The organism is Kaistia granuli DSM 23481 (assembly GCF_000380505.1).
GTDB classification, from domain to species: Bacteria; Pseudomonadota; Alphaproteobacteria; order Rhizobiales; family Kaistiaceae; genus Kaistia; species Kaistia granuli.
Genome location: NZ_AQYH01000007.1, coordinates 1 through 57513, shown reverse-complemented (window position 1 = coordinate 57513; position 57513 = coordinate 1). Strand labels below are relative to the sequence as shown.

52 protein-coding genes and 1 tRNA gene (1 of these 53 only partly in view) are annotated in these 57513 nt (G+C 66.4%); 28 read left to right on the top strand and 25 right to left on the bottom strand.

Annotated elements, in window-relative coordinates; genetic code table 11:
• Positions 1-339: the final stretch of a Bax inhibitor-1/YccA family protein gene (locus tag G342_RS0110225; protein WP_018183042.1), read on the top strand. 438 nt of this gene lie to the left of the window's left edge; 339 of the gene's 777 nt are visible here — the last part of the coding sequence; its start codon lies off the left edge, out of view; its stop codon occupies positions 337-339.
• Between the two features lie 74 nt (positions 340-413).
• Complete coding sequence (locus G342_RS0110220) at positions 414-959, top strand: GNAT family N-acetyltransferase (RefSeq protein ID WP_018183041.1); 546 nt, start codon at positions 414-416, stop codon at positions 957-959.
• A gap of 5 nt (positions 960-964) precedes the next feature.
• Here G342_RS0110220 and G342_RS0110215 read toward each other — a convergent pair whose 3' ends face one another.
• A complete protein-coding gene (locus G342_RS0110215) occupies positions 965-1348 on the bottom strand; it encodes a DUF2794 domain-containing protein (RefSeq protein WP_018183040.1) in 384 nt (127 codons plus the stop codon).
• Between the two features lie 554 nt (positions 1349-1902).
• On the opposite strand from G342_RS0110215, the gene htpG reads away from it, so the two are divergent.
• A complete protein-coding gene (gene htpG / locus G342_RS0110210) occupies positions 1903-3807 on the top strand; it encodes a molecular chaperone HtpG (protein WP_018183039.1) in 1905 nt (634 codons plus the stop codon).
• Between the two features lie 76 nt (positions 3808-3883).
• Here the strand turns inward: htpG and G342_RS0110205 are convergent, their stop codons facing one another.
• Together G342_RS0110205 and acnA are read right to left on the bottom strand one after the other, a co-directional pair.
• Entirely contained in the window at positions 3884-4609 is a 726-nt protein-coding gene (locus G342_RS0110205) for a DUF1223 domain-containing protein (RefSeq protein WP_198010772.1), read from the bottom strand.
• Between the two features lie 270 nt (positions 4610-4879).
• A complete protein-coding gene (gene acnA, locus G342_RS0110200) occupies positions 4880-7570 on the bottom strand; it encodes an aconitate hydratase AcnA (RefSeq protein WP_018183037.1) in 2691 nt (896 codons plus the stop codon).
• A gap of 294 nt (positions 7571-7864) precedes the next feature.
• Between acnA and ccmA the strand changes: the two genes are divergently transcribed.
• Positions 7865-8485: a heme ABC exporter ATP-binding protein CcmA gene (ccmA, locus tag G342_RS0110195; protein ID WP_018183036.1), complete on the top strand. Its 621-nt coding sequence runs from the start codon at positions 7865-7867 to the stop codon at positions 8483-8485.
• Entirely contained in the window at positions 8482-9153 is a 672-nt protein-coding gene (ccmB, locus tag G342_RS0110190; RefSeq protein WP_018183035.1) for a heme exporter protein CcmB, read from the top strand. The genes ccmA and ccmB overlap by 4 nt, the downstream gene beginning before the upstream one ends.
• Before the next feature lie 66 nt (positions 9154-9219).
• Here ccmB and purH read toward each other — a convergent pair whose 3' ends face one another.
• The 4 genes from purH to htpX form a co-directional block, all read right to left on the bottom strand.
• Positions 9220-10836: a bifunctional phosphoribosylaminoimidazolecarboxamide formyltransferase/IMP cyclohydrolase gene (gene purH, locus G342_RS0110185; protein WP_018183034.1), complete on the bottom strand. Its 1617-nt coding sequence runs from the start codon at positions 10834-10836 to the stop codon at positions 9220-9222.
• 69 nt (positions 10837-10905) lie between these two features.
• Positions 10906-12654, bottom strand: a complete 1749-nt coding sequence (locus tag G342_RS0110180; RefSeq protein ID WP_018183033.1) for a heparinase II/III family protein — start codon at positions 12652-12654, stop codon at positions 10906-10908.
• Between the two features lie 232 nt (positions 12655-12886).
• Positions 12887-14143 carry an RsmB/NOP family class I SAM-dependent RNA methyltransferase gene (locus G342_RS0110175; RefSeq protein WP_018183032.1) on the bottom strand — a complete coding sequence of 419 codons (1257 nt, stop codon included), beginning with the start codon at positions 14141-14143 and terminating at the stop codon, positions 12887-12889.
• Positions 14144-14244: 101 nt separating this feature from the next.
• Positions 14245-15258, bottom strand: a complete 1014-nt coding sequence (gene htpX / locus G342_RS0110170; RefSeq protein WP_018183031.1) for a zinc metalloprotease HtpX — start codon at positions 15256-15258, stop codon at positions 14245-14247.
• Positions 15259-15453: 195 nt separating this feature from the next.
• On the opposite strand from htpX, the gene G342_RS0110165 reads away from it, so the two are divergent.
• On the top strand, positions 15454-15645 hold the full coding sequence (locus G342_RS0110165; protein WP_018183030.1) for a DUF1674 domain-containing protein: 192 nt from the start codon (positions 15454-15456) through the stop codon (positions 15643-15645).
• 380 nt (positions 15646-16025) lie between these two features.
• Here the strand turns inward: G342_RS0110165 and acs are convergent, their stop codons facing one another.
• The 7 genes from acs to tsaD form a co-directional block, all read right to left on the bottom strand.
• On the bottom strand, positions 16026-17966 hold the full coding sequence (gene acs / locus G342_RS0110160) for an acetate--CoA ligase (protein ID WP_018183029.1): 1941 nt from the start codon (positions 17964-17966) through the stop codon (positions 16026-16028).
• Between the two features lie 57 nt (positions 17967-18023).
• Positions 18024-18722, bottom strand: coding sequence for a class I SAM-dependent methyltransferase (locus G342_RS23805; RefSeq protein WP_018183028.1), 699 nt, complete (start codon positions 18720-18722; stop codon positions 18024-18026).
• A gap of 7 nt (positions 18723-18729) precedes the next feature.
• Positions 18730-19158: an EVE domain-containing protein gene (locus G342_RS0110150; protein WP_018183027.1), complete on the bottom strand. Its 429-nt coding sequence runs from the start codon at positions 19156-19158 to the stop codon at positions 18730-18732.
• A gap of 41 nt (positions 19159-19199) precedes the next feature.
• Complete coding sequence (locus G342_RS0110145; protein WP_018183026.1) at positions 19200-19478, bottom strand: YciI family protein; 279 nt, start codon at positions 19476-19478, stop codon at positions 19200-19202.
• 135 nt (positions 19479-19613) lie between these two features.
• On the bottom strand, positions 19614-20582 hold the full coding sequence (locus G342_RS0110140) for an NAD(P)H-dependent glycerol-3-phosphate dehydrogenase (protein WP_018183025.1): 969 nt from the start codon (positions 20580-20582) through the stop codon (positions 19614-19616).
• Complete coding sequence (locus tag G342_RS0110135) at positions 20579-21028, bottom strand: NUDIX hydrolase (protein ID WP_018183024.1); 450 nt, start codon at positions 21026-21028, stop codon at positions 20579-20581. Before G342_RS0110135 ends, G342_RS0110140 begins: the two co-directional genes overlap by 4 nt.
• Positions 21025-22119: a tRNA (adenosine(37)-N6)-threonylcarbamoyltransferase complex transferase subunit TsaD gene (tsaD, locus tag G342_RS0110130; protein WP_018183023.1), complete on the bottom strand. Its 1095-nt coding sequence runs from the start codon at positions 22117-22119 to the stop codon at positions 21025-21027. The genes G342_RS0110135 and tsaD overlap by 4 nt, the downstream gene beginning before the upstream one ends.
• Positions 22120-22241: 122 nt before the next feature.
• Here tsaD and hemC point away from each other — a divergent pair, with 122 nt between their 5' ends.
• The 12 genes from hemC to G342_RS0110070 all read left to right on the top strand — a co-directional run bounded on the left by hemC (position 22242) and on the right by G342_RS0110070 (position 33979).
• The gene (hemC, locus tag G342_RS0110125) at positions 22242-23180 is read left to right on the top strand and encodes a hydroxymethylbilane synthase (RefSeq protein ID WP_018183022.1); all 939 of its coding nucleotides are present in this window, start codon (positions 22242-22244) and stop codon (positions 23178-23180) included.
• Between the two features lie 5 nt (positions 23181-23185).
• The gene (locus tag G342_RS23800) at positions 23186-23920 is read left to right on the top strand and encodes a uroporphyrinogen-III synthase (RefSeq protein ID WP_018183021.1); all 735 of its coding nucleotides are present in this window, start codon (positions 23186-23188) and stop codon (positions 23918-23920) included.
• Between the two features lie 47 nt (positions 23921-23967).
• Entirely contained in the window at positions 23968-25191 is a 1224-nt protein-coding gene (locus G342_RS0110115; RefSeq protein ID WP_018183020.1) for a COG4223 family protein, read from the top strand.
• A 10-nt stretch (positions 25192-25201) separates the two neighbouring features.
• Positions 25202-26782: a heme biosynthesis protein HemY gene (locus tag G342_RS0110110; protein ID WP_018183019.1), complete on the top strand. Its 1581-nt coding sequence runs from the start codon at positions 25202-25204 to the stop codon at positions 26780-26782.
• 110 nt (positions 26783-26892) lie between these two features.
• A tRNA-Thr gene (locus tag G342_RS0110105) sits at positions 26893-26968 on the top strand.
• Between the two features lie 1082 nt (positions 26969-28050).
• Entirely contained in the window at positions 28051-29109 is a 1059-nt protein-coding gene (locus G342_RS23795) for an AraC family transcriptional regulator (RefSeq protein ID WP_198010771.1), read from the top strand.
• A 217-nt stretch (positions 29110-29326) separates the two neighbouring features.
• Positions 29327-29701, top strand: a complete 375-nt coding sequence (locus G342_RS0110095; protein ID WP_026304301.1) for a heme-copper oxidase family protein — start codon at positions 29327-29329, stop codon at positions 29699-29701.
• 126 nt (positions 29702-29827) lie between these two features.
• Positions 29828-30553 (top strand): outer membrane protein, encoded by a 726-nt coding sequence (locus G342_RS0110090; RefSeq protein ID WP_018183016.1) that lies wholly within the window; start codon positions 29828-29830, stop codon positions 30551-30553.
• 163 nt (positions 30554-30716) lie between these two features.
• Positions 30717-31283, top strand: coding sequence for a tyrosine-protein phosphatase (locus G342_RS0110085; RefSeq protein WP_018183015.1), 567 nt, complete (start codon positions 30717-30719; stop codon positions 31281-31283).
• Complete coding sequence (locus G342_RS0110080) at positions 31273-31623, top strand: porin (RefSeq protein WP_018183014.1); 351 nt, start codon at positions 31273-31275, stop codon at positions 31621-31623. Before G342_RS0110085 ends, G342_RS0110080 begins: the two co-directional genes overlap by 11 nt.
• 78 nt (positions 31624-31701) lie before the next feature.
• A complete protein-coding gene (locus G342_RS0110075; RefSeq protein WP_018183013.1) occupies positions 31702-32730 on the top strand; it encodes a YihY/virulence factor BrkB family protein in 1029 nt (342 codons plus the stop codon).
• Between the two features lie 151 nt (positions 32731-32881).
• Positions 32882-33979, top strand: a complete 1098-nt coding sequence (locus G342_RS0110070) for an AI-2E family transporter (RefSeq protein ID WP_018183012.1) — start codon at positions 32882-32884, stop codon at positions 33977-33979.
• An 87-nt stretch (positions 33980-34066) separates the two neighbouring features.
• Here the strand turns inward: G342_RS0110070 and G342_RS0110065 are convergent, their stop codons facing one another.
• Entirely contained in the window at positions 34067-34453 is a 387-nt protein-coding gene (locus G342_RS0110065; RefSeq protein WP_018183011.1) for a hypothetical protein, read from the bottom strand.
• 124 nt (positions 34454-34577) lie between these two features.
• A complete protein-coding gene (locus G342_RS23790) occupies positions 34578-35891 on the bottom strand; it encodes a L,D-transpeptidase family protein (RefSeq protein WP_051094193.1) in 1314 nt (437 codons plus the stop codon).
• A gap of 161 nt (positions 35892-36052) precedes the next feature.
• Between G342_RS23790 and G342_RS0110055 the strand changes: the two genes are divergently transcribed.
• The 3 genes from G342_RS0110055 to G342_RS0110045 all read left to right on the top strand — a co-directional run bounded on the left by G342_RS0110055 (position 36053) and on the right by G342_RS0110045 (position 37843).
• Positions 36053-36676, top strand: a complete 624-nt coding sequence (locus tag G342_RS0110055) for a YoaK family protein (protein ID WP_018183010.1) — start codon at positions 36053-36055, stop codon at positions 36674-36676.
• A 210-nt stretch (positions 36677-36886) separates the two neighbouring features.
• A complete protein-coding gene (locus G342_RS25650) occupies positions 36887-37036 on the top strand; it encodes a DUF1127 domain-containing protein (RefSeq protein ID WP_018183009.1) in 150 nt (49 codons plus the stop codon).
• A 237-nt stretch (positions 37037-37273) separates the two neighbouring features.
• Positions 37274-37843, top strand: a complete 570-nt coding sequence (locus tag G342_RS0110045; RefSeq protein WP_018183008.1) for a DUF1993 family protein — start codon at positions 37274-37276, stop codon at positions 37841-37843.
• 511 nt (positions 37844-38354) lie between these two features.
• Here the strand turns inward: G342_RS0110045 and glpK are convergent.
• Complete coding sequence (gene glpK, locus G342_RS0110040) at positions 38355-39842, bottom strand: glycerol kinase GlpK (RefSeq protein ID WP_018183007.1); 1488 nt, start codon at positions 39840-39842, stop codon at positions 38355-38357.
• A 336-nt stretch (positions 39843-40178) separates the two neighbouring features.
• Between glpK and G342_RS23785 the strand changes: the two genes are divergently transcribed.
• Both G342_RS23785 and G342_RS0110030 read left to right on the top strand, forming a co-directional pair.
• Positions 40179-42056 (top strand): ABC transporter ATP-binding protein/permease, encoded by a 1878-nt coding sequence (locus tag G342_RS23785; protein WP_018183006.1) that lies wholly within the window; start codon positions 40179-40181, stop codon positions 42054-42056.
• Positions 42040-43305, top strand: coding sequence for a glucoamylase family protein (locus G342_RS0110030; RefSeq protein ID WP_018183005.1), 1266 nt, complete (start codon positions 42040-42042; stop codon positions 43303-43305). Before G342_RS23785 ends, G342_RS0110030 begins: the two co-directional genes overlap by 17 nt.
• A gap of 21 nt (positions 43306-43326) precedes the next feature.
• Here G342_RS0110030 and pncB read toward each other — a convergent pair whose 3' ends face one another.
• Entirely contained in the window at positions 43327-44643 is a 1317-nt protein-coding gene (gene pncB, locus G342_RS0110025; RefSeq protein ID WP_018183004.1) for a nicotinate phosphoribosyltransferase, read from the bottom strand.
• 416 nt (positions 44644-45059) lie between these two features.
• On the opposite strand from pncB, the gene dapF reads away from it, so the two are divergent.
• The 4 genes from dapF to G342_RS0110005 all read left to right on the top strand — a co-directional run bounded on the left by dapF (position 45060) and on the right by G342_RS0110005 (position 49312).
• The gene (gene dapF, locus G342_RS0110020) at positions 45060-45944 is read left to right on the top strand and encodes a diaminopimelate epimerase (RefSeq protein WP_018183003.1); all 885 of its coding nucleotides are present in this window, start codon (positions 45060-45062) and stop codon (positions 45942-45944) included.
• Complete coding sequence (gene mtaB, locus G342_RS0110015; RefSeq protein ID WP_018183002.1) at positions 45941-47206, top strand: tRNA (N(6)-L-threonylcarbamoyladenosine(37)-C(2))-methylthiotransferase MtaB; 1266 nt, start codon at positions 45941-45943, stop codon at positions 47204-47206. Before dapF ends, mtaB begins: the two co-directional genes overlap by 4 nt.
• Before the next feature lie 3 nt (positions 47207-47209).
• Positions 47210-48517 (top strand): signal recognition particle-docking protein FtsY, encoded by a 1308-nt coding sequence (ftsY, locus tag G342_RS0110010; protein ID WP_018183001.1) that lies wholly within the window; start codon positions 47210-47212, stop codon positions 48515-48517.
• 153 nt (positions 48518-48670) lie between these two features.
• On the top strand, positions 48671-49312 hold the full coding sequence (locus G342_RS0110005; protein WP_018183000.1) for a septation protein A: 642 nt from the start codon (positions 48671-48673) through the stop codon (positions 49310-49312).
• Between the two features lie 103 nt (positions 49313-49415).
• Here G342_RS0110005 and G342_RS0110000 read toward each other — a convergent pair whose 3' ends face one another.
• The 7 genes from G342_RS0110000 to G342_RS0109970 all read right to left on the bottom strand — a co-directional run bounded on the left by G342_RS0110000 (position 49416) and on the right by G342_RS0109970 (position 55735).
• Positions 49416-50009: a DsbE family thiol:disulfide interchange protein gene (locus G342_RS0110000; RefSeq protein WP_018182999.1), complete on the bottom strand. Its 594-nt coding sequence runs from the start codon at positions 50007-50009 to the stop codon at positions 49416-49418.
• Positions 50006-50203 (bottom strand): heme exporter protein CcmD, encoded by a 198-nt coding sequence (ccmD, locus tag G342_RS0109995; protein WP_018182998.1) that lies wholly within the window; start codon positions 50201-50203, stop codon positions 50006-50008. The genes G342_RS0110000 and ccmD overlap by 4 nt, the downstream gene beginning before the upstream one ends.
• Positions 50200-50943, bottom strand: a complete 744-nt coding sequence (locus tag G342_RS0109990) for a heme ABC transporter permease (RefSeq protein ID WP_018182997.1) — start codon at positions 50941-50943, stop codon at positions 50200-50202. The genes ccmD and G342_RS0109990 overlap by 4 nt, the downstream gene beginning before the upstream one ends.
• 115 nt (positions 50944-51058) lie before the next feature.
• Positions 51059-52582: an arabinosylfuranosidase ArfA gene (gene arfA, locus G342_RS0109985; RefSeq protein ID WP_198010780.1), complete on the bottom strand. Its 1524-nt coding sequence runs from the start codon at positions 52580-52582 to the stop codon at positions 51059-51061.
• 97 nt (positions 52583-52679) lie between these two features.
• On the bottom strand, positions 52680-53513 hold the full coding sequence (locus G342_RS0109980; RefSeq protein ID WP_018182995.1) for a carbohydrate ABC transporter permease: 834 nt from the start codon (positions 53511-53513) through the stop codon (positions 52680-52682).
• A complete protein-coding gene (locus G342_RS0109975; RefSeq protein WP_018182994.1) occupies positions 53510-54382 on the bottom strand; it encodes a carbohydrate ABC transporter permease in 873 nt (290 codons plus the stop codon). The genes G342_RS0109980 and G342_RS0109975 overlap by 4 nt, the downstream gene beginning before the upstream one ends.
• Before the next feature lie 75 nt (positions 54383-54457).
• Positions 54458-55735, bottom strand: a complete 1278-nt coding sequence (locus tag G342_RS0109970) for an extracellular solute-binding protein (RefSeq protein WP_018182993.1) — start codon at positions 55733-55735, stop codon at positions 54458-54460.
• 467 nt (positions 55736-56202) lie between these two features.
• On the opposite strand from G342_RS0109970, the gene G342_RS0109960 reads away from it, so the two are divergent.
• Positions 56203-56934, top strand: a complete 732-nt coding sequence (locus G342_RS0109960; RefSeq protein ID WP_040878675.1) for a FadR/GntR family transcriptional regulator — start codon at positions 56203-56205, stop codon at positions 56932-56934.
• The last annotated feature ends 579 nt before the right edge of the window (positions 56935-57513 follow it).

The window sequence follows — 57513 nt, the reverse complement described above, 5'->3', positions numbered from 1 at the left end:
GCCACCTTCGGCGCGATGAGCCTGTACGGCTACACGACGAAGCGCGATCTGACCGGAATGGGCTCGTTCCTGTTCATGGGCCTGATCGGTATCATCATCGCCTCGATCGTCAACATCTTCATCGGATCGTCGGCACTCGGTTTCGCGATCTCGATCCTCGGCGTGCTGATCTTCACGGGCCTCACCGCCTATGACACGCAGAAGATCAAGGAAATGTACTATGTCGGCGACGATGGCACGGTTGCCGGCCGCAAGGCGATCATGGGCGCGCTGACGCTCTATCTCGACTTCATCAACCTCTTCCTGATGATGCTCCGCCTGTTCGGCGACCGCCGCTAAGGCGTGCATCGGTAGAGATCGAAGGGCGCGGCCGAGGCCGCGCCCTTTTTTTTTCGAGCCCGGCCAAAAACTCCATGCTGCCTGCATCCGACCCACTCCGGATCCGTCCCGCGACCCGCGAGGATATCGCCGCCATTACGGCGATCTATCAGCATGCCGTGCGCCACGGCACCGCGAGCTTCGAGCTCGACCCGCCGCCGGAAGCGGAAATGGAACGCCGCTTCGAGGCCCTGGTGACAGGAGGACACCCCTATCTCGTCGCCGCGCGGGGAGACCGGGTTCTCGGATACGCCTATGCCGGTCCCTATCGTCCGCGCGCCGCCTACCGCTCCACCGTCGAGGATTCCATCTATCTGGCGCCGGAGGCGCAGGGGCAGGGTATCGGCGGCCGGCTGCTGTCGGAGCTGATCGAGGCGGCGACCACGGCCGGATTTCGCCAGATGATCGGCGTCATCGGCGATTCAGGCAATGCAGCGTCGATCCGACTGCACGAGGCGCTCGGTTTCCATCGCGTCGGTGTCTTCGAGAAGGTCGGCTGGAAGCACGGCCGCTGGCTCGACTGCGTGCTGATGCAGCGGGCGCTCGGCGCCGGCAGCGACGCCCCGCCGGCCGCGGGCTGACGCCGTCAGCCGCGGACGAGCTTCAGCTTGCTGTCGAGCACGGTCAGCACCTGCCGCAGATCATGGCCGCGCTTCATCACATAGCCGCCGGTCGCCACCACGGCATAGGCGCCCTGGCGGTTGCGCAGTTCCGGATCCTTGATGACCCGGTAGAGCGGCATTTCCGACGAGCGGCGAAAGATCGAGAACACGGCCTTGTCGCGCAGATGATCGATGGCATAGTCGCGCCATTCACCGGCGGCGACCATCCGTCCATAGACCCGGAGGATCTCGTTCAGTTCGAGACGGTTGAAGGCGATGAGGGGAACGGACTTGGCCGTTTCCGGTGGGTTCAGCGCCAGAAGCGTGGCGCTGCCACCGGACGCCGCCTTGTCTTCACCTTCGCTCACAGGCGCCTCCCGTTGCCAGTTCGCACCGTCGTCGAACCGGCATGATCGCTCCGAAGTCCCCCTGTGGCAAGGTCGCCTTCGCCGCGGGCAGAGGCGGAGCCCCGTCCGATCGAGGCGCAAGCGCCCACCCGGTCTCCTGACGGAACATCACGATTCCGTGAAGGTGGCGTCGCTAAATTCCTTTATTCCGCCCTTTTTCGGCCCGGCACCGGCCGCATTGAACTGGCAAAACCTTAGCATTGCTTCGAACGGTCCGGCTTGGCCAAGGCTTCGGAATTTCTCAGCCCCCCAGCCCCCCGGGGTCCTCAGTTGGGCCGGACCACCTTCGAACGCAATTCGTTCCCCAACATGCATTCCCCTCCCAAGAAGTCCTGAGGCCGGCTCTGCCCGGCCTTTTTCTTTGCCCGCCCTGCACCCGGCCGGCGATCGCCTTGAAACTCGCGCGCCGACCAGCGATATCAGCCCGGCGCCCCAAGTGTCGGGGCCTTGCCAATCACCCTCCCCGGCCCGGCGGCCGCCGCCCCCGGGGACGATCAGCTGCCGGAGTGAAAAGCGTGTCCGAACCGAAGCCCGCCGCCGAGACCCGCTCGTTTGAAGCCGAGGTCTCGCGCCTGCTGCACATGATGGTGCATTCCGTCTACTCCAACCGCGACGTCTTCCTGCGCGAACTGGTCTCCAACGCCGCCGATGCCTGCGAGAAGCTCCGCACGCTGGCGCTGTCCGAGCCGGCGCTGATCGAGGGCGGCGACGCCTTCCAGATCGTCATCGAGGCGGACAAGGAAGCGCCGAGCCTCGCCATCGCCGACAATGGCGTCGGCATGGACCGGCAGGAGCTGATCGACAATCTCGGCACCATCGCGCAGTCCGGCACCCGCGCGTTTCTGGAGCAGGCCGGCGACGGCGCCAAGGGATCGGCCCTGATCGGCCAGTTCGGCGTCGGTTTCTATTCCGCCTTCATGGTCGCCGACAGCGTCACCGTCACCTCGCGCAAGGCCGGGTCGGACGAAGCCTGGCGCTGGCACTCCGACGGCAAGGGCGCCTACGAGATCGAGCCGGCCGAGCTTTCCGAGGCGCCGGCGCGCGGCACCCGCATCGTGCTGCATCTGAACCCCGACAATGCCAGCTACGCCGAGACCGAGACGATCGAGCGCATCGTCACCGCCTATTCCGCCCATGTGCCCGTGCCGATCGTCCTCAAGCTCGCCGACGGCACCGAGGAACAGCTGGCCGACGGCAGCGCGCTGTGGCGCAAGCCGAAATCGGCCGTCACGGAAGAGGAATACAAGGAGTTCTACGGTCATGTCGGCGGCCGCTTCGACGAGCCGGCCGTCACCATCCATTATCGTGCCGAAGGGCGGACGGAATATTCCGTGCTGCTCTACGTGCCGTCGTCGCGGCCGTTCGACCTGTTCGAGCCCGATCGGCACGGCCGGGTGAAGCTCTATGTCCGCCGCGTCTTCATCACCGACGAGGCCGAGATCCTGCCGCCCTGGCTCCGCTTCATCCGCGGCGTGATCGACTCGGAAGACCTGCCGCTCAATCTCTCGCGCGAGATGCTGCAGAAGAACCCGGTGATCGAGGCGATCGGCAAGGGCGTCACCAACCGCGTCCTGGCCGATCTCGACAAGCTCGCCAACGACGATCCCGAGCGCTTCGCCAAGGTGTGGGAGGCGTTCGGCGCGGTCCTCAAGGAAGGGCTGTACGAGGCCCCCGACCGGCGCGACGCGCTGTTCAAGCTCGCCCGCTTCAAGACGACGACCGGCGGCGACAGCTGGCGCAGCCTGGCCGACATCGTCGCCGGCTTCCGGCCGAACCAGACGGCGATCTACTACGCGCTCGGCGATGACGCCGCGACGATCGCCGCCAGCCCGCATCTCGAGGGCTATGCCAAGCGCGGCGTCGAGGTTCTGATCCTCGCCGATCCGGTCGACGCCTTCTGGGTGCGCACGGCGCTCGGCTTCGACGGCAAGCCGTTCCAGTCGGTAACCCAGGGCACCTCCAGCCTCGACCTGATCCCGGTGCTGGAAGCCGAGGCGGCGAAGGACCAAGCCAAGGACGAGAAACCCGCCTCCGAGGCGGCGCTCGCAGCCCTCACCACCCGCCTCAAGCAGGCGCTCGGCGACAAGGTGATCGAGGTGCGCGGCTCGAACCGGCTGGCGACCAGCCCGGCTTGTCTCGTCGCGCCGGAATTCGGCCCCGACCGCCAGCTCGAGAAGATCCTGGCGAGCCGCGACGGCGGCGGCGGACGCGCGGCTTCGATCCTCGAGCTCAATCCGTCGCATCCCCTGATCGCCGGCCTCGCGGCCCAGGCGGTGGCCGGCGGCGCGGCGGAGAAGCAGGTCGACGAGGCGGCGGCGCTGATCTACGGCCTCGCCCGCATCCTCGACGGCGAGGCGCCGGACGAGCCGACGGCCTTCGCCAAGGCGCTGGCCGGCCTGATGGAAAAGAACCTCGGCTGAGAACGAGCGGGGGCAGACCGAGGGTCCTGCCTCCGCTTGGATCCGATAGCTGGCGTTCGCCGCTAGCGCGGCGCGGTCACCATTCCGCGCCCTTCTCGACGAAGGCGGCGCCGAGCATCTCGCCCGGCTCGCCATTCACCGTCTCCGCCTGCAGCAGCACGGCGCAGCCGTCGGCGTCCGCCTGGTTATATTCGCTCATCGGCAGGTCGACCTTGGTCGCATCGCCGCGCCACATGGCGATGGGCCGGAGCTTGGTGACGACGTTGTAGTAGCTGAGCGTACGATCCTGGTTCTCGCCCTTGCGGATCGGCACGTCGATATGGCGCTTGTACAACGCCAGCCAGATCGTCCCCTTGCGCTCCTTCGGCGCGGACGGATCGACATTCGGCCCGATCGCGACATGGATCGCGTCGGCTGTCATGCTCATCCGCATCGGCACGCCGAGCGGCATTTCGGCCTTGAGCGCATCCTCGATCGCCACCCGGTCGCTGCCGACGACATGCGTCCGGCCGTTGACGATCAGCTGCGGCGTGTAGATCTGGCGATCGCCGCGCGCATTGGCATAGGCCTTCTGGCGCAGCGTGAACTCGCGATTGGCGAGCGTATCCTTCCAGCCCAGATAGTCCCAGTAGTCGACCGGCAGGGACAGGGCCAGGATGTCCGGCCGCTTGGCGAACTGCTCGAGAACCTCGTCCGCTGGCGGGCAGGAGGCACAGCCCTGGCTGGTGAAGAGTTCGAGTACCGTGGCCACGGTGGGGGTCGGCACCGGCGCGGTCTCCGCCGACACCGCGAGGCCGGTCATGATGCAAGCGCCGAACGCCAAGGCGATCCAGCTGGACCTTCGAGCCAACATGTCCTGCAATTTATCCTGAGCATCGCAGCGCCCGTCACTCGCGGCGCGTGTCGGCAACCAACATAAGTCCGCAGCCCGACGCAGGCCATTCAAATCGGGGTGACAACGCGTGAGGCGCTGTCCCAAAAGTCGCCGGCAGCATAAAAAAACCGCGCCGCTGCTCGGAAAAGCAGCGGCGCGGTTGATCACGAAAAAGCGATCGCGAAGCTCGCAAACAGCTTAGGCGACGAGGTTCCTGAGCACGTATTGCAGGATGCCGCCGTTCTTAAAGTAGTCGAGTTCGTCGAGCGTATCGATTCGGCAGAGCAGCGGCACAACCTTCTTCGAGCCGTCGGCGAAGGTGATCTCGGCATCGAGCATCTGGCGCGGCTTCAGATCGCCGGCGATGCCCTTGATCGTCACCAGCTCGTCGCCCTTGAGGCCGAGCGTCTGCCAGGAGGTGCCCTCCTCGAAGACCAGCGGCACGACGCCCATGCCGACCAGGTTCGAACGGTGGATGCGCTCGAAGGACTGGGCGATCACGGCGCGGACGCCGAGCAGATTGGTGCCCTTGGCGGCCCAGTCGCGCGACGAACCGGTACCGTATTCCTTGCCGGCGAAGACGACCAGCGGCGTGCCCTCGGCCTTGTACTTCATGGCCGCGTCGTAGATCGACATCTCGACGCCGTCCGGCTCGTGCAGCGTGAAGCCGCCTTCCTTGCCGCCCAGCATCTGGTTCTTGATGCGGATGTTGGCGAAGGTGCCGCGCATCATGACTTCATGATTGCCGCGACGCGTGCCGTACTGGTTGAAGTCGACGACGGCGACGCCATTGTCGGAGAGGTACTTGCCCGCCGGCGAAGCCGGCTTGATCGAACCGGCCGGCGAGATGTGGTCGGTCGTGATCGAATCGAGGAACAGGCCGAGCACGCGGGCGTTCTCGATGTCCGTGATGGCACGCGGCTTCTGCTGCATGCCGACGAAATAGGGCGGGTTCTGCACGTAGGTCGACTTGTTGTCCCAGGCATAGGTCTCGCCCTGCGGCACCGAGATCTTCTGCCAGTTGGCGTCGCCCTTGAACACGTCCGCGTACTTCGCCTCGAACATCTTCTTGGTGACGTTCTCGCGGATGAAGGTCGCGATTTCCTGGTTCGAGGGCCAGATGTCCTTGAGGTAGACGGGCTGGCCGTCCGAACCTGTGCCGAGCGGCTCGGTCGTCAGGTCGACCTGCATCGAGCCGGCCAGCGCATAGGCGACGACCAGCGGCGGCGAGGCGAGGTAGTTCGCCTTGACGTCCGGATTGACGCGGCCTTCGAAGTTGCGGTTGCCCGACAGCACGGCGGCGGCGACCAGGTCACCCTGGTTGACGGCGGCCGAGATGTTCTCCGGCAGCGGACCGGAATTGCCGATGCAGGTGGTGCAGCCGAAACCGACCAGGTTGAAGCCGAGCGCGTCGAGGTCCTTCTGCAGATTGGCGGAGGCGAGATATTCCTCGACCACCTGCGATCCCGGCGCCAGCGACGTCTTCACCCACGGCTTCGACTTCAGGCCCTTGGCGACGGCGTTGCGCGCCAGCAGGCCGGCCGCGATCAGCACGCTCGGATTCGAGGTGTTGGTGCAGGAGGTGATGGCGGCGATCGTCACGTCGCCATGGCCGATCGTGTAGTCGGTATCGGCGACGGCGAAACGCTTGCCGGCCTCGCCGGGCTTCTTGAACTCGCCCTCGAGCGAGGCGAGGAAGCCGGACTTGGCGTCGGAGAGCAGAACGCGGTCCTGCGGACGCTTCGGGCCGGCGAGCGACGGCAGCACCGAGGTGATGTCGAGCTCGAGCACGTCGGTGAAGAGCGGATCGGCGAGACCCGGCTCGCGCCACAGGCCCTGCGCCTTCGAATAGGCTTCGACCAGGGCGATGCGCTGGGACTTGCGGCCCGTCTCGTCGAGATAGGCGATCGTCTCGCCGTCGACCGGGAAGAAGCCGCAGGTCGCGCCATATTCCGGCGCCATGTTGCCGATGGTGGCGCGGTCGGCGAGCGACAGGTGATCGAGGCCGGGGCCGAAAAACTCGACGAACTTGCCGACGACGCCCTTCTTGCGCAGCATCTGCGTCACGGTCAGCACGAGGTCGGTGGCGGTAATGCCTTCGTTCAGCTTGCCGGTCAGCTTGAAGCCGATGACTTCCGGGATCAGCATGGAGACCGGCTGGCCGAGCATGGCCGCCTCGGCCTCGATGCCGCCGACGCCCCAGCCGAGCACGCCGAGGCCGTTCACCATGGTGGTGTGGCTGTCGGTGCCGACGCAGGTGTCGGGATAGGCGACGGTCTCGCCATTCTCGGTCTTGGTCCAGACGGTCTGGGCCAGATATTCGAGATTGACCTGGTGGCAGATGCCGGTACCCGGCGGCACGACGCGGAAATTGTCGAAGGCCGACTGACCCCACTTCAGGAAGCGGTAGCGCTCCTGGTTCTGCTTGTATTCCTCGTCGACGTTCTTGCCGAACGCCTGCGCGTTGCCGAAGAAGTTGACGATGACCGAATGGTCGATGACCAGGTCGACCGGCACCAGCGGGTTGATCCGCTTCGGGTCGCCGCCGAGATTGACCATCGCGTCGCGCATGGCGGCGAGATCGACCACGGCCGGAACGCCGGTGAAGTCCTGCATCAGCACGCGGGCCGGACGGTAGGCGATTTCCCGCTCGTCCTTGCCGCGCGACACCAGCCAGTCCTTGACCGCGATGATGTCGTTCTTGGTGACGGTACGCCCGTCTTCGTTGCGGAGCAGGTTCTCGAGCAGCACCTTCAGCGAGAAGGGCAGCGTGGAGATGCCGGGAAGCCCGTTCTGCTCCGCGTCCTTCAGGCTGAAATAGACATAGCTTTCCGCGCCGACCGTCAGGATCTTGCGGGATTTAAAGCTGTCGGGATGCTCGTTGCTCACGGTACGGTTCGTCCTCGTTTCAGTCGCGGAAACGCATGGCCGAAGTCGATGCACGAAGCGTGCCCGACGCGGTCAGGCGCACCCAAGGTGGCGGCGGAGTTTGGCTCGGCACGCGGTCCATCCCTGGGGTGGTGACGCAGGTCTTGACCGCGGCGCAACCGGCGCGCCGGGTTGCAGGCCTTATAATGAATTTCGTAAGGAGAAGCCAGATCAACGAAAGTCGCCGCGCTTGGAATCTTTCAAAGCTGCTCAACCACAATCAAACCCGACGTCACCTCGCGGCCGGTGCCACGCATGAATCATGCGTCCAGCCAGCTGTCGGCGACCGAAATTGCCGTAACTCGCGGCGGCCGCAGCATTTTTTCGCAATTGTCGTTCAGCCTGACCGCCGGCGAACTGCTCGCCGTGACGGGCGCCAACGGGGCGGGCAAATCGACGCTGCTGCGCGCCGTCGCCGGCCTGCTGCCGCTGGCCGCCGGATCGCTCCGTTTCCAGGGTGGATCGGAAGTCGGCGGACCGATCGGCGAAAGCCTGCATTATTTCGGTCACCTGGACGGATTGAAGTCATCGCTGACCGTGCGTGACAACCTGGCGCTGTGGGCGCGAATCGCCGGCCGCTCCGGCCTTTCGGGGATCGAGGCGCTCGAGGCGGTCGAGCTCGACCATCTCGACGACATGCCGGCCGGCTATCTCTCCGCCGGACAGCGCCGCCGCGCCAGCCTGGCACGGTTGCTGGTCGTCCGGCGCCCGATCTGGCTGCTCGACGAGCCAACCTCGGCGCTCGACGCCCGCGCCGAGGCGACGTTCGGCACGCTGCTCGCGGATCACCTGAAGTCCGGCGGCCTGGCGCTCGCCGCGACGCATCGTCCCCTCCCCGTTGCCGCGACCGCGTCGCTGACCCTCGGTGCCGCATGACCGGCTTCTTTTTCGGCCTGATCGGACGAACGGTGCGGCTGTCACTCGGCGCCGGAGGCGGCGCCTTCGTCGGGCTTATCTTCTTTCTTTCGGTCGTCGCCGTGGTGCCGTTCGGCGTCGGCCCGGACATGAAGCTTCTCGCCCGCATCGGCCCGGCCATGCTGTGGATCGCGGCTCTGCTCGCCACCCTGCTTGGTCTCGACCGCCTGTTCCAGGACGATCGCGACGACGGCAGCCTCGACCAGTTCGTGCTGTCCGGCCTGCCGCTGGAACTCGTCGTTCTCGCCAAGGCGATCGGCCACTGGCTGGCGACCGGTCTGCCGCTGGTGATCGGCGCCCCCGTCTTCGGGCTGATCCTCGGGCTCGACGCCACGGCGATCGGCCTCGTCACGCTGACGCTCCTGATCGGAACGCCGGCCCTGATCTTCATCGGCGCCATCGGCGCGGCGCTGATCACGGCGCTCAGGCGGGGCGGCCTGCTGGTGGCGGTGCTGGTGTTGCCCTTCACCATTCCGGTGCTGATCTTCGGCGTCAGCACGATCACGGCGGTGACGACGACCGGCATGCCGGTGCTGCCGCCGATGTTGATTCTCATGGCACTGACGTTGGCCAGCGCCGTGATCGGCCCGGTGGCCGGCGCGGCGGCGTTGCGGGCCGGCATGGACTGAGCGACATCGAGCAGACAAAAAAAACGCGGCCCGGAGGCCGCGTTTTCATTCTGCAATGGACCCCGCTCAGTGGCGGAAATGGCGCATGCCGGTGAACACCATGGCGAGGCCGGCCGCGTCGGCGGCGGCGATCACCTCGTCGTCGCGCATCGAACCACCCGGCTGGATGATCGCGGTCGCGCCAGCCTCGGCAGCGGCGAGCAGTCCGTCGGCGAACGGGAAGAACGCGTCGGAGGCGACCACCGAACCCTTTGCGAGCGTCTCCGGCAGACCGGCGGTACGGGCGGCATCGGCCGCCTTCTTCGCGGCGATGGTCGATGAGTCGACGCGGCTCATCTGGCCGGCGCCGACGCCGACCGTGGCGCCGTCCTTCACATAGACGATGGCATTCGACTTGACGTGCTTGGCGACGCGGAAGGCGAAGACCAGATCATCGAGCTCGGCGTCCGAAGGGGCACGCTTGGTGACGACCTTGAGGTCCGATTTCTCGATCCGGCCGGCATCGCGATCCTGCACCAGCAGGCCGCCAGCCACCGTCTTGACCGTCGTGCCCTTGGCCGACGGATCCGGCAGGCCGCCGGTGACGAGCAGGCGCAGGTTCTTCTTGGCGGCAACGATCGCCACCGCCTCGTCGGTCGCGTCCGGGGCGATGATCACCTCGGTGAAGATCTCGACGATCTTCTTCGCGGCTTCGGCGTCGAGCGGACGGTTCAGCGCGACGATGCCGCCGAAGGCCGAAACCGGGTCGCAGCGCAGCGCCTTGTCATAAGCTTCGGCCAGCGTCGCGCCGGTGGCGACGCCGCAGGGATTGGCGTGCTTGATTATGGCGACGGCGGCCGTCTCGGCCGGATCGAACTCGGCGACCAGCTCGAAGGCGGCATCGGTATCGTTGATGTTGTTGTAGGAGAGCTGCTTGCCCTGCAGCTGCTTCGCCGTCGAGACGCCGGGGCGAACCTCGCCGGAGGCATAGAAAGCCGCCTGCTGATGGGGGTTCTCGCCATAGCGCATGATCTCGCGGAGTGAACCGCCGAACGAGCGCCAGGCCGGGGCCGGCTCTTCCAGCACGCGGGCGAACCAGCCGGAAACGGCGGCATCATAGGCGGCGGTGCGAGCAAAGGCCTTGGCGGCGAGGCGCTTGCGGAAGGCGAGCGGGGTCGAGCCGTCGTTCTCGTCGAGCGTCGCGAGCACCGAGGCATAGTCGGCGGGGTCGACGACCATCGCGACGAACCCGTGGTTCTTGGCGGCGGCGCGCGTCATTGCCGGGCCGCCAATGTCGATGTTCTCGACGGCGGTGGCGTAATCCTCGGTCGAGGCGATCGTCTTCTCGAACGGGTAGAGGTTGACCGCGACGAGGTCGAAGCCCTCGATGCCGTGCTCTTCCATCTCGGCCGCGTGCTGGGGATCGTTGCGGATGCCGAGCAGGCCGCCATGGATCTTCGGATGCAGCGTCTTGACCCGGCCGCCGAGGATCTCGGGGAAACCGATGACGTCGGCGACATTGGTCGCGGGCAATCCGGCGTCGATCAGCGCCTTGCAGGTCGATCCCGTCGCGACGAGCGCGACGCCGCGCTCATGCAGCGCCCGGGCGAAGTCGATCAGGCCGGTGGAATCGGAGACCGAAAAGAGCGCGCGCTTCATCGGAACGAGATCGGGAAGGGCGACCTTTGACGGCGGAACGGCCATGGCATCCTCGCGGGGGTTGTTCGGTGAGGCCCGCGCGATAGCACGATTTTCCGTGCAATGCAGCCCGCATCAGTCGCCGTGCGGAAGTTCGTCTTCGTGATCGTCATGATAGCGGGGGCGGCCGCCCGGCTCGACGACGCATTGCAGATACCACTGCACCTCGGGCTGGTTCAGCGCGCGGCCATAGACGACGACCTGCTCGGTGCGGCGGCTGCCCCGGATGTCGGAGAGGCGGATGCTCTCCTCCAGATTGACCTCGATGCCCGGTGCGCCGAACTCCCAGGCCGAGCCGTCCGGCAGCGACAACAGTACCGCGTCGCCATTGCCGATGCGTTCGGCGCCGATCGAGGGATGCAGGTGGAAGCGGATCGCGAAAGCATCCCGGCCGCCGCGCGCGACACTGGTGAAGGCATCCGTGCCGTCGACCCGGTCGCCATAGGGCGCGAGCACCAGCCTGCGCTCGTGACGGATGCCGAAGCGCGCCGCATAGCCGTCATGGGAGGCGACCAGCGTCGTCTGGCCGCGATCTTCCTCGCGCGCGACATCGACCCGGCTCGGGCCGGAAATGATGGCCTCGCCCAGCCGGTCGGCCAGGAAGCCGCCGGTCAGGAAACGGCAGGAGGAGGAATCGTTCAGCGTCACGGTCGAATGCGCCGCGGTCGTGCGCGCCATCCGGCGCAGCGCCGTCGCGCCCGGACCCGGCACGCCGCAATTGACGATCAGGGGCTGACGGCCGACGCTCATCTCGAAGGACAGGCAGCCGGCATGGGCGTCGAGCGACAGGACGGGCGCCGGCGGCGCGCCGGCATCCATCAGGATCACGGTGTCGCCGGCCTCGAGACGCTGATAGCCGACATAGGGCGCGTTGCGGCCGGCCGAACCGCGCGCATCATCATAAGCGAGCACGGTGGCGAGCAGGCCGAGCTGGGTTTCGCCCATGCCGTTGAAGCGGGCGAACGAGCCGTCGCTGTGCCGGAAGAAGCGCAGCATCGGCATCATGCGGTCGATGGCGCCGAGCAGCACGGCGGACGGCTGCTGGCCGCGCGCGGTGAACGCCTGGCGGAGCGGCAGCAGGTCGACAAGTATTTCCAGGATGGTGCCGGGATTGCGGCCGACATGGCCACCATCTGGCAGGATCTGGCGCTGCAGTTCCTGGTCGAGCCAGCGTGAGGCCTGGCGCACGAGGCGCGGCTGGTCGGAAAGCGACAGTCCGGCCGCCGCCAGCGCCATCATCACCCGCAGCCGCGGCAGGCCCGGCCGGACATCGCGCGCGACGCGGCGGAGATGACGGACCTGGCGCGTCAGCGCCCGCATGAAGCGGCGATAGAAGCCGTGGTCGCAGCCCTCGAGCACCAGCGGCGTCTGCGCCAGCCAGGACAGGATGCGCCGCGCGGTGACATCGGGATCGCGCGCCGCCGGATCATGGTTCTTCTGGAAGCGGATCCATTCGTCGACCAGCGCCCGTGCATTCGAGCGCGACACGGCGAGGTCGGAGGCGCGCAGATGGCGCAGCCAGCCGAAGGAATGCAGCCGCTCGGCCCAGGCGCGCGACGGCGCCTCGATCTCGAATACCGAGAAACCGGCGACGTCGACCACTTCGCCGGCAAAGACGAAGCGGCCGGAATAGATGTCGTTGGCAATGGTCGGATCGGCGGTGCGCAGGTCGGTCGGCGCGATCAGCAGCCGCTCCGGCACCTGGCCGTAATATTTCCAGCGGTAGAGAGGGCTGGCGTGGAACGCATAGCGCGTGCGGCGCCATGCGGACGTGAGTGCGAAGCGGACGAGCCGACCCCGACCGGATCCTGCTCCGAACGCCATACTCTCTCGCTCCCTCATCTGCCGCTGATAATTTTCTGAACTGTCCATTCGACGGGGCGAACGAATCAGTCCACCGGCCTTGCGACCCATCTAATTGCGCATTGATTCAAATGGAAACCGTTTCCGGGGGGCCGGGAACTGCTCCATCCCAAGGGAATCGGGATGAAGCAGCCGGTTTTGGCGTGCAACAGCCACCACGGCCAACGAGTGGTTGCCATCCCAACCGGCGATCCTAGAGACGCCGGAAGCGGGCGGCAAAGAACCCGTCGAGGCCGGAAAGCCGCGGTTCGTCGTTCGGCAGATCGGACGGCAGAGTGCGCAGGAAGCCGTCGCGACAGATCGCTTCGATGCCGCCGACCTCCTCCGGCCGGATCGGTTCCAGCGCCAGCGGCAGGCTCGACAGAGCCAGCGCCACCTGATCCTCGCCCTCGGCACGCTCCAGCGAACAGGTGCAATAGACCAGCGTGCCGCCCGAGCGCAGCATCGAGGTCGCCCGCGCCAGCAGCGACATCTGCAGATTGGCCAGCGCCTTGATGTCGGAGGGCCGTTTCAGCACCGCGACGTCGGGATGCCGGCGGATCGTGCCGGTCGCCGAGCAGGGCGCGTCGAGCAGGATGGCGTCGAACAGGCGGTTCGGCTGCCAGGTCTCGACATCGGCCGCGATCGTGCCGATCTGCAGCTTGAGGCGCGAGAGGTTTTCCCGCACGCGCTGCAGGCGCGCCTCGGAAATATCGACCGCCATCACCTTGGCGCCGGCGAGCGCCAGCTGCGCCGTCTTGCCGCCGGGCGCGGCGCAGAGATCGGCGACGTCGAGACCGTCTACATTGCCGAGCAGCTTGGCCGGCAACGCGGCGGCGGCGTCCTGCACCCACCATTGCCCTTCGGCGAAGCCCGGCAGTGCGTCAATCGGTCCGTGCGCAATCAGCCGGACGGTGCCGGTCGGCAGCACGATGCCGCCGAGCTTCTCGGCCCAGCCTTCGGGATCGGATTTGACCGACAGGTCGAGCGACGGCTCGAGCAGGTGGGCTGCCGCCATCGCCGCCGTCGTGGCGGCGCCATAGTCGGTGACCCAGCGCTCATAGAGCCAGTCCGGCACATTGAGGCGAACCTCGTCCTGCGAGGCGAGGATGGCATCGCGCTGCTCGGTCAGCCGGCGCAGCACGGCATTGACCAGACCCTTGAAATGGCGGGCATCGCGATCCGCTTCGGCGGTCTCGACGGCGATCGAGACGGCGGCGTGATCCGGCACATCCATGAACAGGATCTGCGCGGCGGCGACATGCAGGATGGCCGGCAGTGGCCCCGATTTGCGCGGCAGAGCCTTGTCGAGAAAGCGACCAAGCGCGTCCTCGATCTGGCCGCGCCGACGCAGCGCGATGCCGAGAATGGCGCGCGCCAACCCGCGTTCGCGCGGGTCGAGCGTCTCGAACGGGCCGTCGGTCGCATCGATCGCGCTGTCGAGCGCGCGATGATCGGCCAGCACGGCCATCAAGGCCGTCGTCGCAGCCTGGCGGGCGGCGACACCGGGCGCCAGACGCTGACGCGGCGCGTTGCGGGAAGGACGATTGCCAGACGGCGTTGTTTTCTTGCTCAACCCCACGGCCCCCGGCCGGAGGAACCGTTCGAACCCGAGCCACCCTGGCCCCAGGGACCCCGGGATGCGCCGGCCGACGGCCGCGCCGAGCGGAAGCCGCCCGGCAGGTTGACGCCGGCATTCGGCCGGCCCGTGGCCGAACCGCCGCCGCCGCGACCGCCGAATTCGGCTTCCATCGCCAGCAAGGCCGCGATCCGGTTCTCAGTGTCCGGATGTGTCGAGAAAAGATTGTCCATACGCTGCCCGGATAGCGGGTTGATGATGAAGAGATGGGCGGATGCCGGATTGGCCTCCGCCGCCTCATTGGGAATATGCGCGGCGCCGCTGGCGATCTTGGCAAGCGCCGAAGCGAGCGCGCGCGGCTGGCCGCAGATCTCGGCGCCGAGACGATCGGCCGAATATTCGCGTGTCCGGCTGATGGCCATCTGCACCAGCATGGCCGCCATCGGCGCGACGATCATCATGACGATCGTGCCGATCATGCCGATCCCGCCACCGCCCTCGCGGTCGCGGTTGCCACCGAACAGGAAGGCGAAATTCGCCAGCATCGAGATGGCGCCGGCGAGCGTCGCGGTGATGGTCATGATCAGCGTGTCATGATTCTTCACATGCGCCAGCTCATGCGCCATCACGCCGGCGATCTCGTCGCGGTTCAGCACCTGCAACAGCCCCGTCGACGCCGCGACGGCAGCATTCTGCGGATTACGACCGGTGGCAAAGGCGTTGGGCTGGGCGGAATCGATGACATAGACCTTCGGCATGGGCAGACCGGCGCGCTGGGCGAGCTGGCGAACAATGGCGTAGTACTCCGGCGCGCTGCGTTCGTCGACCTCATGGGCGCCGTACATGCGCAGCACCATCTTGTCGGAGTTCCAGTAGCTGAAGATATTCATGCCGGCCGCGATGACGAAGGCGATCATCATGCCGCTCGAACCACCGATCAGATAGCCGACTCCCATGAAGAGGGCGGTCATGGCCGCAATCAGCATGGCAGTTCGCATCACGTTCATCGGTCGCTCCGGTCTCTTTGGGTGCGGATCGGCGCATTGCAGCGCCCCGCGGGATCGACCTATATGATGGGAAGATGCGGGTCGACCTGCAAGTTGCAGGCTCGGCCTCCCTAATCCTGCCGGGTCGCGAGCCGCGCTGCCGGCGTCCCGACTGGCCCGAGACCAAGCCGCTTGGCCTCCAACCGTCCAAGGCCCATGACCGACGAAGCAATCCCCTCCCCGCGCCCGCTCACCGAGGCGGCCCGCCGCGCGCTCGCCGAGGCAGAAGCCCGCCGTGCCGAGATCGACGCCGCCATGAAACGCCCGCGCGAGATCCTCGGCCGCTCCGGCCCCGAGCCGATCCGCTACGGCGACTGGGAAAACAAGGGCATCGCCAGCGACTTCTGAGACTAGCCACACTGGAGTATTCCGGCCGTCGGCCAGCCGCTCCCCGTCATCCCGGACGCAGCGAAGCGGAGATCCGGGATCCATGCTGCCATGGCCTGATGCCGACGGCGCGATGACGGGTTTGCGGCGAAGCGAATACGAACGAGGCGGCGGATGGATGGATCCCGGGTCAAGCCCGGGATGACGACGAGGGTGTCACACGCACCGAGCCAGTCCGGATGGACAGCTATCGGAACTGTCAGGCTTGGCTCGACGCTGGCGCACGGATGCGCCTGCACCGCCTTGCCACTGGGGCTTCCACACACTCGCCGTCATCACGAGTTTGGCGAAGTCGCCATCAGCGGGAGGCCGGCTACCGAGCCGACCTCCCGGGATATTGGCTACCGCTTGTTCTGGCGGTTGGCGACGAGATCGTCGACGACGGCCGGATCGGCCAGTGTCGAGGTATCGCCGAGATTGCCGAACTCACCTTCGGCGATCTTGCGCAGGATTCGGCGCATGATCTTGCCGGAGCGCGTCTTCGGCAGGCCCGGGGCGAACTGGATCAGGTCGGGCGAGGCGATCGGGCCGATCTCGGTGCGGACCCAGACGACCAGCGCCTTGCGCAGGTCCTCGGTCGGGGTCACGCCCGCCATCAACGTGACATAGGCATAGATGCCCTGCCCCTTGATGTCGTGCGGATAGCCGACGACGGCCGCTTCCGAAACATCCTCATGCGCGACCAGCGCGCTCTCGACCTCGGCGGTGCCCATGCGGTGGCCGGAGACGTTGAGAACGTCGTCGACGCGGCCGGTGATCCAGTAATAGCCGTCGGCATCGCGCCGACAGCCGTCACCGGTGAAATAGGCATTCTTGTAGGTCGAGAAATAGGTCTCCATGAAGCGCGCGTGATCGCCATAGATCGTGCGCATCTGGCCGGGCCAGGAATCGGTGAGGATCAGATTGCCCTCGGCGACGCCCTCCAGAACCTTGCCCTCGCCGTCGACGATTGCCGGACGGACGCCGAAGAAGGGCAGCGTCGCCGAGCCCGGCTTCTGGCCGATCGCGCCGGGCAGCGGCGTGATCAGGATGCCGCCGGTCTCCGTCTGCCACCAGGTGTCGACGATCGGGCAGCGATCGTCGCCGACGACGCGGTGATACCACTCCCAGGCTTCCGGATTGATCGGTTCGCCGACCGAACCGAGCAGGCGGAGCGAGGCGCGCGAGGTCTTCTTCACCGGCGCGTCGCCGGCCTGCATCAGCGCGCGGATCGCCGTCGGCGCCGTGTAGAAGATGTTGACCTTGTGCTTGTCGATCACTTCCCAGAAGCGGGAATTGGTGGGATAGCTCGGCACGCCCTCGAACATCAACGTCGTGGCGCCGTTCGAAAGCGGGCCATAGACGATGTAGGAATGGCCGGTGACCCAGCCGACATCGGCCGTGCACCAGTAGATGTCGCCATCCTGGTAGTCGAACACCTTGCTGTGCGTCAGCGAGGCATAGAGGAGGTAACCGCCGGTGGTGTGCAGCACGCCCTTCGGCTTGCCGGTCGAGCCGGAGGTATAGAGGATGAACAGCGGATCCTCGGCGTTCATCGCCTCGGGCTCGCAATGCTGGGAGACCACCTTGGCGAGATCGTCATAGAAGAAATCGCGGCCGGCCTGCATCGGAATGTCGGCGAAGGTGCGCCGCACGACGAGGCTCTTGACGTCGCCGCCGAGCTTGGCGAGCGCCGCGTCGACATTGGCCTTCAACGGGATCTTCTTGCCGGCGCGCAGGCCCTCGTCAGCGGTGATGACAAGCTTCGAATCGCAATCCTGGATGCGGCCGGCGAGGCTGTCGGGCGAGAAGCCGCCGAAGACGACCGAATGCACGGCGCCGATGCGCGTGCAGGCGAGCATGGCGAAGGCCGTTTCCGGGATCATCGGCATATAGATGGTGACGCGGTCGCCCCTCTTGGCGCCCATCTCCTTGAGCACATTGGCGAACACGTTCACCTGCTCGGAAAGCTCGCGATAGGTGATCGAGCGGCTCTCGGACGGGTTGTCGCCCTCCCAGAGAATCGCGACCTGGTCGCCGCGCTTGGCCAGATGCCGGTCGACGCAGTTGGCGGAGACGTTGAGGGCACCGTCCTCGAACCACTTGATCGAGACCTCACCCGGCGCGAACGAGGTATTCTTGACCTTGGTGAAGGGCTTGATCCAGTCGATCCGCTTGGCCTCATCGGCCCAGAAACCATCCGGATCCACGACCGAGCGCTCATACATGGCGCGGTAGGTCGGCTCGTCGATCTGCGCGCGTTTCGCCCAATCGGCCGATACCGGATAGATCTTGTCTTCCATCATTCTTCCTCCCTGGCAGCTCCGCTTTCGGCGAAGCGCACCGTTACACCGGCGGCATTATGCGAATCCCGGCCTGCCGGGCAAGGCAGGCTGGAATTCTTCGCAAACGCCGTAGCGCAGAACCCGCACCTGCTTGACCGACGCGTCCTCGAGCGTCGGATGGACGGGAACGGCATAGGTCGCCAGCTCGCGCGTCGCGGCGCCCGCCGGCCGATAGGTTCGATCCGGGTCGCCGGCCAGGATCGACACCCCGGCTCGCGAAAGCCGGTCGAACCACGGCAGCAACCGCGCCGCGAAGGCGCGATCGTAGAAGACATCACCGGCGAGCAGCACATCGAAATCCATGGCGTCGGCGCCGACCAGATCGGCCTGGCGGACGCGGATTGCTGCACCGTTTGCTGCAGCATTCAGCGAAATTGCTGCAACTGCGAAAGGATCGATGTCGACGGCCTCGACATGGGCAGCTCCCGCCCGCGCGGCGGCGATGCCGACAAGGCCGGAACCCGAGGCGAAATCGAGCACCTGCTTGCCGCGCACAAGCTCCGGGTGGTCGAGGATGTGGCGCGCCAGGCCCTGCCCGCCGGCCCAGGCGAAGGCCCAGAAAGGCGGCGGCAGATCGACCTTGTCCAGCGTCGCCTCGGTCAAATGCCAGAGCGCGGTCGCCTCATCGGCTTGATAAAGCTCGATTTCCGGAACGAAGGCGACCGGTGCGAGCCGGGTCTGGTCGGTGATGAATCGCGAGGGATCCGCGATCAAGCCGCGCTCAGATCGAGGCGGGGTCGAGCCCGCCCAGTTCGCAGACGAGCTTCCACTCGGCCTCGGTCACCGGCTGCACCGAAAGGCGCGAATTGCCGACCAGCGCCATGCCCTCCAGCCGGGGCTCCGCCTTCGCCGTTTCCAGCGAATAGGGCTTGGGCAGGTCGCGGATCGCGCGCAGGTCGACGCATTCCCAGCGGCCCGAATCATCGGTCGAGTCCGGATGCGCTGTCTTCGCCACCTCGACGATCCCGACGATCTCCTTGCCAATATTGGAATGGTAGAAGAAGCCGCGATCGCCAAGCTGCATGGCGCGCATGTTGTTGCGCGCCTGGTAGTTGCGGACGCCGTCCCATTCCTGGCCGCTGGCGCCCTTCTTCTTCAGATCGTCGAAGGAGAACACGTCGGGTTCGGACTTGAAGAGCCAGTAGGCCATGGGACGCTCCGGATAAATAAGGGGACGGGCTGAGCGGCCGATCAGGCCGGCTTGCCGACGGCCCAGCGCCAGGGGCGCACCACCGTGTCCTTGAACAGGCCGGCCTTGGCATAGGGATCGGTTGCGAAAATGGCGCGGGCGGCGGCCTCGTCCTCGGCCTCGACAATGAGCAGCGAGCCGCACATGTCGCCGCTCTCGTTCAGGAACGGTCCGGCGATGGCGATGCCCGAAGCCTTGAGCCACTCGATATGGGCGGGACGGTTCTCGAGACGGACCGGCAGTCCATCGTCTTTATCGGTCAGAATGGCAACGAAATGCATGAAAACCTCCAAGAATTGCGGGCCGCACGGTAGGCGGCGGACGGTCGCGCGTAAAGGGCGGCGATCCACGCGAGAGGGGATTGGCAGGAAATGCCGGTGGGCCGAAGGCGACAAGCCCCAGGCCTCGCCCGCGCATCAGTCGGCTTCGCGCTTCAACGGCCGCAGCATCAGCGCCTCGACCGCCGCGTCGATGGAGAGCTTGCCCTCGAGAATGGCGGCGACCGCCTCGGTGATCGGCATCGGCACGTCGAGGCTCTTCGCCAGATCGCGGGCCACCGGCGCCGTCGCCGCGCCCTCGGCCAGAGCCGGCGGCAGGGCAGCGCCCGCGCCCAGCGCATGGCCATAGGCGAAATTGCGCGACTGCGTCGAGGAACAGGTGAGCACCAGATCGCCGAGGCCGGAAAGGCCCATCAGCGTCTCCGGCAGCGCGCCCTGCGCCTCGCCGAGGCGGCGCAACTCGGCAAAGCCGCGCGCGATCAACGCGGCGCTGGCGCTGGCGCCAAGCTCGCGGCCGGCGACGATGCCGGCGGCGATCGCCAGCACGTTCTTAAAGGCGCCACCGATCTCGACGCCAAGCACATCGGTCTCGGCATAGGGGCGGAAGCTGGCCGAGCCGAGCGCATGGCAGAGCGCCATGGCGAGCTTCAGATCGGGAGCGGCGATGGTCACGGCGGTCGGCAGGCCGCGCGCCACGTCGACAGCGAAGCTCGGCCCGGAGAGGACGACCGGCGCCGCCGGCGGCAGCGCCTCGCCGAGGACCTCGGTCATCCGCTTGGCGGTGCCGCGTTCCAGCCCCTTGGCGCAGAGCACCACCGGCGTGTCCTCGGCGATGGCGGCGAGATGGCCGGCAACCTCGCGCACCGTCTGCGCCGGCGTCGCCAGCAGGATGGCGTCGGCCGCGACCACCGCATCGATCCGGCTGGTGATCGTCATCGCGTCCGGCAGGGCGACGCCGGGCAGGTGCGCGATATTCTCGCGCCGCGCCGCCATTTCGGTCGTGTCGCGGCCCCAGAGCGTGACGCGTCGCCCGGCGCGATGGGCGGCGAGCGCCAGCGCCGTGCCCCACGCCCCGGCACCGACGACGGCGATGTGGTCGATCGTCATGATGCCATCTCCGGTGCCGGCAATTGCCCGAGCATCGCATCGAGCTCGCCGAACAGCGCCTCGCCGAGCGGCAACGCCAGCCAGAAAAGGTGGAAGCGGATCGGCGGCCCGCCGGCGTCCGGATGCATCTCCAGATGCTCCCAGTTCTCGGCGAACTCGCCGTCGAGCGGCAGATGGAAGAACCAGCGCCGATGCTGCCGTTCCGGGCCGTCGGCGGGCGCATAGCGATAGTCGCGCTCGCCCAGAAGCGTCATGCCGGCCGGCGCCGTCAAACCGGTTTCTTCCAGGAATTCGCGCCGCGCCGCCTGATCCGGCGTTTCGCCGGGCTCCATGGTGCCGCCGGGAACCTGGATGCCGTATTCGGGGAAATCCGGCTCGCGAAAGACGAGCAGCCGTCCGCGCCAGGTCGCGTACAGCACCACCTTGCTCTTGCGGATGATGCTCACGCCTTCGCTCCCTTGTGGCCGGAACCGATCATCGGCGCCGCCATCTGGTCGAGCGGCCAGCGCGGCCGGGCCGGAGCGGAGAGTTCGTCGACGAGACCGAGCGCCAGCCGTTCGGCACCGGCCCAGGCGATCATCGCGCCATTGTCGGTGCAGAGCACAAGCGGCGGCGCGATCAGGCGGAAGCCGCGAGCGGCAAGCTCGGCGTCGAGCCCGGCTCGCAGCGCCTTGTTGGCGGCGACGCCGCCGGCGACGACCAGGGTCGGCTCGGCGATTTCCGGGAATTCGGCGCGAAACCGGTCGAGCGCATGGCCGATGCGATCGCGCACCACCAGCGTCACCGTGCGCTGGAAGGCGGCACAGAGATCGTCGACATCCGCGTCCGACAACGGCGCGACCGCCTGCGCTTCGGTCCTGAGCGCCGTCTTCAGGCCGGAGAAGGAGAAATCCGAGCCCGGCCGGCCAAACATCGGTCGCGGCAGGGCGAAACGATCCGGATTGCCGCGCGCGGCGGCGCGTTCCACCGCCGGCCCGCCCGGATAGGGCAGGCCGAGCAGCTTCGCCGTCTTGTCGAAGGCCTCGCCCAGCGCGTCGTCGATCGTCGTGCCCCAGCGCTCATACTGGCCGACGCCCCGCACCAGCAGGATCTGGGTATGGCCGCCGGAGACGAGCAGCAGCAGGTAGGGAAACTCGATCTGGTCGGTCAGCCGCGCCGTCAGCGCGTGGCCTTCCAGATGATTGACGGCGACCAGCGGCTTGCCGGCGGCCAGCGCCAGTGCCTTCGCCGTCGTCAGGCCGACGATGACGCCGCCGATCAGGCCCGGCCCCGCCGTCGCGGCGATCGCGTCGAGTTCGGCAAAGCCGACGCCGGCCTCATCCATCGCGCCCTGCACGATACGATCGAGCGCCTCGACATGGGCGCGCGCGGCGATTTCCGGCACGACGCCGCCAAAGGCCGCGTGATCCTCGATCTGCGACAGCACGACATTGGAGAGGATCGTGCCGCGGCCTTCGGCATCGCGCGACACCACCGACGCCGCCGTTTCGTCGCAGCTCGTTTCAATGCCGAGAACCAGAACGGATGAACTCACCACCGGGGCCTTTCGCCGCGCGTTTGGCGGCTTGCTTGCGGATGGGCGCGTCGTGACTAGACTGGCGCCAAATTTCGCCCTGACGGGCACTGACCCGACAGGCCCTAACATCCGGACCCGACCCCGTGCAATCCGCAGCCTCGATCCCCCTCCTCCGCATCGGCACACGCGGCAGCCCGCTGGCGCTCGCTCAGGCGCATGAGACGCGCGCCCGCCTCGCCGCCGCGCATGGCCTCGACGAGGCGACGATGGAGATCGTCGTCATCAAGACGTCCGGCGACCGGATCCAGGATCGCTCGCTGTCGGAAGCCGGCGGCAAGGGGCTGTTCACGAAGGAACTGGAAGAGGCCCTCCTCAGCCGCGAGATCGACATCGCCGTCCATTCGTCGAAGGACGTGCCGACCTATTTACCGGACGGGCTGACGCTGATCGCCTACCTGCCGCGCGAGGATGTGCGCGACGTCTTCCTGTCGCCAGTGGCCACCTCGATCCGCGACCTGCCCCAGGGCGCCCTGCTCGGCACGTCGTCGCTGCGCCGTCGCGCCATGGCGCTGCGCATCCGGCCCGATCTCGTCGTCGTCGAATTCCGCGGCAATGTGCAGACCCGCCTTTCCAAGCTCGATAGCGGCGTCGCGCATGGCACGCTGCTGGCGCTGGCCGGCCTCCGCCGCCTCGGCCGGGCCGACCTTGCCACGGCGATCATCGAGCTCGACGATTTCCTGCCGGCGGTCGGCCAGGGCGCCGTCGCCGTCGAGGGCCGCGCCGACGATCTTCGCGTCCGCGAGTTGCTGGCCGCGATCAACGATCCAGCGACCGAGATCGCTCTCCACGCCGAGCGCGCCTTCCTGACCCGGCTCGACGGCTCCTGCCGGACGCCGATCGGCGGGCTGGCGACGCTGGAAGGCGGCGAATTGCTGTTCCGCGGCATCGTGCTGTCGCCGGACGGCAAGCAGGCGGAAGAGACCCGCATGACGGCGCCGGTCGCCGATGCCGAGCGGATCGGCACGGCGGCGGCGGACGAGCTGATCGCTCGCGGCGGCAAGACCTTCTTCACGAGCCCCTGAGGCGCATGATGCGGCTGCTCGTCACCCGGCCGGAACCCGAAGCGACCCGAACGGCCGAACGCCTGCGCGAGCTCGGCCACGAGCCGGTCACGGCGCCGATGTTGACGAGCGTCTTCCTCGATCCGCCGATGCCGGCGATCGATCCGGTCGCGATCCTCCTCACCAGCCTGAACGGCGTGCGCGGGCTGATGCGCTGGCCGGTGCCGGAAGCCTGGTTCGCCTTGCCGGTGCTGGCGGTCGGCGACCGCACGGCGGAAGCGGCGCGGGAAGCAGGCTTTGCGAGCGTCTCTTCGGCCGATGGCGACGGCGTCGCGCTCGCGGCGCTGGCGATGGAGCGGCTCGAACCCGACGCGGGACCGCTGCTCTATCCTGCCGCCGTCGACCGCGCCGGCACCTGGACGGAAACGCTGACCGGAGCCGGCCATGCCCTCGAACTGGTCGAGGTCTACCGGATGGAACCAGCAGCGAGCCTGCCTGATTCGGTCGTTGCCGCCTTGCGGGAAGACCGGGTCGACGGCGTGCTCGTCTATTCGCCACGCACGGCGACGGCCCTCTCCGGTTGCGTCGACCGGCTCGATCCGCGACCCGACATCGACCGTCTCCCCGTCTACGCCCTGTCGCCCAACGTCGCCGCCGCCATGCGTTTCGGCGACGTCCACATCGCCGAGAAGCCGACTGACGACGCGCTGCTGGCGCTGATCCCTGCAAGCATGGGAACATCCCCTTCAGGCGCCCGTTAACGCATTCGTCTATACTGGGTCTGAACGACCGACGAGATCGAGGTGACATGGCCGAAGACGACACCTTCCATCCGAAAGCCGATGCAGCGCCCGGACAGCGTCGCAAGCGCCCGCCGGTGACCATCGATCTCGAAGCCGAATCGAGCAGCCCGTCCGCGCCGGTCTCGGAGCCGGTCGGCGAGCCGACCGCTACAGCGGCCCCCGCCGCCGACACGACGACCCAAGCCTATGAACCGGAGGCCAGCGTGACCGAAACGGACACGACCGACACCACAGAACCGGCCTCCAGTCCGGCGCTCGCGCGCTTCCTCGTTCCGGCGGTAGCGGCGCTGGGTGGCGGTATCGTCGGCGGCCTGCTGGTCGCTCTGCTGTCGAGCTCGACGGGCACCGATCCGATCGCCAGCGCCAGCCTCGATTCACGCTTCGCCGCCATGTCGGCCCGGCTCGACCGCATCGAATCGATCGACCGCGAGCCGGCCCAGCCCCGCATCGACCCCGCCCGCCTCGCCGGTCTGGAGAAGGGCCTCTCCGGCCTCGAACAGGAAATCGCCACGCTCAAGCAGGCGGCGGCGACCCCTCCGCCATCGGCGCCGGCCGGATCCGCTCCGGCGGTCGATCTCGGCCCGCTCGAGAGCCGGCTCGCCGCGCTCGAAACCCGCCCTGCCCCGGCCGCCGAGGCGCCGGTCGACCTGTCGCCGCTGCAATCCCGCCTCGACGGCCTGACGGCGCGGCTGGACGCCGTCGAAGCGCATCCGCCAGCCGATCCGAAGACGGAAGCGGCCGCGCGCGTCATCGCCGTGACGGCGCTGCGCCAGGCGGCAACCGGCTCGACGCCCTTCGCCAACGAACTCGCCGCCGTCACCGCCCTCGGAGAGACCGGCGCCAGCCTGGCGGCGCTCGAACCGATCGCCAGCGCCGGCGCGCCGTCGAAGGCCGACCTGATCGCCGCCTTTCCGGCGGTGGCCGAACAGATCCGCATCGCCGACGCCAAGGTCGATCCCGGCGCCAGCCTGATCGACCGGCTCGCCGCCTCGGCCGGCTCGCTGGTTTCCGTCAAGCCCGCCGGCCCGATGGCGGGCACCTCGGCGACGGCGATCGTTTCGCGCATGGAAGCGGCAGTGAAGACCGGCAACCTTGCCGAGGCGCTCCGCGAAGGCGAGGCGCTCGACGCCATCGCGCGCGCGCCGCTCAACGACTGGGCGGCCAAGGCGGCCCAGCGCATCACCATCGACACCGCGCTCGCCGGCCTCCATGCCGGCCCTTCCAACTGACGGAGCGACGATGATCCGCATCCTGGTCTATGTCGCCCTGGTCTTCGCCATCGCCGCGGGATTTGCGTGGCTCGCCGACCGGCCCGGCGACATCGCGCTGTCGTGGCAGGGATATGACTACTCGACCAGCCTGATGGTCGCGGCCGTGGCGCTTGCCGCGCTGTTCGTCGCGCTGGCGCTCGTGCTCTGGCTCATCCTGGCGGCGGTGCGGGCGCCGCGCTTGTTCGGCGGCTGGCTCTCGGGCCGCAAGCGCGATCGCGGCTATCGTGCCCTGTCGCGCGGCATGATCGCGATCGGCGCCGGAGATCTGAAGCGCGCCAAGCGCTTCTCGACCGAAGCCCAGAAGATCCTGCAGGGCGAACCGCTAACACTGCTGCTCGCCGCCCAGACGGCGCAGCTTTCCGGCGACGGCGCCGGCGCCCGCGCTGCCTTCGAGACCATGCTGAACGAGCCGGAGACCCGGCTGCTCGGCCTGCGCGGCCTCTATGTCGAGGCACAGCGCAGCGGCGAGCACGAAGCCGCCCGCCACTATGCCGAGGAAGCCGCCAAGGCGGCGCCGAGCCTCGGCTGGGCCGGCACGGCGCTGTTCGACGACCAGGCCGCGCATGGCGAATGGTCGGCGGCGCTGACGACGCTTGGATCGAACCTGCACGCCAAGCTGATCGATCGCGGCAGCGCGCACCGGCTGCGCGCCGTGCTGCTGACGGCGCGCGGGCTCGAACTCGAACTGTCCAACCCCGAAGAGGCGCGCGCGGCAGCGCAGGAGGCCGCCAAACTGCAGCCCGGCCTCGTGCCGGCGGCGACGCTGGCCGCCCGGCTGTTCACCCGCCAGGGCGACATCAAGCGAGCCGTGCGCATCCTCGAGACCGCCTGGCGGCATGAGCCGCATCCGGAACTCGCCGAGGCCTACGGCATGGTGCGCGCCGGTGATTCGGCTCAGGACCGCCTGAAGCGCGCCCAACGCCTGCTGACGCTGCGCCCCGGCCATGTCGAGAGCCATCTCGCCGTCGCCCGCGCCGCCATCGACGCCCGCGACTGGCCGCTCGCCCGCAAGGAGCTCGCCACCATCGCCGAGACCGACCGTACGGAACGCTTCTGCCTGCTGATGGCGGAGATCGAGGAAGGCCCGGACGGCAATCGCGGTCATGTCCGCGAATGGCTGTCGCGCGCGCTGCGCGCGCCGCGCGATCCGCAATGGACCGCCGACGGCTATGTCTTCCCGGCCTGGGCGCCGATTTCGCCGATCAGCGGCCGGCTGGATGCGTTCGAATGGCGCACCCCGACGGCAGCACTCGCCGACGACCAGCGCCCGGCGATCGATCTCGTCGTCGCCGACGACGTCATCGCTCCGGAGCCGCGCGTGATCGACGCCACCCCGGCGCAGGCCGAGAGGGCGGCCGAGGCAGCGAGGGAATCGCGGACTTCCGCGCCGCAGGCCCCGCGCCCTGCCGCACCGGAAGCGAGCCCGCCGCCCCCGCCGCCGACCAAGAATGGCGGCCCAGAGAAGCCCGTTGTCGTCCCGCCGATTCCCGACGATCCGGGCATCGAGGACGTCGAGACGGAACCCTCCGATCGCCTGCGTCTGCAATGAGCCGGTGGAGAAGCGCGACTAAGGCTTGAAACGCTCCGGGAATGTGGCTATGAACCCTCTCGATTTCACCGCAGCCCTCCGGGCATCGCTTTGTGAAATCCTCGTGGTAGGCCGCTTTAGCTCAGCTGGTAGAGCACATCATTCGTAATGATGGGGTCAGGTGTTCGAATCACCTAAGCGGCACCACTTCCCTCTTTTAAGTCATCGTCATTCTTGTCCGGCCCTGCCGCAGCCCTTGCGTGCGTCCCGTAGGCAACGCCTCTGTTCTCCAGCCGGCCAACAGTGCTGAGGTCGAACCCTGGTTCGAGCTTGACCGAGACGAGGATCGCTTCGATGGGAATTGTGGGAACAGCTGACTACGGTTTACGGGATGACGGCCTGATCAGCGTTATACACGCCGAAAGCGACTTGGCTGGAAAGAAGAAGGCCGCCGAGGCGCGCCAAAGTGGTTTTGGGCAGCCAGAAGAGCCTCGCCCTTCCGAAGGACCAGCGGACTCGGCAGGCCGCTTGAGCCCGTTGCCGCGTGCATGCGGGAGCGCGGCGGGAGTCCATGCCCAGACTGGCCGGGCCGCATCCTAAACTGCGACACATTGTCAGTTTTGCTTATAAAACATCTAGGCATGCGGATCCAATTCCCCGCGTGCTGCGTATCGCAGCCTGCCACATAAATTGCGACAGGCGACATTCGAGTTGAAAACCCGCAGCCAGAATAACTACCACGCGCAATCCGGCTCCACGCCAAGCCCGGAAATCGAGTCCCGTCTAGACAAGTGCCTTGAGAAGGGGGCAGCGGCACTGCTCCGCTCAGCAAGCACGCTCAAGAGGATGGAGGACCTGCTTGGGGGGCGCGGACCGAGATAGGCTGCCCGCCGCGCTCGGCCTACTAGCCTACGGCCGCCTGCAGCGTGGCACGCGCCCGCGGCTTCCATTTTCCTCCACGGCGAGGACGCCGTTCCCTTCGACTAAGTTGCGGCGGACCGACCCCTGAAAAGGGTGAGGGGTGCGATTCATTGATTGTCTCGATCGGCAGGAATTCCCATCGGGGCCTCCAGATGCTGAATGGACCCGCTCGCGTTGATGCGGACGCCGGATTGAGGCGGCAGGAGGATGGCGATAGTCTCTCGCCGACGACCTCTGCCCGCGCGACTGGCCCGGCACCTTCGGCCGGCACCGGTCCATCACGAAGCCATGCCTGAGCACGTTCGCCCAGGCTCACCCTGTCTGGATCGATGCCCAAGGCTACCGACACCGATCTCCGGACTGACACGGTGCGTCGCATCGTCTGGCCGTTTCCGCCCGGCGTGGAATGCTACGCCGCCTGGAAGGCAGCGATTTCCCGGATGCTCGACTGCGCCATTCCCCCTGACACGGACCCGGCCTTGTTCGACTTTCACGGCCATACCTGGCAGTTGCCGGAGGCCTTCGTGCAGGTGAATGGCGGATCGGCGGTATCGATGGTTCGGTCCCCATCCGTCATCGCCGATCGCCCGATCTCCCAGATGTCGCTCTATCTGCTCACCAGCGGAAGCGTCGTGGCCGAGTATGACGGGCGCGAGCGAACCCATAGCCCCGGCGATATAGTGGCCGTCGACTATTCCCTGCCCTATGAATCCCATACGCCCGGCTACGAGGGGATGACCATCACCTTCGATAGAGCCTTCGCCCCGGCCGGTCTGCAGGACCACAGCCACGGCATGGTCCTGTCGGCGGACAGCGGCGCCGGACGCTTCCTCGGCGCCCAGATCCGCTCCCTCGTCGATCACATCGAAGGGCTCAGCGTCGACCAGGCCCAGTCGGCCGTCGACGGCATCCTGCGGTTCGCCGCGACAACGCTTCCCGCGGCAACACCGAGACGGAAGCAAGCCGCCGCCTCGGTCGTCGACCGGGCTCAACGGCTGGCGCGGCGGCGACTATCCGACCCAGACTTCGGTCCTGAGCAACTCGCGATCGCGATGGGCGTGTCGCGCTCGAAACTGTTCCGTTCGTTCGAGCCCCATGGCGGCGTGCAGCGCTGGCTGCTGGGTGAACGGTTGATGGCGAGCCTGCAGTCGGCTGTCCGATCGATGGGCAATCTGAAAGTAGCCGCCCTGGCCCGCCAGCACGGTTTTCGCAGCGAAGCCCATTTCAGCCGCGCCTTCCGGAAACGATACCAGGTGAGCCCGAGCTCAGCCCTGGACCTGATCGCCCGATCGCAGGGTTCGACACTGTATCTGAGCTGGGCGAAGAAGAATGCCAAGGCCGAGGCTTCGACGCCGGAAGCCTGGCTGGCAGCAGCCCTGGCGCAGGAGCACGAACGAGCCGCACGAGACTGTCGCGCCTCGCTATGACCTGCCGAGACCCGGCCTACCGGGTCTCGGCTGCTCCCGCATGACTTCCCGTCCCATCTTCTTGACCGAGCGTCCCAATCTGGCGCGGGCGCCCGTGACAGTGCAAATCCGCTCGTGCGAGGTAGATTCGCACGGTCCAACGATCCCGCCGTCCAGCGCATTGCATATTCGAGGCGTGGATCTGACCTGTCGACAATTTAGAACAAAAGAGATGGGCATGCCGAATATCGCGCGAATGTATTTCATCACGGCGATCTGTTTTCTGATTGCCGGAATTCTGGTCGGCCTGAAGATGTCCATCGCGCACGACTATGCCGCGGTCGGCGCGCATGCCCATATAAATCTTCTCGGCTGGGTGACAATGGCGTTATTCGGCGCCTTTCATGCGCTCAACCCCCGTGGAGCGGCGACGCGTTTGGCGAAGATCCAGTACTATGTCTACACGCTGGGCGTGCTTGTGATGACGCCGGCGCTCTACTTCCTCCTGACCGGCAACCCCTCCCTGGAGCCGATCGTCGCGGTATCATCGCTTGTGGTTTTCGCGGGCGTTCTGATGTTCGCCGCGATCATCTTCCGAACGCGCGCGGGCTGATTCCCACGGCTTCCGATGACGCAGCCTTCGCGGCCGGTCCTCGCTGCGGGCCGAGAAACACCCAGGAGCCGGCTGGCTCCGAGAATGGGTATCAACCCGACAATCCCCCTTGCACAGGCATCTCGCATGAAAACGCTTCTCGGTTCTACCATCGCCATCTCCGCTCTGGTCCTTGGATTGACACCGGCCCAGGCCGCCGATCTGACCAACGAAGCGGTCCCGGTCATTGAGACGCCGGCAGCCTTCAACTGGACCGGCTTCTACTTTGGCGTGCATGGCGGCGTCGGCGGCGGTGAGTTCGACGGCAAGTTTCGCTACGAGACCGAGGTCGGCACGCTGGGCAGCGACGCCAGCGACCGGGCGTTCGGCGCCTTTGGCGGCGCTCAGATCGGCTACAGCTACCAGTTCGCCCCGAATTGGGTCGCCGGTGTGGAAGCCGATTTCGCTGGGTCCGGCATCAAGGTCGAACACACTGAATCCCGGGTTGGCTTGGACGACTATCGCTTCACCTATGCGACCCAGATCGACTGGTTCGGCACGCTGCGCGGGCGGCTCGGCTACGCCTGGGACAATGTCCTGTTCTACGGTACGGGCGGCGGCGCCTATGGCAAGGTGACCTATTCCGACGGTGGGAACTATGATCCCAGCCGGGAGGTATCCGAGACCAATTGGGGCTGGACGGCTGGCGCTGGCGTCGAATACGGCATCACCAGAAACATCACCCTGAAGACCGAATATCTCTATGTCGATCTCGGCAGCCTGAAGACGACGGGTTTCCTGTTCGAAGGCGACAGGTTCGAGAACGACGCCGCCTTCCACACACTCAAGGCAGGCCTGAACTACAGGTTCTGATCGGCGGGAGGAAAGGCGGGTCACGCCGCCAGGCCAGCGCGGTCGAGGCCGTCGGAGAACGATGGGGCGCGGGCCCCTCGACAGGACACTGGCCGCGCAGCGCGCCTTCGGATAGTTTGGCCCCGAGCCGCCTGGGCTCGTGAGGTGGTGACTGGACCGGCCCGTGAATCGCAAGCGCATCCTCGCCATCGGCAGCACGTTCCTCGCGCTGCCGCTCGCTTTCGTGCTGTATCTCGGCATGCTGCTGGTGACCGGCAATTTCCACACCGTTATCGCCGGAACGCTGTACCGTTCGGCCCAACCGTCGCCACACCGCATCGACCAATATGCCCGCGACTATGGCATTCGGACGATCATCAACCTGCGCGGTACCAACGCCGGCGCTCCCTGGTATGACGCCGAGATCGCCGAGGCCGGCCGACAGGGCATTGTCCACGTCGATTTCGGCATGTCATCGCGCAGCGAACTGTCGCAGGACGAAGCCGCCAAGTTGGTCAATCTGTTCGAGACGGCCGAGAAGCCGGTGCTGATCCATTGCGCCGATGGCAGCGACCGCACCAGCCTCGCGGCGGCCCTCTATGTCGCGGCCGTCGCCAAGCTGGGCGAGGAGGCGGCCGAGGGCCAGATCTCGCTGCGCTACGGCCATATCGCAATCCCGTTCGGCCCGACCTGGCCGATCGACATGACCTTCGAGTCGCTCGAACCCTGGCTCGGCTATCATGACAGCTGATCCCAAGCCCGATCCGGCCGCCGGCGGCGGCCCCATCCTTCGCATCGCGCTAATCGCCGCGGCGACGCTCGTCGGCATCGCGATGGCGCAGGCCGAGGGTCTGCGCCTCGATGCACAAGAACCGCCAGCCACTCCGAAGACCGGGAGAGAGGCGCTGGAAAAAGAGCCGCCAGACGCCTCGGGCTATGCCCGGATCTGCGAGGGCTTCGGCGAGGGCTTTACCTATTCGCCGTCGACAGGCGCCTGCATCAAGATCAGCGGCTATGCTAAATTCGGTACCTCCTTCGGGACCCGCCAGTCGGGTCCGCGATCGGGTACGGAGACATTCCAGATCCGGTGAGATGCCGGCTTCTCTCCGGAGCCCATCCATCCGCCAGCCGTGCTGGCTCCCGGAAATGACGACAAACAGGCAGGGTTGATGGCGTCCGCGAAACTTCCTCCCGAAATTCTAAACGGCACACTGTCACCACGCGCGGCCGAACAGGCGATCGACCAAGCCGAGCCAGGGCGTGGACGACTGGCCGACGCCCCCGCCGACATTCCGGCGCGCGGATGGAAGGATATCCTCTGGCGGGTATTCGAGAGCTCGCTGGAGGACCGGGTGCTGACGCTGGCCGGCGGCATGGCGTTCTTCTGCCTGCTGGCGCTGTTCCCCGGCCTCAGCGCCATGGTGACGCTTTATGGTCTGATCGCCAACAACGCGACGATCAGCAATCATCTATCGGGCCTTGCCTTCGTCCTGCCGGCTGGCGCGTTCCAGCTGATTTCCGACCAGATCAACCTCGCCGTCAAGGCGTCGAGCGGCACGCTGAGCTTCAGCTTCGCATTGAGCTTCCTGTTCGCGATCTGGAGCGCGAATGCCGGCATCAAGGCGACGATCGACGGGCTGAACGTCGCCTATGGCGAGCGCGAACGCCGCAGCTTCATCGCCCTCAATGTCGAGAGCCTGATCTTCACTTTCCTGGCCATCGCCGCCGGCATTGGCGCCATCGTCTTCATCATCGCGGTGCCGATCGCCTTTCGCGTGCTCGAGATCGGCCATGCGTCGGAAAATTGGATCAACATCCTGCGCTGGCCGGTGCTCGGATTCTTCGTCTGGGCGGCGCTCGCCATCCTCTATCGCTTCGGCCCCTGCCGCGAGCAACCGAAATGGCGCTGGGTGACGTGGGGCAGCACGGTCGCCGCCACGCTGTGGATCCTCACCTCGATCAGCTTTTCCTGGTATGTCTCCAGCTTCGGCAGCTATGACCGCAACTATGGCGCACTGGGCGCCATCATCGGTTTCATGACATGGATCTGGCTATCCGCAACCGTGATCCTAATTGGCGCCGAGCTCAATGCCGAGATGGAACACCAGACTGCCCGCGACTCGACCACGGGACGAGCCAAGCCACTCGGCGAACGCGGCGCCACCGTCGCCGATTCGATCGGCAAGGCACTCGACTGAGCGGTCACGACGGCCGCAGGCAACGAAACCGCCCGACCCACGTTTTCATCGGACCGGAGCGGCGCGGTCGGACAGACCGCGCCGCCGTCGGTCGTCCTTGACCATCGTCTGCCGCCCGCAAGGCAGATGCCCAAGAAAGCGAACCTCGCCGATGGCTGAACCGTTCCGGATCGAGATACCGACCACTGAGACCGAAGCGCTGGAGCCACCCGAACTCGCTGGTGAGAAGGGACCGTTCGCGTCGGACCCAAAACTCCTCATCCAGGCCTGCCTGCTGGTTCTGGCAATCCTGACCGTCTGCTATTTCGCCTCCGACATCATCCTGCCGATCGTGCTGGCCGTCGTGCTCAAGCTTCTGTTCCAGCCGGGTATGCGCCTGCTGGAACGTCTGCATGTGCCGCGTGCCGCGGCGGCGCTGCTGATGATCTTCGCTGTCTTCGGCGTCATCGTCGGCGTCGGAGCGGCCCTGTCGGGGCCGGCGACTGTCTGGGCGGAGAAACTGCCGGAAGGCGTGCAGAGGCTGGAGGAGCGGCTGAAATTCCTCAGCCAGCCGATCGGCGCGCTGCAGAAGTTCCTGCACCAGTTCGATGGCGCCACGGCCGGCGGCGCCGGGCCGACCCTGTCCGAGTCGCTGATGAAGGGCACGCAGCATTTCGCCAGCGGCTTCTTCGAGACGATCCTGATTCTCTTCTTCCTGCTGCTCTCCGGCGATACCTTTCTGCGCCGGATGGTCGAGATCGTGCCGAGCTTCAGCGACAAGCGCCGCGTCGTCGAGCTGTCGCAACAAATCGAGGAAAATGTCTCGGCCTATCTGGTCACGATCACGCTGATGAATATCGCCGTCGGCGTCGCCACCGGCTTCGCCATGTGGGCCTGCGGACTCGGCGACCCCGTGCTCTGGGGCACCCTCGCCTTCCTGCTGAACTATGTGCCGATCATGGGGCCGTTCGCCGGCGTCGGACTGTTCCTGTTGGCCGGCTTGCTGACCATCGATCCCCTCTGGCAGGCCTTGTTGCCGGCAGGGCTCTACCTGCTGATCCACATTCTCGAGGGCGAGGCGATCACGCCGATGCTGCTGGCACGCCGCTTCACGCTCAACCCGGTGCTGGTGATCATCTCGCTGATCTTCTGGTTCTGGATGTGGGGCGTGCCGGGCGCAGTGCTGGCGGTGCCGATGCTCGCGATGACCAAGATCATTTGCGATGGCGTTCGGCCGCTCAACGCCGTCGGACATTTCCTCGAAGGATAGCGATCGCCACGAAAAACCCGGCGTCCTCGCGGGCGCCGGGCCAGGTCTCAAGCCGGAAACTTCAGAACGAGCGCGTTGGTCCGCAGCTCAGCACTGGGCGTTGATGGTGCCGGCGATGGCAACCCCGCCGGCCAGGCCAGGACTCTGCAGGATCATGCGGACCGAGGCGCCTTCGACCAGCGTCGCATAGCCCGACGGCATGCCGACCTCGCCCTTGGTGCCGTTGCTGCGGGTATACTCCAGCACGACGGACGCCTTGGACGGCACACCGCCGACGGAAACACGCCAGACGCGGTCGACGCTGCCGTCGACGATCGTCTTGGCGCCGGCGCCCTTCAGGTCCCAGCGCGTCTGCTTGCAGCTCGGATCGGCCGGCTTGGCCGGCGCCTTGGTCTTGGCGAGACCCTCACTGGCAGGGAAGGCCGCGACGGCGGCGATGACGGCCAGAGCCAGCGGGAAAGCGGAGCGGTTCATTCTGTGTCCTCGGCGAAGATTTCGGCATAGCTATCAAGACGCAGCGGCAGGCTTCAAGCCCGCTGGCCGGCGTCAATCGATTTTGCGCGATGGTGTGGCCGTGCCGCCCCGTTCCGGCCGGCGGTCAGCGCAGTTCCGGCGGCATCTCGGGATAGCGATCGGCAGCGGCCGCCTCATAGGGCTGGGACGACGGCTGCGCGGCCGGCGGGCTAACGGGGGCGATCGACGCCGTCGGCGTCTGATCGACGAACTCGACATCGACGCCCTTGCGGACCAGCTTCACCAATTCCTGCGCATCCCAATTGGTCAGACGCAGGCAGCCATGGCTGTTGGTCTTGTCGATCTTGGTCGGCTCGGGCGAGCCGTGGATGCCGTAGGTCGGCTTGTCGAGGCCAATCCAGACGGTGCCGACCGGATTGTTCGGACCGCCCGGCAGGCGCAACGCCTTGGTGTTGTTGCCCTGCTGGAAATTCACCTGCGGCCGGTACCAGTAGTCGGGGTTTTCGGCGACCGCCTTGACGGCATGGATGCCCGAAGGAGACGGCAGGTCGGCGCTGCCGATCGTGGCCGGATAGGCAACGACGACGTCCCAGTTCTCGTTGTAGCCGAGCAACTGGCGGGTGCTCGCATCGGCGACCAGATGCGCGACCTTGGCCTTAGCGTTGGCGCCGACATCCGCCACCGCGATGATCGTGCCCGGCAGGGTGAAATCGGCATCGGGGTTGAGGCGACGCAGGAACGTCTCGTCCATGTGGAACTTCTCGGCCAGCGCCTCGACCGGATCGCGATAGGACAGCGCCGGCAGCTGCGCCATCTCGGCATAGTCCTTCGGCATGACGGGCACGAACGGACCGGCGACGTCCTTGTCGGTGATGGCGTAGTCCATCAGCACCGGACGGTCGTCGGCGGCCTGCAGGATGTCCCAGATATCCGGCCCGAGCCAGCCGTCCGCCGGCAGGCTGTGCATCGTCTGCAGGGCCGAGATCGCCTTGTTGAGATTGCCGCCCTGGCGGCCGTCGATGACGCCGGGCGAGACATGCACGCGGTCGAGCAGGATCTGCAGCTTGACCACCAGCGGGTCGGGCTTGTCGCTCTTGACCGGCGCGCCGCCGAGCGGCGCCCCGTTGACCTGCGCGATGAATTCGGGCGGCAGCGGCTGCACCGGCGGACGCCGGACAACGGCCGCAGCGGGGGCCGGAGGAGCCGTGGGCGCGGCATAGGCCGGCTCGGCATAGTTCGCCGGTGGATCATAGGTGGCGGGCGCACGGTCATAGGTCGCGGGCGGCTCATAGACCGGAGGTCGCTCATAGGCCGGCTGGGGCTCGGCGTATCGCTCGCTCAAGGGCGGCTCGCCCCATTCCTGAGCGCTGGCGGGCACGGCCCAGAACAGCATCGCCAGGGAAGGCACAAGCGTCACGCGGGTCAAAGCGACGAACAAGGCAGGCACTCCATGCCAAAATGAACGCGGCAGCATCAACAGTCTTCGGCCGGCAATTTAGGAAATCAGGGTTAATAATTCTTAACCGCGCCGGGATATGACGGAGGGCCCGCCTCGACGCTCGACGCGTCACGCCCTCTCCATTCGATCCGGATTGCGCCATGAAGGACTATACCCACCGCCAGAAGGCCCTCGCCTATGTGCTGGCCGGGATCGCCGGCTATGTCGACGCCATGGGCTTCCGCCATCTCGGTGGCGTCTTCGTCTCCTTCATGAGCGGTAACACCACCCGCTTCGGCGTCGACATCGCGATGGGCGACTGGATGAAGGCCGCCGAGATCGCGGCCATCGTCGCCATCTTCGTCGCCGGCGCGACGCTCGGCGGGCTGGTCGGTCAGGACGGCAAGCGTAGCCGCCGCGCCGCCATCCTCTGGACGGAAACGGCACTCCTGGCCGTCGCCGCGCTTTCCGACAATCTGGGCATCGCCATCGTCGGCACCGTGGCGATGGCGCTCGCCATGGGCGTCGAGAACGCCGTCTTCCAGCGCAATGGCGCGCCGGGCATCGGCCTCACCTATGTCACCGGAGCTCTGGTCAAGGTCGGGCAGAGCCTGGCGACGGCGATCCGGGGCGGCGATCGGTGGGCCTTCCTGCCGATCCTGCTGCTCTGGGCGTCGCTCTGCATCGGGGCGCTTTTGGGCGCCGTCGCCTATGGCGTGTTTGGCCTCGCCGGGCTGTGGCTGGCCTGCATCCTGACCGGCGCGCTGGCGATCCTGGCGCGCTAAGGGCGGCGCATTACGTCAACGGAAGATCAATATTGCAGTGCACCATGACGTCCGCGTCCAATGCTGCTCTGCATCCAGTGCAGGGCAGGCATGAGTTTTTTCATACTGCTCATCTCGGACGGGTCCGACTAAATTCAGCTCATCAGAACGGCGACAGAGAAATCCGGCGCCACTGAGTAGTCCGAATGACCGGCGTGAAAGGAACAGACGATGGTCAGCCTCGTTGCCTCCTACAAGACCTGGATGAAGTATCGCGAGACCCGCAGCGAATTGTCGCGGCTCGACAATCGCGAACTGACCGATCTGGGCATCAACCGCGCCGACATCAAGGCGATTGCCAAGCAAGCCGCCGGATACTGAGAATTTCCCAGTTCGTTGGGGAACGAACCTCCTCCCTCGTTCCCTGCGATTAGGTGCCCACAAACCTCCTCCCTTGTGCGGCACCATCAACTAAAGCGCCCGTCGACCTCCTCCCCGACGGGCGCTTTTTTATTGGCCGCTCCGCGGGCCAGGCGCTTGCAAGCCAGATGGCTTTGCCCGCCGGACGTCGCCGCCAGCCCCTCCCCAGACATTCCCGCCGACCGCCCCTTGAAAGGGATGTCGGCGCACGCCCATCTTCGATCCCGCAGCGGACGCGACCAGCGCGCCGCCAACATCGGGGTCATCATGGCGCTATCGATCTACGAGGCTTCGCTTCCGGTCTTCATCCGCTCGTTCGGCAATCTCCAGGCAATCCTGGACAAGGCCGTGGCGCAGAGCGCCCGCGACGGCATCGATCCGGCGACGCTGGTCGAGGCGCGCCTCGCGCCCGACATGCTGCCCCTCTCCGGCCAGATCCAGCGCGCCAGCGACACCGCCAAGGGCGCCGCCGCCCGCCTCGCCGGCATCGAGATGCCGAGCTTCCCCGACACCGAGACGACCTTTCCGGAATTGAAGGCGCGCATCGAGCGCACCGTGGCGTTCCTGAATTCGGTGAAGCCCGAGGCGCTCGACGGCAGCGAAACGAGGACGATCTCGCTCCGCAACGGCGCGCTCCAGCTCGATGGCCGGACCTATCTGCTCAACCACGCGCTGCCGAACTTCTTCTTCCACGTCACCACGGCCTACGGCGTGCTGCGCCACAAGGGCATCACGATCTGCAAGGCGGACTATCTCGGCAGCTTCTAGCGCCGCGGCGCCGTTTCGCGAGTGCGACGAACGGACTGAACCTATGTTGGGTCGCATTTTCTTCACGCGAACCAGTACGCGCTTCGCGTGAAAACACCCTAGCGCGGCGGCGCATCGCCGGCCGCAGGCGCCGGGGCCCGGCTGGCCGCAGGCCCGGCATCGAGCGGCGCATCGCCGCCCGACGATTGACGGACCGGGTTGGCCGAACTCCAGCTAGCGGCGGGAGGCGTGTGGCTGCCCCTGCCGGGACTGATCTACTTGCCCCACAGAGCGTGCTCGGTCGGCGTGCAGCGATCCTTGCGGCATCCCGAGCGGGCCGGCTCGGCGGCGACAGCGCTCCAGCGCTCCAGCGCTCCAGCGCTCGGCAGCGGAGCCGAGCAGGATCACGACCATCGCCGTGGCAAGCCCGATCCTGCGGGTCATGGGGACCTCCCGATGGAGGTCGCCTGCATATCCATGTTGCCACGACTGCAGTGAACAACGTCACCGATCCCGCGGCGGCCTGTTGCCGCTAGCGCGTCAGCGTTCGCCGCACGGCATCGCGCCAGCCTGCCAGCTTCGCCTCGCGCACATCGGCCGCCATGTCCGGCAGGAAGGTCTGATTCAGGCGCCAGCTGGCGGCGAAGCCCTCCTCCGCCGGCCAGACGCCGACCTGACGACCGGCCAGCCAGGCCGCGCCCAGCGCCGTCGTCTCCAGGACGACCGGCCTGTCGACCGGAGCGTCGAGGATGTCGGCGAGCCGCTGCATCGTCCAGTCACTCGCCACCATGCCGCCATCGACGCGCAACACCGTCTCGCCGGCCTGCGTCCAGTCGCGCCGCATGGCGTCGAGCAGGTCGCGGGTCTGGTAGCAGACCGATTCCAGCGCCGCGCGCACGAACTCGTTCGGGCCGGTGCCGCGCGTCAGCCCGAACAGAGCGCCGCGCGCCTCCGCGTCCCACCAGGGCGCGCCGAGACCGGTGAAAGCGGGAACCAGATAGACGTTCTGATGCGGATCGGCCGCCTCGGCCATCGGCCCCGACTGATCCGCCCGGTCGAGCAGATGCAGGCCGTCGCGCAGCCACTGGATCGCCGCGCCGGCGACGAAGATCGAGCCTTCCAGCGCATAGGTGGTCTTGCCGTCGAGCCGATAGGCGATCGTCGTCAGCAACCGGTTCTGCGACTGGACGAGGTCCGTGCCGGTGTTGAGCAGCGCGAAGCAGCCGGTGCCATAGGTGGACTTCAGCATGCCGGGCCGGAAGCAGGCCTGGCCGAGCGCCGCGGCGTGCTGGTCACCCGCAATGCCGGCGATGCGGATCGCGGCGCCGACGACGCCCGGATCAGTGACACCGAAATCGGCCGACGAATCCTTGACCTCGGGCAGGATCGATCTCGGCACGCGCAGGAGCGTCAGTAGCTCGTCGTCCCATTCACCGGTACGGATGTTGAAGAGCAGGCTACGCGAGGCATTGGTGGCGTCGGTGGCGTGCACCTTGCCGCCGGTCAGCCGCCAGAGCAGGAAGCTGTCGACCGTGCCGAATGCAAGCTCGCCACGCTCCGCCCGCTCGCGGGCGCCCGAAACATGGTCGAGGATCCAGGCAATCTTGGTGCCGGAGAAATACGGGTCGAGCAGCAGGCCGGTCTTCTCGGTCAGTTGCGGCTCCGCACCGGCCGCCTTCAGCTCGGCGCAGACATCCGCTGTGCGCCGATCCTGCCAGACGATGGCGTTGTGGATCGGTTCGCCGCTGGCACGATCCCACAGGATCGTCGTCTCACGCTGGTTGGTGATGCCGATGCCGGCAATGTCGGAGATCGCCAGACTGGCGTTGGCGAGGGCGAAGCGCACCGTCTCCAGCACGGTCCGCCAGATATCCTCCGGGTCGTGCTCGACCCAGCCGGAACGCGGGAAATGCTGTGGAAACTCCTGCTGGCTGACGCCCTGAACCTGATAGTTCGCGTCGAAGACGATCGCCCGCGTCGACGTGGTTCCCTGATCGATCGCCAGAATGAAGCTACTCATTGGATCCTCCCCCGAATCTCGTTGGGCCCGGGAGGATCGCTTCGCGATCCCAGCGCAGCCGCCATCTGCCGCCGCCCGCCCTGTACAGGCTAGCGAGCGGGCAGCGAACCGGCGTGGAGGCCTCCCGGAGTCCGTCCTTCGCGCCGGATGCTATCGCGTCCAATCGGCGAGCGCGAGGCGTGCGAACTCCCGACCTGCGCCGCGCCGACTTGACTTGATGTCGATCTGCAACAACTGGGTGCGAAACCATGCCATTCGCGGACTCGGGTCGAATATTGCGGAATATTAACCATCTGATTGATAGGCTCGACAGGCCGAAGCCGGATAGTCGAGGCGATGACGGAAAGACCTGACGATGCCATCCCAGCCGTCGAAAACGATGGCACCTGGGAAGAAATCACGGAGCTCGCGCGCCAGTTCGGCGCCTTCGTCTCCGCCCTATGGAATTCGGCCGGCCGTCGCAACTTCGTCCTGCTGACGATCGGCATTGTCACGGTCATCATCGCGACATCCGGCATGCAGGTGGTTTTGAACGCCTGGAACAAGCCGTTCTACAATGCCATCGAAACCAAGAACGTCCCGTATTTCCTTTACTATCTGATGGTTTTCGCCGGCATCGCCAGCATCCTGCTCGCCCTCAATGTGGCGCAGAACTGGCTGGCGCAGATGATCACGCAGCAGTCCCGCAAATGGCTAACCCGCGACCTGATCCAGGAATGGCTGGCGCCGCGCCGCCTGGTCATGCTGGGCGACGCCGGCGAGATCGGCATCAATCCCGACCAGCGCGTGCATGAGGATGCCAAACATCTGGCCGAGCTTTCCGCCGGCCTCGGCATCGGCCTGTTCCAGTCGACGCTGCTGCTGTTCAGCTTCGTCGGCGTGCTCTGGGTGCTGTCGAGCGGCGTCGTGCTGTCCATCTCCGGCTACAATTTCGTCATCCCCGGCTACATGGTCTGGTGCGCGCTGATCTTCGCCCTGACCGGCTCCTGGCTCAGCTGGCGCGTCGGCCGGCCGCTGATCGGCATCGGCGTCGAGCGCTACGCGCGCGAGGCAGACCTCCGCTTCGCCCTCGTGCAGGTCAGCGAGAATGCCAGCGGCATCGTGCTGAACGCCGGCGAGGCAGACGAAAAGAAGCGCCTCGACGATGAGCTCGACCGTGTCCTCGACATCATGCGCCGCTTCGTCAACGCCGTCGCACGGCTGACCTGGGTCACGGCCGGCTATGGCTGGGTCGGCATCGTCGCGCCGATCGTCATCGCGGCGCCTGGCTATTTTGGCGGCAAGCTCTCCTTCGGTGAATTGATGATGGTGGTCGGCGCCTTCAATCAGGTGCAGAACTGCCTGCGGTGGTTCGTTGACAATTTCAGCGCCATCGCCGACTGGCGTGCCACCCTCGCCCGCGTCATGAGCTTCCGCCAGGCGCTGGTCACGCTCGAACAGCCGCGTTCCAGCGGCGAACGCATCCAGTACGACCTCGACCCGCTCGGCCGACTGGAGCTCGACAATGTCGCCGTCACCTGGACCGGCGAGCGCGCCACGCTCGACGTCAGGCAGCTCGAGATCGCCCCGGGCGACCGCGTGCTGATCGTCGACAGGACCGGCTCGGGCCACGGCGCGCTGTTCTCGGCGCTCGCCGGATTGTGGCCATGGGGCTCGGGCAAGATCAACCTGCCGCCGCGCTCCAAGGTCATGTACATGCCAGAGCGGCCCTATGTGCCGGACGGCTCGCTGCGCGCCGCGCTCACCTATCCGCTGCCTTCCTCAAGCTTCAAGGACGAGGACCTGACAGCCGCGATGAAGCGCGTCGGGCTGACCCGCTTCGGCGCCTCGCTCGACCGCAAGGCGCGCTGGGCCAAGGAAATATCCTATGACGACGAAGAGCGCCTGACGCTCGCCCGCCTCCTGCTGCTGAAGCCGGAGTGGATCTTTACCGAGCAGACCATCGACGCTCTCGACGAGGAACAGCGCACCGTCTTCACCTCCATCCTGGAGAACGAGCTGGCGAAGTCGGCGCTAGTGACGGTATCCAGCAGGGCCTCCGCCACCGACTTCTACACGCGCACCGCCAATCTGGTGCTGGACGGCCGTGACGAGGATCCGCCAGACGAGGACCCGCCTGCGACCGCCGACGTCGAACCATCCCCTCCTGAACGGGCTTTGCCGGATGACGAAATCGAAGACACCAGCGCGCCCGACATTGCCAAGGTCCGCTAGCCCGGCCTCAAGCCTCACCGACGAAGAGCTTCTCGATCTCGTCCAGCGCCAGAGCCTCCGCTATTTTTGGGATTTCGGCCATCCCGTCAGCGGACTGGCCCGCGACCGCACCCACGGCAATGACGACATCGTCACGATTGGCGGCTCCGGCTTCGGCGTGATGGCGATGGTCGTCGGAGTCACCCGTGGCTGGCTCGGGCGCGACGAGGTGGTCGAGCGCCTGCACCGGATGATCGCCTTCCTCGAGAAGGCCCAGAGCTATCACGGCGTCTTCCCGCATTTCCTGCATGGCGGCACCGGCGCGACGGTTCGCTTCAGCCGCAAGGACGATGGCGCCGATCTGGTCGAGATGGCGTTGCTGATCCAGGGCCTGATCGCCGCCCAGGTCTATTTCGATGGCGACGGCGGCAAGGAGCCATGGTTGCGCGGCCGCATCGAGACGATGCGGCGCGCCGTCGAATGGGACTGGTTCACCCGCGACGGCCGCGAGGTGCTCTACTGGCACTGGAGCCCGAACCATGGCTGGGCGATGAACCACGAGCTGCTCGGCTGGAACGAGTGCCTGATCGCCTATGTGCTGGCCGCCGGCGCGACGGAGCATGCGATTCCGCCGGCCGCCTATCACAATGGCTTTGCGCAGAGCCGCACCTTCGACAACCGGCGTGTCCAGTATGGCGTCGAGCTGCCGCTCGGGCCGGATGGCGGCGGGCCCTTGTTCTTCGCACACTACTCGTTTCTAGGGCTCGATCCGCGCGGCCTCGTTGACCGCTATGCCGATTACTGGGCGCAGAACGTCGCCCATACGCGGCTGAACCATGCCTATTGCCTCGCCAATCCGGGCGGCTTCAAGGGCTACGGCCCCGATTGCTGGGGCCTGTCGGCGAGCGACGGCCCGGAGGGCTATTCGGCCCATGCGCCGGACAATGACCGCGGCGTCATCGCGCCGACGGCCGCCATTTCCAGCCTGCCCTACACGCCGGAACTGACGATGCCGGCGCTGCGCCACTTCCATGATGATCTCGGCGACCGGCTCTGGCGTGACTACGGTTTCGTCGATGCCTTCAGCGAAAGCGCCGGCTGGTATGCCGAGACCCACCTCGCCATCGACCAGGGCCCGCAGATCGTGATGATCGAGAACCACCGCAGCGGCCTCATCTGGGACCTCGTCATGCGCGATCCCGAAGTCCGGCGCGGCCTCGCCCGCCTCGACTTTCGAAGCCCGCATCTTTCCGATACGCCGATGGCCTGACCGCGCAGGCCGCCGCCTCGCTCAGACCAGCAGCGGCTGCGCCATCAGGTCCTGGTGGCCGAACACGCGGCGATAGCGGGCGATTTCGTCGGCCGGTCCCGTCGCCTTGTTGGCGTTGTCGGAGAGCTTGACCGCCGGCCGCCCGTTGGCCGAGACGACCTTGCAGACGAGCGAGATCGCCTGCAGCCGGTCGTCCTTGCCGTCCGGCGCGCAGTGGCGGAAATCGTTGGTGACATTGGTGCCCCAGCCGATCGAGAGATTGACGCGGCCGCGAAAATGCCGGGCCGCCTCCTCGATGGTGTCGATGTCCATGCCATCCGACAGCACGATCAGCTTTTCGCGCGGGTCGGCGCCGTGCAACTGCCACCAGGCGATCGCTTCCTCGGCGCCCTCGATCGGCGGCTTGGAATCCGGCCTGAGGCCCTTCCAGTTCAGGATCCAGTCGGGCGCATTGCGCAGGAACTGCGTCGTGCCATAGGTGTCCGGCAGCATGACGAGCAGATTGCCGTCATACATCTCCTGCCAATCGCGCAGGACGTCATAGGGTGCGTTGCGCAGCGCCTCGTCGCTTTGCGCCAGCGCCGCATAGACCATCGGCAGTTCATGCGCATTGGTGCCGATCGCCTCGAGACCGGCCGCCATAGCCATCTTGACGTTGGAGGTGCCGACGAAGTTCTCGCCAAGCCCCTCCTGCAACGCCTCGACGCACCATTTCTGCCAGAGATAACCATGCCGCCGCCTTGTCCCAAAATCGGAGATCTTGAGCGGGCCCTCCTGGGCCAGAATGCGCAACCGTTCGATCTTGCCCCAGAGCTTGGCCTTCGCCTTGGCATAGAGGACGTCGAGCTCGAACCGGCTCATGCCCTTCATCGCGGCGCGGGCGCGCAGCTCGCTGACGATGGCGAGCGCGGGAACCTCCCAAAGCGTGGTCTCCGCCCAAAGCCCCTCGAAAAGCAGTTCATACTGGCCGTCCTCGGTGCGGCGCAGCTCGTATTCCGGCAGCTGGAAGCCCTCGAGCCAGTCGAGGAACTCCGGCTTGAAGATCTGCTTGACGCCGTAGAAGGTATTGCCGGCCAGCCAGATCAGCTCGTTCTTCTGGAAGCGCAGCGTGCGCGCATGGTCAAGCTGGTCACGCAGTTCCTGTTCGTCGATGACGTCGGCGAGCCGCACGGACTTGGTGCGGTTGATCAGGCCAAAGGTCGCCCGCACTTCCGGCGACTTGGCGCGAATGAGCTGCAGCATCAGGAATTTGTAGAAGTCGGTATCGAGCAGCGTCCGCACGATCGGGTCGATGCGGAAGCCGTGATTGTAGACTCGGGTGGCAACATCAAGTGACATGAAAATGTCCGTCAGCAGCTGGAAAGGTGACGCCCGGCCTCGGCCCGCCCGCATGAGACGATGAAATGGGGCGTTGGAACAGACACGTGCGGAGGCGAAGCGGGTCCTTGAAACGTGGCTGGCCAGTGAAGCAGCCCCCGTGCCTGCCCGCAAGGCATGTAGCAACGGAAGCGCTAGCACCGGCCCGGTTTACGTCCTTTCACCCCCTGATTTGCGCCGCATTGGCGACGATTTCCGCCAGTCCCGGCGTTCCCGGATCCGGCAAGGACAGGCCACGCGCCGCCGCGCATCGTCCCGATCGGCGCGAAACCGTGGCGTCCTGCGCTCCAGTATGGAATTTCTCCGATCTTTCCGCCATATATTCCCCGACACACACAGGCCCCGGACACGATCCGGCGCGCGATGAACGGAACGTCATGAACGCCCCCTTCGCCAAGATGAACGGCATCGGCAACCAGATTACCGTGCTCGACATGCGCAAGGCTGAAAAGCCCCTCGACGCCGCCTCGGCGCGCGTCCTCGCCGCCGACCCGCGCACGGCCTTCGACCAGCTGATGGTGATCGAGCCGCCGCGATCGGCCTGCACGGACGCCTTCATGACGATCTTCAACACCGACGGTTCGCTCTCCGGCGCCTGCGGCAACGGCACGCGCTGCGTCGCCCTCGTGCTGATGCGCGAGACGGGCCGCGAGACCTTCAAGCTCGAAACCTCGGCCGGCCTGCTCGACGTGGTGGCGAAGGACGCCGACACCATCACGGTCGACATGGGCGAGCCGCGCTTCGGCTGGGCCGAGATCCCGCTCGCGCAGCCCTTCGTGGATACGACCGCCATCGATCTGAGCTTCGGTTCCGTCGACGCGCCGATCCTGTCGCGGCCGGCGGTGGCGAATATCGGCAATCCGCACGCGATCTACTGGGTCGACGACGTCGCTGCCATCGATCTCGGCCGCATCGGTCCCATCCTGGAGCGCGACCCGATGTTCCCCGAGCGCGCCAACATCTCGATCGCCGAGGTAACCTCGGACCATTCGATCACGCTGCGCGTGTGGGAACGCGGCGCGGGCCTGACGCTCGCCTGCGGCTCGGCCGCCTGCGCCACCGCCGTATCGGCCGCGCGCCTCGGCAAGACCGGCCGCATCGTCGACGTCCGCCTGCCCGGCGGCGTGCTGAAGATCGAATGGCGCCCCGACAATCACATCTGGATGACGGGCGCCGCCGAATTCGAGCACGAGGGTGTCGTCACCCTCGGCGACGAGATCCGCATCGAGGTTGCGCCGGACACGGTCGCCCGCCGCGCATGACGATCGAGACGATCACCTTCGGCTGCCGCCTCAACACGCTCGAAACCGAGGTGATGCGGTCCAAAGCAGCGGAAGCCGGGCTCGCCGACGCGGTGATCATCAACACCTGCGCGGTCACCGCCGAGGCCGTGCGCCAGGCGCGCCAGACGATCCGCCGCACGCGCCGCGAACGGCCCGACGTGAAGATCGTCGTCTCCGGCTGCGCCGCGCAGACCGAACCCGGCACCTTCGCCGCGATGCCGGAAGTCGATCTCGTCCTCGGCAATGAGGAAAAGCTGACCCGCGCCGCCTACCGGCCGCTCGGCCTCGCGATCGCCGACCATGAGCGCGTCAGCGTCGCCAACATCATGGACGTGCGCGAGACGGCGGGACACCTCGTCGCCGGCATGGACGGCCACACGCGCTCCTTTGTCCAAGTGCAGAACGGCTGCGACCATCGCTGCACCTTCTGCATCATTCCCTATGGCCGTGGTCCCTCGCGCTCGGTGCCGATGGGCGCGATCGTCGAGCAGATCCGCCAGCTGGTTGAAACCGGCCATGCCGAGATCGTGCTGACCGGCGTGGACATGACTGCCTATGGCAGCGACCTGCCGGGCCGGCCGACGCTCGGCACGCTGGTCTCGACCATCCTGAAACTCGTCCCCGAACTGCCGCGCCTTCGCCTCTCCTCGATCGACACGATCGAGGTCGACGACGCGCTGATGCGGGCGATCGGCGAGGACGAGCGGCTGATGCCGCATTTCCACCTCTCGCTGCAGGCCGGCGACGACATGATTTTGAAGCGGATGAAGCGTCGGCACGGCCGCGCAGACGCGATCCGCTTCTGCGCCGACGTCCGCCGGCTCCGCTCCGACGTCGTCTTCGGCGCCGACATCATCGCCGGCTTCCCGACCGAGACCGAGGCGATGTTCGAGAACTCGCTCGCCATGGTCGACGATTGCGGGCTGACGCATCTGCATGTCTTCCCGTTCTCGCCCCGCCCCGGGACGCCGGCGGCCCGCATGCCACAGCTCGATTCCGCCACCATCAAGGCGCGCGCCGCGCGACTGCGTGAGAAGGGCCGGGCGACGCTCGCCGCCCATCTCGACCGCGAGATCGGCACGACGCGCCACGTCCTGATGGAACGGGGCGGCGTCGGCCGCACCGAACATTTCACCCCGGTTTCCATGCCGGGCGTCGCCGCCGGGACCCTGGTCCCGGCCCACATCACTGGACGGACGGCATCGGGCCTCCTTGCCACCCCACTCGCAGAGGCCGCCTGAACCATGGCAGAAGAAAAGAAGGGCCTGTTCCGCCGGTTTTTCGGCGGCGGCGCACCGAAGGCGGTCGAGCCGGAAATCGCGCCCGTCCCCGCGGTGCCCGAGCCCGTCACGACGCCCGAGCCCTTGGCGGCAGCCGAGCCGGTTGCCATCCCGCAGCCGGAGCCGGTCGTGGTCGAGCCCCCGGCTCCCGCCGCCGAACCGGCAGAAGCCGTGGAGATCGTCGAGGCGGTCGCGCCGATTGAGGAAGCCGTCGTCAAAGTCGCGCCGGAACCGACCATCGAGGCAGAAACTCTGGGCGCCATCGAGCCGCCCGAGCCCGTCGTCGTGCCGCGCCCGACCGGCTTCTTCGCCGCGCCGGCGGCCCCCGCCCCTGCCCCCGAGCCGGCGCCGAAGCAGAACTGGTTCCAGCGGCTGAAGGCTGGCCTGTCGCGCTCGTCCAATGCGATTTCCGACGGCATCGTCTCGGTCTTCACCAAGCGCAAGCTCGACGCCGACACGCTGGAAGAATTCGAGGACGTGCTGATCCAGGCCGATCTCGGCCTGACGACCTCGTCGGCGATCATCGAGGCGCTGAAGAAGGGCCGCTTCGGCAAGGAGATCGACGGTAACGAGGTCAAGGCGATCCTGGCCGAGGAAGTCTCCAAGGTCCTGACCCCGGTGGCGAAGCCGCTCGTCATCGACCCGGCCCGCAAGCCGCATGTCATCCTGGTCGTCGGCGTCAACGGCACCGGCAAGACGACGACGATCGGCAAGCTTTCCGCCAAGCTGCGCTCCGAAGGTCGCTCGGTCATGCTGGCGGCGGGCGACACGTTCCGCGCCGCGGCCGTCGAGCAGCTGAAGATCTGGGCGCAGCGCACCGGCTCGTCCATCGTCGCCCGCGCCATCGGAGCGGACGCGGCGGGCCTCGCTTTCGACGCTCTGAAGGATGCGCAGGCCGCCGGCACCGATGTGCTGATGATCGACACCGCCGGCCGGCTGCAGAACCGCACGGAGCTGATGGCTGAACTCGAGAAGGTCATCCGGGTCATCAAGAAGCAGGATCCGACCGCGCCGCACAGCGTGCTGCTGACGCTCGACGCGACGACCGGCCAGAACGCGCTGCAACAGGTCGAGATCTTCGGCCGCGTCGCCGGCGTCACCGGCCTGGTCATGACCAAGCTCGACGGCACGGCGCGCGGCGGCATCCTGGTGGCGATCGCCGCCAAATACGGCCTGCCGATCCACTTCATCGGTGTCGGCGAGGGCGTCGACGATCTCGAGCCGTTCGCGGCCGATGATTTCGCCCGCGCCATCGCCGGCATCGCCAGCTAGCTGATTGTTTGGTCGCGTTTTCTTCACGCGAACCGGCATCCACGTCGCTCGAAAACGCTCTAGGGATCGTCCGGGCTGCCGCAACGTGACCGGCGCCATAGATCAGCCGCGTTATTCGCCCTATCTGTTGGCGACCACCACTGAAAGCCGATCATGACACTCGAAATCGAACGCGCCCCGAACGATCCCGCCCGCAAGGAGCTCAATCCGCTCCTGAAGCTCGCGCTGGAACTGGGTCCGCTCGGCGTCTTTTTCTTCGCCAATGCGCGAGCCGACATCTATTGGGCGACGGGCCTGTTCATGGTCGCGACGCTGGCGGCGCTGGCTGTGTCCTACTCCATGACCCGCAAGCTCCCGATCATGCCGCTGGTGACGGGCATCGTCGTTGTCGTATTCGGCGGATTGACGCTCTGGCTGCATGACGACACCTTCATCAAGCTGAAGCCGACCATCGTCAACACGCTGTTCGGCGGCGTGCTGCTCGGCGGTCTCGCCTTCGGCCGCCCGCTGCTCGGCTATGTCTTCGATTCCGTGTTCAAGCTGACCGATGAGGGCTGGCGCAAGCTGACCTTCCGCTGGGGCGTGTTCTTCCTGGCGCTCGCCGTCCTGAACATCGTCATCTGGAAGGGCGCCGACGCCTATCTGGCCGACCCCAAGGCGGCGACGGATCTCTGGGTGAATTTCAAGGTGTTCGGCATCATGCCGCTGACCTTCGCCTTCACGCTGTTCCAGCTGCCGCTGATCTCGCGCACGACGATCGCCGACGAGAAGGCCGAATCGCAGCCGACGCGTTGAGGGCGCGCCTCCTCACCTCTCTCTGGCAAGGCGCCCCATCACCTCTCCATGAGGGAGAGGTGACCGACGAGACCTGTCCCGGCGCGGATCCGACCCTAACAAATCACGGCGCTGTAAGCGCCTTCTCGATCTCGGGCATCAGGACCTCGGCCAGGCTTTGCTCGCCGAGCGGGCCGACGAACTTGAAGCGGATTGTGCCGTCGCGCCCGACCAGGAACGTCTCCGGCACGCCATAGACACCCCAGTCGATCGAGCTGCGGCCCTTTTCATCGACGCCGACAGCCGCATAGGGATTGCCGAGCTGGCCGAGGAAGGCGCGGGCGTTCGTCGGCTGGTCCTTGTAATTGATGCCGACGAGCTGGATCCGCTTGTCGGTCGCCAGCTTCTCGAGGAACGGATGTTCCTCGCGGCAAGGTCCGCACCACGACGCCCAGATATTGACCAAGGTGACCTTGCCGGCGAAATCGGCGGTGTCGATGCCGGGCTTGTCGAGACCGGCCAGCGGCGGCAGCACCGTCACCGGCGCCGGACGGCCGATCAGGGCGGACGGGATCCGCGAGGGATCGCCGCCCTGCTCCAGCCGGATCACGAACAGAACCGCCAGCGCGGCGAAGGCGGCGATCGGCGCCCAGATCGCCAGGCGTCGCCCCAGCGAACGGGACGGTTTCGCGGTCTCCGAAGCCTTGGTCTCGGTCATCTTGTCCCTGTCGGATGGTCGGCCGCCTTGCGGGCGGAGCGGCGGCGGATCCCGCGCGCCTCGAGATCGGCAAGCTGGCCGCGCAGCATGCGCCCGTCCAGCAGGATCCAGCCGACAAGCGCCAGCACGATGACGATCGTCACGCCATAGGCGGCGAGGATGAAGCCGGCATGCGGCCCGAGTGTGCCCATCATGCCGAGGCTCCCGCGGGGCTGGCGGCGGCGACCAGGCGCAGCGCCCGGATGCGACGGCGCAGGATCTCGTTACGCATCGCCATCAGGCTGAGCGCGATGAACAGCAGCGTCGCGCCGACCGCGCAGATCAGCAGCGGATAGAGCATGCTCGGCGCGATCGTCGAGCCGCCCATGCGGAAGACGCTCGCCGGCTGGTGCAGCGTGTTCCACCAGTCGACCGAGAACTTGATGATCGGCAGATTGACCGAGCCGACCAGGATCAGCACCGCGCCGACGCGGCCGGCCTTGATCGGATCCTCGATGGCGTTCCAGAGCGCGATCAGGCCGAGATACATCAGGAAAAGGATGAGCACCGACGTCATCCGGGCGTCCCACTCCCACCAGGTGCCCCACATCGGCTTGCCCCAGAGCGAGCCGGTCACGAGCGCCATCAGCGTGAAGGAGGCGCCGATCGGCGCGACGGCGCGGGCGGCGACATCGGCGAGCGGGTGACGCCAGACCAGCGTACCGAGCGCGGATGTCGCCATCATGCCGTAGCCGAACATGGAGAGCCACGCCGCCGGCACATGGATGAACATGATCTTGACCGTCTCGCCCTGCTGGTAGTCGGCGGGCGCGACGAAGAGGGCGAGATAGAGCCCCGTGCCGAGCACGATCGCCGTCACCGCCCACAGCCAGGGCAGGATGCGACCGGTCAGGGTCATGAAGCGCGTCGGATTGGCGAGATCGAGAAGGGCCATGCCGATGTCATAGGGTCGTGTTGCGATAATCGCAACGCGACCGATTGAGCCTTACGCAAAGAAGCGCCCGCATCGTGACGATGCGGGCGCAGCTTGTCTTGCGGAACGAACGCGATCAGGCGTTGCCGACCGGTGTCGCCCGGGTGGTGATGACGTTGAACGAGGCCGGCTTCAGACGGATGGTCATCCGCTCGCCGTCGATCTTGACGTCGTTGTTGACCTTGGGCGCGACGGTGTTCGGCGCATCCTTGGTGTTGACGGCCTTGAGGTTGGAGTGATGCAGCTCGGTCGCATGCACCAGCTCGCGATCGGTACCGAGGCCGCGCAGTTCGACTTCGACTTCCATCGGGTCGGACAGGCTGCGGTTGAGCGCGATCACCGTCGTCGTGCCGTCGGCCGGATTGTCGATCACGGTCGCATAGAGATACGGGATCTCCGGGAAGGTCTTGGCGCTGTAGGAGTCGGACACCGCCACGCTCTTCAGGACGCGGCCATGGCCGTACTTCGAGGCGAGCGCGAAGGGATGGAAAATCGTCTGGCGCCAGGCGTCGCCGCCGGTCTCGGTCATGATCGGGCCGATGACGTTAACGAGCTGCGCCAGGCAGGCGACCTTGACGCGATCGGCATTGTTCAGCATGGCGATCAGGGCGCCACCGACGATCAGGGCGTCCTCGGTGTTGTAGACTTCCTCGATCAGCTTCGGCGCTTCCGGCCAGCCGGGGACGCGCATGTTCTCGATCTTGTGGGTCTTGTACCAGACGTTCCATTCGTCCAGCGACAACATGATCTTCTTGTGCGAGCGGCGCTTGGCGCCGACGGCGTCACAGATCGCCGCCACTTCCTTGATGAACGCATCCAGCAGCTCGATGACGCCGAAATATTCGGCGGCCGAATCCGCATGGTTGTTGAAGTAGGTGTGCAGAGAGATGAAATCGACCTCGTCATAGCAATGATCGAGGACCTGGTACTCCCACGAGCCGTAGGTCGGCATGTTGCGATGCGACGAGCCGCAGGCGGCGAGCTGGATGGTCGGATCGACCCAACGCATCACCTTGGCGGTCTCGAGCGCGACGCGGCCATATTCCTCCGCCGTCTTGTGGCAGATCTGCCAGGGACCATCCATCTCGTTGCCGAGGCACCAAAACTTGATGTCGTGCGGCTTCTCGTAGCCGTGCTCCTTGCGGAGATCCGACAGCGCCGAACCGCCCTCGTGGTTGCAGTATTCGAGGAACTGGCGCGCCTCGTCGGGGCCCTTGGTGCCGAGATTGACGCCGAACATCGGCTCGATGTCGGCCTTCGCGGCCCACTTCATGAACTCGTTGGTGCCGAACTGGTTCGTCTCGGTCGAGAACCAGGCGAGGTCGCGGCGAACGGGGCGCTTGTCGGCCGGGCCGACGCCGTCTTCCCAATTGTAGCCGGAGAGGAAGTTGCCGCCGGGATAGCGGATGATGGTGGTGCCGAGTTCCTTGGTCAGCTCCAGCACGTCGCCGCGGAAGCCGTCCTCGTCGGCGGTCGCGTGGCCGGGCTCGTAGATGCCGCCATAGACGCAGCGGCCCATATGCTCGACGAAGGTGCCAAAGATGCGCCGGTCGAGTTCGGAAACGACAAAGTCGCGGTCGACGATGAGTTTGGCGTTCAACATGGGTGGGAAGCTTTCGGATTGGCCTTGGATCGGTCGTGGGAGGAGCCGCCGCGGGGCCCGGGGGCCGAGCGGCGGCGGGTGAATACGGGTCCGCCTATCCCTTGATGCCGGCGGAAAGCATGATCGCCTGGGTCACGCGCCTCTGGAAAACCAGGTAGGCGATGGCGACTGGCAGCGCCGCGAGCACGGCGGCGGCGAGGTTTCGGGCGTATTGGACGCCGAAGTTTTCCTTCACCATCGTGATGCCGACCGTGACGGTCATTGTGTCATCAGCGGTCGAGACGAGGAACGGCCAGAGAAAGGCGTTCCAGGCGCCGATGAAGGTGATGATCGCCAGCGCGGTGGTGACGCCCCAATTCATCGGCAGGTAGATGCGGAAGAAGATGTCGAACTCGTTGGCGCCATCCACGCGCGCGGCCTCGCGAAAATCCTTCGGCACGCTGTCGAAGAACTGTTTGTAGACGATGACGACGACCGGAACGATCAGCTGCGGCAAGACGATGCCGAGCCACGAGTTGATCAGCCCGAACTGGCTCATCAGCACGAAATGCGTGACGATCAGCGCCTGGATCGGCACCATGAAGCTCGCCAGCACGGTGAACCACAGCGCCGTTCGGCCGCGGAACCTCAGCTGCGACAGCGCATAGCCGCAGAGCGCGCCCATCATGACGACAAGCACGGTCACCGCCACCGCGACGACGACGGAGTTGACGTACCACTGGCCGATCTTGGTCGTCGTCAGCACATGGGTATAGGCGCCGAGCGTCCAGGTTTTCGGCAGCAGGTTGAGCCCCGGCTGCGCCACCTCGAATTCGGGCTTCAAAGTCGTTATGACCGCCCAGTAAAGAGGGAACGCCCAGACGATGGCGATGGCGAGCGTGACCAGCGTGATCAGGCGTCCGGCGAAATCGATCCTGAGAAGATTCATCGCGGTCTCGCCCTCAGAGCCTGATACTGCAACACCGAGACCACGACGATGATTGCGAACAGGGAAAACGCAACCGTCGCGCCATAGCCGCCCTTGTTGAGCTGGAATGCCTGTTTGTAGATGTACTGGACCAGAACCATGGTGTTGTTGACGTTGCCGCCCAGTGTCAGCAGGTAGATCTGGTCGAAAATCTTGAGCTGCAGAATCAACTGGATCGTCAGCACGAGCGCCGTCACCGGCCAGATCAGGGGCCAGGTGATGTAGCGGAACTGCTTCCAGCGCTTGGCGCCGTCAAGAGCCGAAGCGTCATACATGTCCTGGGAGATGTTTCGCAGTCCGGCGATGAACAGCAGCACGTTGAAACCGATCGTCCACCAGATCGTCACGAAGGCCATCATCGGCATGGCCCAGACCTTGTTGCGGAAGACCGCGACCCGCTCGCCATAGAATGCGTCGAGCGCGTACTGAGCAATGCCGAACTGGTAGTCCATCATCCATTCCCAGATGCGGTACACGACCGAGACAGGAAGGATGTAGGGAAGGAAGAACGCCGCCAGGATGAAGCTCTGGACGTAACCCTTCTGCCGATTGACCATCATCGCGAAGACGAGGCCGAGCAGGGTGTTCGGAATAACGGTCAACAAAACGAAATAGCCCGTATTCCAGACAGCACTGATATAGGCTTTGTCGTTGAAGAGCCTCTGATAGTTCTTGAAGCCTATCCATTTCCCGGCGCCAATCAGAGGCGCGTCGGTGAAGGTGAGGATCACCATCCGGACGGTCGGGTACAGGAACAGGACGAGATAGGCGATAACGAAGGGGGCCACAAAGGCCGCCGCGACCCAGTTATCGCGTGATTTGGTGTGCATGGGAGGCTTCCAGGCTTCAAGGCGGGTGACCCGGCCGGCGAACCGGCCGGGTCGTGAAGCGTCGATAGTTCAGGACTAGTCCTGAAGTCCCTGCAGTTCGTCGCGCAGGCCCTCGGCGCCCGCCTGGGCATCCATGTCGCCATTCACCACCGTGGTGATGTTGTTGGCGGAGGCCTCATAGACCGGCGAGGCGACGCCAGCGAGCTTGCTGGTCGGATCGAAGACGGCGGTTGCGGCCAGCGTCGAATAGGTCGCGTTCGGCTCCATGGTCTTGAACGCCTCGGTCTGGGTCACCGGGACATAGGCCGGGATGTGACCGGCATTGGCCCAGCTGATCGAGTGCTCGTTCATCCACTTGATCGCGGTCAGAACGGCCTTCAGCTTCTCCGGCGAGATCTCCTTGCCCTTGCGGTCCGGAATGGCAAAGGCGTGCGAGTCCGCCCAGGTCGCGGGCTTGTCGAACAGGGTCGGGATCTGGACCGCGCCCCACTCGAAGCCGAGCTTACCCTGCTTGGCGAGGTCGGCCATGGTCGGGACTTCCCAGACGCCGTTCATCAGGGTCGCTGCCTTGCCGGACGTGAAGAGGGCAATCGACGGATTGTAGTCGGTCTGCTTCGGCACGACGCCGTCCGAGACCCACTTGGCCATTGCGCCGGCTGCCTTCGCTGCCTTGTCGACATTGTCGCCGTCGAGGAACTTGCCGTCCTTGAAGAACTCGCCGCCCTGCTGGTTGAAGAGCGAATAGAAGACGCGCCACACACCGCCGTCGCCGGCCGTCTGGAAGGACATGCCGTAGTCATAGCCGGCATCCTTGAGCTTCTTCAGCGCGGCGTCGAAGTTCTCGATGCCATCCAAGCCCTTCGGCTTGCCGTCCTCGCCCAGAAGGTCGGCCTTCTTGAGTGCATCCTTGTTGTAGAACAGGACGATCGAATGGATATCGAAGGGCACGGCATACTGCTTCCCGTCGACCTGCGCGGCCTTCCAGTTGGCGGGCGCATAATTGGCGCCGTCAATGCCGGCGGCCTTCAGCTCGTCCGCGGTGATCTCGCGCAGAACGCCCGAATCGACGCCGAGCGGCAGACGCGACAGATGGTAGGTCATGACATCCGGACCCTCGCCGACAGCGGCCGAGGTCTGAACCTTGGTGTAGAAGGGCACGCCCCATTCGAGCGTCGTCGCCTGGATCTCGATATCCGGGTTGGTCTTGTTGAATTCTTCGATCAACGACTTCATCCGGACGCCGTCACCGCCCGACAGGAAGTCCCACCAGACCACGGTTTCCTTGGCCTGTGCGCCAACCGTCAGGGCCAGCAGCGCCGCCGTGGCGAGCGCCTTCGTCATCAGCTTCCGCATAACGCGATTCCTCCGCTTTTATCGTCGCGCCTCGGGTCTCCCAACAAGACCCGTCCTCCGGCGACATTCACTCCGCCTCACCCCCGCGGGAGCGAGTCATTTCTCGGTAGAAGAAGCCCCGGCATGGATGCCGTGCCTGCCTCGTCGTGCCGCACTCCGCGCGCCGCGCCGCACCTCTCGCAGCCATTGACACGCAGCTCTCTCCAGGCCGGCTTCCGGAAACTCCCCGATTTCGGCCACTTCATACGATTTCCCACGAAGCCTCTCCCCAAGAGGCGGCCAATGGTATTATCATATGCATCGATCATGGTTTTGATCCATGGGTTTGTCAATCCGCTCCTCCGCGCTTGTTCCGATCGACCGGATCGCGGCGCAGGGGGGGGGCGGGGTCGGACAGGAAGGATGCGAGGACTTGGCCAACGCATCGGAAACCGCGTAAAGGGTGAAGCTTGGCGGGAGAGGGCGTAATGCTGGAGCGTGAGCTTCTATCAGTCGGCACGATGAGCGCGCAGGTCGCCAATCATATTGGCGTACGGATTGTGTCCGGCGAATTCGTCCCCGGGACCTCACTGCCGATCGAAAGCGAGCTGTGCCAGACCTATGGCGTCAGCCGGACGACGATCCGCGAAGCGGTGAAGAGCCTCGCGGGAAAGCGACTGATCGAGGTATCGCCGAAAATCGGCACACGGGTAATGCCGTTCGCCGAATGGAATCTGCTTGACCGCGACGTGCTCGCCTGGCGCCTGCAGGCGCAGTTCGACCACAAGATCGTCGAGGACATCTTCGAGATGCGGATCTGCTTCGAGCCGCGCGCCTCGTTCCTGGCGGCGCGCGACGGCACGGCCGAGGATCTGGCGCAGATCGAGCATCAGTTCCACGAGCTGGTCGCCGCCTATGACCAGAAGCTGCCGATCAAGGCGACGTCGGAATCCGCGCTCGGCTTCCATATGGCGATCATCAACGCCTCGCATAACGGCCTGTTCGTGACGATCGGCAGCGCGGTCAAATCGGCGCTCCGCGTCTCGTCCGAGATGCTGCAGCGCAACGCCGCCCAGCCGGCGGAGGACATCGCGCTGCACGACGCGGTGCGGACCGCGATCGTCGCCCGTCGTCCAGACGAGGCGGCGCGGGCGATGACGCATCTCCTCGCCGCCTCGCGCGAGCGCATGCTGCCGTTGACCGTCGACGCGGCCGAATAGGATTCGGCGCTCGGTGGGCCGACGCCGAGCTTTGCGGCCCGGTTTCGCGTTGCTGCCCTTATGCCACCGCCCTCGAACCCAGCACTGGGAGAAACGAGCGAACAGCTGGCCTGCGGATCGACCTGTGTAGCCTCCCCGCCTCCCCAGGTGCCCTGGCGGACGGCCGAGCGGCCTTGCCTGGCCGCCGTCTCGCGAGGAGACCGAGCGAACCCGCCCCTCGTCCGCATCCGCGTCCGATTTGGGGATAGGTCGTGGCGCTGGGTGGCGTCAAGCTCGGGCCGAGGCAGGGCTGGAGCGTGGACTTGAGCCCCGGACCTGGGACCTGGGACTTGAACCACGAGCTCGGGCGGCACGCCTGCCGATGCAGCCGAAAGAATCGTCGTATCTGCTTTGGCAGACGAGGGTCTGGTCGCTCGAGCGTCCCGACGGCCTGTCCTCGTCCGGCTTGCCGCTGCGCGCTCTTCGCGTCTTCTCGGCCTTTGCTTGTTCATTTGGTGTTGTTTGAACGCAAAAACCCCGCCGGCGAGGGTACGCGCGGCGGGGTTTTTGTTTGTGTTTCATCGTGAAGAGAATTTTTCG

Coding starts and splice junctions, on each gene's coding strand:
- G342_RS0110005 (WP_018183000.1), top strand. CDS start 48,671: ATGACACTCGAAATCGAACGCGCCCCGAACGATCCCGCCCGCAAGGAG.
- G342_RS0110180 (WP_018183033.1), bottom strand. CDS start 12,654: ATGGCGTTCGGAGCAGGATCCGGTCGGGGTCGGCTCGTCCGCTTCGCA.
- G342_RS0110045 (WP_018183008.1), top strand. CDS start 37,274: ATGTCGGCGCACGCCCATCTTCGATCCCGCAGCGGACGCGACCAGCGC.
- G342_RS0109990 (WP_018182997.1), bottom strand. CDS start 50,943: ATGGCCCTTCTCGATCTCGCCAATCCGACGCGCTTCATGACCCTGACC.
- dapF (WP_018183003.1), top strand. CDS start 45,060: ATGAACGCCCCCTTCGCCAAGATGAACGGCATCGGCAACCAGATTACC.
- G342_RS0110080 (WP_018183014.1), top strand. CDS start 31,273: ATGACAGCTGATCCCAAGCCCGATCCGGCCGCCGGCGGCGGCCCCATC.
- G342_RS0110090 (WP_018183016.1), top strand. CDS start 29,828: ATGAAAACGCTTCTCGGTTCTACCATCGCCATCTCCGCTCTGGTCCTT.
- pncB (WP_018183004.1), bottom strand. CDS start 44,643: ATGTCACTTGATGTTGCCACCCGAGTCTACAATCACGGCTTCCGCATC.
- G342_RS0110115 (WP_018183020.1), top strand. CDS start 23,968: ATGGCCGAAGACGACACCTTCCATCCGAAAGCCGATGCAGCGCCCGGA.
- ccmB (WP_018183035.1), top strand. CDS start 8,482: ATGACCGGCTTCTTTTTCGGCCTGATCGGACGAACGGTGCGGCTGTCA.
- G342_RS0110165 (WP_018183030.1), top strand. CDS start 15,454: ATGACCGACGAAGCAATCCCCTCCCCGCGCCCGCTCACCGAGGCGGCC.
- G342_RS0110070 (WP_018183012.1), top strand. CDS start 32,882: ATGGCTGAACCGTTCCGGATCGAGATACCGACCACTGAGACCGAAGCG.
- G342_RS0110095 (WP_026304301.1), top strand. CDS start 29,327: ATGCCGAATATCGCGCGAATGTATTTCATCACGGCGATCTGTTTTCTG.
- G342_RS0110075 (WP_018183013.1), top strand. CDS start 31,702: ATGGCGTCCGCGAAACTTCCTCCCGAAATTCTAAACGGCACACTGTCA.
- ccmA (WP_018183036.1), top strand. CDS start 7,865: ATGAATCATGCGTCCAGCCAGCTGTCGGCGACCGAAATTGCCGTAACT.
- G342_RS0110110 (WP_018183019.1), top strand. CDS start 25,202: ATGATCCGCATCCTGGTCTATGTCGCCCTGGTCTTCGCCATCGCCGCG.
- G342_RS23800 (WP_018183021.1), top strand. CDS start 23,186: ATGATGCGGCTGCTCGTCACCCGGCCGGAACCCGAAGCGACCCGAACG.
- G342_RS0109960 (WP_040878675.1), top strand. CDS start 56,203: ATGCTGGAGCGTGAGCTTCTATCAGTCGGCACGATGAGCGCGCAGGTC.
- ccmD (WP_018182998.1), bottom strand. CDS start 50,203: ATGATGGGCACACTCGGGCCGCATGCCGGCTTCATCCTCGCCGCCTAT.
- htpX (WP_018183031.1), bottom strand. CDS start 15,258: ATGAACGTGATGCGAACTGCCATGCTGATTGCGGCCATGACCGCCCTC.
- glpK (WP_018183007.1), bottom strand. CDS start 39,842: ATGAGTAGCTTCATTCTGGCGATCGATCAGGGAACCACGTCGACGCGG.
- G342_RS0110145 (WP_018183026.1), bottom strand. CDS start 19,478: ATGCATTTCGTTGCCATTCTGACCGATAAAGACGATGGACTGCCGGTC.
- G342_RS0110220 (WP_018183041.1), top strand. CDS start 414: ATGCTGCCTGCATCCGACCCACTCCGGATCCGTCCCGCGACCCGCGAG.
- purH (WP_018183034.1), bottom strand. CDS start 10,836: ATGGCCGTTCCGCCGTCAAAGGTCGCCCTTCCCGATCTCGTTCCGATG.
- G342_RS0109970 (WP_018182993.1), bottom strand. CDS start 55,735: ATGCGGAAGCTGATGACGAAGGCGCTCGCCACGGCGGCGCTGCTGGCC.
- G342_RS0110205 (WP_198010772.1), bottom strand. CDS start 4,609: ATGACCGGCCTCGCGGTGTCGGCGGAGACCGCGCCGGTGCCGACCCCC.
- ftsY (WP_018183001.1), top strand. CDS start 47,210: ATGGCAGAAGAAAAGAAGGGCCTGTTCCGCCGGTTTTTCGGCGGCGGC.
- G342_RS0110055 (WP_018183010.1), top strand. CDS start 36,053: ATGAAGGACTATACCCACCGCCAGAAGGCCCTCGCCTATGTGCTGGCC.
- G342_RS0110150 (WP_018183027.1), bottom strand. CDS start 19,158: ATGGCCTACTGGCTCTTCAAGTCCGAACCCGACGTGTTCTCCTTCGAC.
- mtaB (WP_018183002.1), top strand. CDS start 45,941: ATGACGATCGAGACGATCACCTTCGGCTGCCGCCTCAACACGCTCGAA.
- acs (WP_018183029.1), bottom strand. CDS start 17,966: ATGGAAGACAAGATCTATCCGGTATCGGCCGATTGGGCGAAACGCGCG.
- G342_RS0110000 (WP_018182999.1), bottom strand. CDS start 50,009: ATGACCGAGACCAAGGCTTCGGAGACCGCGAAACCGTCCCGTTCGCTG.
- G342_RS0110140 (WP_018183025.1), bottom strand. CDS start 20,582: ATGACGATCGACCACATCGCCGTCGTCGGTGCCGGGGCGTGGGGCACG.
- G342_RS23785 (WP_018183006.1), top strand. CDS start 40,179: ATGACGGAAAGACCTGACGATGCCATCCCAGCCGTCGAAAACGATGGC.
- G342_RS0109975 (WP_018182994.1), bottom strand. CDS start 54,382: ATGCACACCAAATCACGCGATAACTGGGTCGCGGCGGCCTTTGTGGCC.
- G342_RS25650 (WP_018183009.1), top strand. CDS start 36,887: ATGGTCAGCCTCGTTGCCTCCTACAAGACCTGGATGAAGTATCGCGAG.
- G342_RS0110065 (WP_018183011.1), bottom strand. CDS start 34,453: ATGAACCGCTCCGCTTTCCCGCTGGCTCTGGCCGTCATCGCCGCCGTC.
- G342_RS0109980 (WP_018182995.1), bottom strand. CDS start 53,513: ATGAATCTTCTCAGGATCGATTTCGCCGGACGCCTGATCACGCTGGTC.
- G342_RS0110175 (WP_018183032.1), bottom strand. CDS start 14,143: ATGGCCGTGCTGGCCGATCATCGCGCGCTCGACAGCGCGATCGATGCG.